Origin of the sequence: Bifidobacterium sp. AGR2158 (assembly GCF_000424225.1) — a bacterium.
GTDB classification, from domain to species: domain Bacteria; phylum Actinomycetota; class Actinomycetes; order Actinomycetales; family Bifidobacteriaceae; genus Bifidobacterium; species Bifidobacterium anseris.
On the sequence record NZ_AUJM01000017.1, the window covers coordinates 1 to 57,671 of the forward strand.

Genomic DNA, 57,671 nt, shown 5'->3' on the forward strand with positions numbered 1-57,671 from the left:
GGAGTCACACGATACAAGCATCAACACGAAACCGCAACGAACACCCGTTCCTTCCATACGAACACCTGCGCCCGCGTCCACCATCCGGTCCCCGAACCACCCACCAACCCCCACCCGGGGGTCGACCATGAATAACACAATACAGTCTTGCGGCGGTCACAGCCCAGGGGAGACGCCCGGTCCCATTCCGAACCCGGAAGCTAAGACCTGGCACGGCGATGGTACTGCACCCGACAGGGTGTGGGAGAGTAGCACGCCGCCGCACCCACACTTCACACGAAAGCCCACCACACGGTGGGCTTTCCCATATCCGGCGACTTCCACAGCCCACCCACACGGCGGGCCTCGTCATATGCAGCACCATGGCAGGACCGTACGATCAACGCTGCAGACGCCGTCGTCATCGACACCACCACCGTCATCGACACCATCACGATGATCACGATCGTCGAAACAAGCAACGCTCTACAATGGAAGTCATCAAACGATGGCCATTGCATTCGAATCGGGGAAACACACATGAGCAGGCGCGTGACGCTTAAGGAAGTCGCAAAGGAGGCGCAGGTGTCTCCGGCAACGGTGTCGCTCGTGCTCAACAACAAGCCGTCGCGTATCGCGAAGGAGACGCAGCAGCGCATCCGCGACGTCGCCGCACGCCTCCACTACGTCGTCAACGAGAACGCGCGCGGACTCGTCACGAACGAGACACGGCTGATCGCGCTCATCGTCCCGGACATCGAGAACATGTTCTTCGCATCCCTCGCGCGGCACCTCGAAGACGCCTGTCAGGAGGCCGGCTATGCGCTGTTCCTGTCGAACTCGGATGATCGGCGCGCGAATGAAAGCGCGCTGATGACGAATTACCTCGCGCGCGACATCGACGGCATGCTGCTGATTCCGTCGCTCGAATCGTATCGGCAGCCGCGGCAACTGCAACGGCAGATCGCGGCTGCGCACTGTCCGGTCACGCTCATCGACCGTCTCGTCACCGCGCGCATCTGCGACGGCGTCGGCTTCGACAACGTTCAGGGCGGCAGGCTCGCGGCGAGACGACTGCTCGAAGCGAGGCACCGCCGTTTCGCGTGCATCAGCGGGCAGACGGACGATATCAACGCGAGTAATCGTATGCAGGGATTCGTTGACGTACTGCGCAGTCATCACATCGACGCCGATGACATCCTGCTGCTCAACGGCAACTATCGTTTCACTGGCGGTTACGAACTCGCCGACTGTGTGCTCGACTTCGGTGCGACCGGCCTGTTCTGCTGCAACGATCTGATGGCAATGGGCGCCATGCAGCGCCTCGCCGAACATGACCTGCATGTGCCGCAGGCGTTGTCGATCGTCGGGTATGACAACATCATGCGACGCTTCGGCATGACGTCGCAGCTGACGACGGTCGAACAGGACGTCCATGAGCTCGCCGTGCGCAGCTGGGAGTGCCTGTACCGCCACATCCGGCTGCACGATACCGGCCGCGACTGCGCGACCGCGACGTCGGTGACGCTGCTCGAGCCGCGCATCGTCGAGGGGGCGACGGTCGCCGATGCGCCGGCGAAGGTTTTCGCCTGACGCGTACACCTTCACGTCCTTCTTGATGCCGACTGCCGCCCAACAGGCGGCGTTTTCGTGCGACACGCCGGCCCTTCGTCGTTTTGGCGAATCCTGATTCATCGGATATGATGAACGTAGTTCTTTGATAAAACGTTTTATCAAAGGGTTGACAAGGAAAGGTGAAGGAACGTCCGTCGACGATGACGGACGTCTTCAATGAGGAAGGACACAGCAATGAAGAAGCTCATCCTGGATCTGGACACCGGCGTCGACGATGCGTTGGCGATCTCCTACGCGCTCGGCAGCCCCGAAATCGAACTCATCGGCATCACCGGCACCTACGGCAACGTTCTGATGGAGCAGGGCGTGCGCAACGCGCTGGCGATCACCGACCTGCTCGGGCATCCGGAAGTGCCCGTGTACAAGGGCCTGCCGCACGCGAGCACGAAGGACTCCTTCGAAGTGCTGCCGATCTCCGCGTTCATCCACGGCGACAACGGCATCGGCGACGCCGTCATCCCGGATTCGACGCGCGAAGCGGAAAGCGAACCGGCCGTCGACTTCATCATCGACGCCGTGAAGACTTACGGCGACGATCTCGTCTACGTGCCGACCGGACCGCAGACGAACCTCGCAGCCGCGTTCAAGAAGGCGCCGGAAATCGCCGACGAACTCGGCAGCGTCGTCCTCATGGGTGGTGCGCTGACGGTCCCCGGCAACGTCAACGCGTGGACCGAAGCGAACATCTCGCAGGATCCGGACGCCGCGAACTACGTGTTCCGCCACACGAAGAACGCGACGATGGTCGGCCTCGACGTGACGCTGCAGACGCTGCTCACCTACAAGGAGACGCAGACCTGGCGTGATCTGCACACCGCCGCCGGCACCTTCCTCGCTGACATGACCGACTTCTACATCAAGGCCTACGAAACCACCGCGCCGCATCTGGGCGGCTGCGGCCTGCACGATCCGCTCGCCGTCGGCGTCGCCGTCGACCCGACGCTCGTCGACATCCATCCGATCAACATGAAGGTCGACATCGAAGGCCCGACGCGCGGCCGCACAATCGGCGACGAGGAACGCCTCAACGACCCGCACAAGACGATGGGAGCCGCGCTCGGCGTCGACGTGCCGCGCTTCCTCGACGAATTCATGACCCGCATCACCAACGTCGCCCGGCAGGCGGCTTGACCCGAATCCAATTCACAGGTGTGCTGAACGCGTGCAACGTGCTCGGCGCACATCGCCGGCAATGACGCCGACAGCAACTGAAAGGAAACATCATGAGTGACACCACCGCTGTGGCGACGCATGAGGTCACGCCTGAGCAGAACAGGATGGCAGTGCATGCCCTGATTTTGCTGCTCATCACATTTATCCTAGGCACGCTGTGCCTCCAAGGCTTCAATCTGGTCTTCACCGACATCGGCGCCGAGGTCGGCGCGCCCGATCAAGCCGCATTGATCACGAGCCTGCCATCCATTGTGCTTGGTATCGTCTGCTTCATCTACGGCTCGCTCGGCGATTTCGTCTCGTTGAAGAAGCTCATCGTATTCGGCTTGGTGACGTTATTCGTGGGCTGCATGTATGGCTTCTTCATCAACATGTTCATGGCGCCGAACCTGTGGAACGTCATCATCGCACGTATTCTGCAGACTGCAGGCGAGCAGGTGGCCGGCTCCGTGTATTTGGTCATTGCCACCAAGTACCTGCGCAATAATCTGAAGGTCATTTTCTTCGGCCTGTTCACCGCAGGGTATCAGGTTTCCGCGGCCATTGGCGTCTTCGCCGCCGGCCTGCTGAGTTCCATTGCATGGCAGTACCTGTTCCTCATTCCGTCGGTGACAATCATCTTCCTGCCGTTCCTGCTCCGTCTGCTGCCGAACCGCGGCGGCGACGCTAAGCACGTCGACTGGATCGGCTTCATCATCTTCGGTCTGGCCTCCGCGTTCCTGTCTCTGTTCTTCTCGTATAACGCATGGTGGATGCTCATCGTCTGCGTCGCGCTGTTCGCGATCTTCGCCGTGTACATCAACCGCGCGGCCGATCCGTTCATTACGCCGGGCTTCTTCAAGAACACCCGCTGGCTCGCCGCGATCATGCTCATCGTGCTGTTCTACTTCACGAACTACTGCATGTCGCCGATTTTCAACGCGCTCGGTGGCTCGCTGTACGATATGGATTCCAGCAAGGTTTCGCAGTACATTGTGTGGGCCTTCCTGGTGGCCGCGCTGTTCGGTACGACTTCGGGCTGGATCGTTGGCAAGATCGGCCGTACTTCGGCCATTGTGTGCGCCTCCGTGTTTATGATGATCGGATTTGTAGGCTCCGCGTTCTGCATCAACACGAACTTCGGCGTGCTCACCGCGTTCGCCTGCGTGTTCTATGCAGGCTGCGGCCTAATGTACTCGCCGGTCGTCTCCACGGTGCTTGACACGCTGTCTGTTGACGAATCCGGGCGTGGCGTGGGCATGAACGATCTGGTGATGAACGTCACCGCCTCAATCGGCATCGCCATCTTCGGTGCCCAGCTCGGCGGCAATGCGCTCAGCCATGGCAGCCTGATCGGTGCCACCGGTCCGGCGGCTGTGTACTCCAACCTCCTGTTTATCGCCGCCTGCGTCGTGCTTGCCGGCCTGATTTGGTTCCTGTGCTTCCGTCGTCACATCTATGGCAAGTCGTCGCATGATGGCATTGCCAAGAAGGACGAAGAAGAGATCGTAGCCACCGAGGCCTGATACCCAATGCAGTCCAATGACGATTCTGTGAAAGGATTGATATGACTCGTGAGGAAACGCTTGCTCTGCTGAACAACATCCATGGCTCGGTCTCCGTGGTCGGCTCGATGAACGCGGACTATACGGTGACCACGGAACGTCTTCCCGGACCGGGTGAGACCGTCGCCGGCGGTCCGCTGCAGGTGCTCCCGGGAGGAAAGTCCGGTAATCAGGCCGCAGCCGCTGCCAAACTCGGCGCCAATGTACGCATGTTCGGTGCTTTGGGCTCAGATGCGAACGCCGACTTCCTGCTCGGCCAACTCGTCGACGCCGGTGTGGACACCTCGGGCATACGCACGGTGCTCGGACCAAGCGGCACCACGGTAATCACCGTGGATGCGAATGGCGAAAACACCATCGTCTACTCTCCGGGCTCGAATGCCAGTGTGAGCGTGGAATACGTGCATGCGCAGAAAGATCTGCTCACGTCGTCCCAAGTGCTTGGTCTGTGCTTGGAGTCGCCGCTGGAAACGGTGACCGCCGCCGCAAAGATGTGCCACGAAGCTGGGCTCCGTGTGCTGCTCAACGATTCGCCGTTCATGGCCGAACTGCCTGCGCAGCTCGTCGAGAACGCCGATATCCTGTTGGTGAACGAGCACGAGCTTGTGCAATTGCTGCGCATCGACGAACCCGAAAACGACGACTGGGATTTGTTCGATTGGCAGGACGCCCAGAAGCGCCTGCGTGACTTCGGCTTCAGTCAGGCCATCGTCACGCTCGGCGGCGACGGCTCCGTGGTGCTCGACGCCACTGTTGACCCGTCGATCATTCGCATCGCGCCGGTTCATGTGGACGCTGTCGACACCACCGGCTGCGGCGACTCGTTTATGGGTACCGTGCTCGCGGCGCTCGCCTCGGGCCTGTCGCTTGAAGCCGCCGCGCAGCTTGCCTCCTACGTTTCCGCATACGCGGCGACCAGCTACGGCGCTCAGGCATCGTATGGCACCGCCGTGCAGATCCGTGAGAAGTTCAAGTAATCAAGTTAATACTGCATGAATAATGCATGAATAAAGGGGCGCCCCGGTACGAATGTACTCGGGGCGCCCCTTGTGAGGTAGAACATGGGTCTGGTTATCTGATCTTCGATAACCCGCTCACGCGTAGATGTTGCGCGTGCGCATGTCCTCGGGCAGCCCGTTGAGCAGATTCGAGACGGAACGCGACTCGAAGACCGAGCGGATGCCGGCGGCGAGCAGCGGCGCCGTCGACAGCACCGTCATGTTCGGCAGACGCTTCTCCTCGGGGATCGGCACCGTGTCCATCAGCACGATCTCCTTCGCGCCGCTTTCGCGCAGACGGTCGACGGCCGGACCGGAGAGCAGGCCATGCGTTGCGACGAGCGTGACCGACTTCGCGCCGTGCTCATGCAGTGTGCGGACGGCTTCGCAGATCGTGCCGGCCGTGTCGATCATGTCGTCGACGACGACGCAGTCACGGCCCTTGACATCGCCGATGATGCCGTGGGCGACCGCATGGTTTGGCCGCGTCGTGTCGCGGGTCTTGTGGATGAAGGCGAGCGGCAGGCCGCCGAGCTTCGCCGCCCACTGTTCGGAGACCTTGATGCGGCCGGCGTCGGGGGAGACGATTGTCGTGTTGTCAAGCGGCAGCCGGTTGCGCATGTAGTCGAGCAGCACCGGCATCGCCGTCAGATGATCGACCGGGCCACTGAAGAAGCCCTGTTCCTGCGCGGCGTGCAGGTCGACGGTCATGACACGGTCGGCGCCGGCCGCCTGCAGCAGCGAGAACATCAGCTTCGCCGTGATCGGCTCGCGTCCCAGATGCTTCTTGTCCTGACGAGAATAGCCGAAGAACGGCGCGACGACGGTGATCGAACGCGCCGAAGCGCGTTTGGCGGCGTCGATCATGATGAGCTGTTCCATGATCCATTTGTTGATTGGTTGCGTATGCGCCTGCATGATGAACACGTCGGCGCCGCGGACGGGCTCGGTGAACCGCACGTACATCTCGCCGTTCGCGAAGTCGTAGGCCGTCGTTGGCAGGACCTCGGTGCCGAGATAATGTGCGGTTTCCTCAGCTTGTTCCGGATAGGCGCGTCCGGTGACGAGTGCGAGTCGTTTATCGGGTGTGCCTTCGAGAACTGCAGACATGGTTCGCCTTTCAAATGCGTGGGAGTACCCGTGGTTCAAGCAACACCAATATAACAATGCGGCTGTATGTGCGCTGGGTGTCGTTCAGCCTGCGGCGCGAAGCGAAGGGCGCAGCGCGAGGGGATGGGCGGCGAAACGCGCGGGGACGCCGTCGCGCCCGTCGCCCGCAGGTGTCCCGCGCCGCGGCTATGCTATGAAAGTTGCTCTGAATCGGGCATGCCTTCAGGCGCTTCCGATTCAGAAGCACAACGCATACACACTCCTGTCACGGAACGTCCGTGGCCGAAAGTCCGAAGGAGGTGGGTGATGTCTGCGCATAAGTACGAAATGATGTTCATTGCCGATCCTGAACTGGATGAGAACGGTCTGAAGAAGCTGACTGATCAGCACATGGAGATCGTCACCAAGGAAGGCGGTTCCGTCGAGAACATCGATATCTGGGGACGCCGCAAGCTCGCTTACGAGATCGATGGCAAGAACGAAGGCAACTACGTCGTCGTGACGTACAGCTGCGAACCGCAGGTCAGCGACGAGCTCGACCGCGTCATGAATCTGAACGAAGCGATCGTTCGCACGAAGATCATCCGTAAGTAATTCCGCTGTAGGGTTTTTGCACAAGGATAGGCAGGCAAGACATGGCAGGTGAAACCATCATCACGATCACGGGCAATCTGACCCGCGATCCGGAACTGCGCACCGTCGGCAGTGGCTCGACGGTCGTCAACTTCACCATCGCTTCGTCGACGCGTACGTTCAACCGGAACACCAACCAGTGGGAGGACGGCGACACGCTGTTCATGAACTGCTCGGCTTGGGATTCGGCACGCACTTCGCTTGCGTCGAACATCGCGAACACACTGTCCAAGGGCATGTCCGTCATCGCTCAGGGTCGTCTGACGCAGCGTTCGTATCAGGCTCAGGACGGCTCGCAGCGCACCGTCGTCGAACTGCGCGTCGAGGACATCGGTCCTTCGCTGCGCCGCGCGACCGCGCAGGTCCAGCGCCAGTCCGCAAGCTCCGGCTTCGTCGGCAACCAGCAGGGCGGCTACAACAACGCCCCCGCCGGCAACGCAAACCGCGGAGGCTATCAGGGCGGCGCCGCCTACAATGGCGGCGCGAGCAGCTACGGCGCTCCGCAGCAGCAGGCTCCGGCTACCGACCCGTGGGGCGAGGCCTCGCAGTCGTCGGGCTCGAGCTTCGGCAGCTTCGGCACGAGCGAATTCGGCGGCAACGGCGACGAGGACGATTTCTAAAGCCTTCGGGATCGCACGCCGAACCCAACATCCGCAATACCACAGCATCACATCATTTCATTTGTAAGGAGACCATAGATGTCACGCAAGAGGCCGCAGCCGCCGGTGAAGCCGTTCAAGAAGAAGCCGAACCCGCTCAAGGCTGCCAAGGTTACCAAGATCGATTACAAGGACGTCGCGCTGCTGCGCAAGTTCATCTCCGATCGTGGCAAGATCCGTTCCCGTCGCATCACCGGCGTCACCGTGCAGGAGCAGCGCGAGATCTCGAAGGCGATCAAGAACGCCCGCGAGATGGCCCTGCTGCCGTACGCCACCAACGGCCGCTGATTCTAGGAGGAGTTGAAGATGGCAACCACCAAGGTTATTCTCAAGCAGTCCGTCAACAATCTGGGCCACGCCGGCGACATCGTCGAGGTCAAGCTCGGCTACGCCCGCAACTACCTGATCCCGCAGGGCTACGCCCTCGCCTGGTCGAAGGGTGCCGCCGCTCAGGCCGAAGCCATGAAGCGCGCCCGCCTCGCCAAGGCCGTCGCGACCCGTGAGGGTGCCGTCGAGGCCAAGGGTCTCATCGAGGGCATCGCCGTCGAGATCCCGGCGAAGGTTTCCGAGTCCGGCAAGCTCTTCGGCGGCATCTCGAACGAGCAGATCGCCAAGGCGCTCGCTGACAAGGTCGCGGTCGATCCGAAGGCGATCACCGTCGAGTCGATCAAGACGACCGGCGAATTCCCGGCCACCGTCGCCCTGCACCCGGAGATCACTGCGAACTTCTTCGTGAAGGTCGTCGCCGAGTGATCATGCCGGCCGCGCACACCGCGCGACCACCACAGACCCAAACCGTCTGAGCTTAAGCAATGGGGAAGGCCCCGCAGCCAACCAGCTGCGGGGCCTTCCTGTATCTTGTTGTCTCGATCAGCCGCGAACGATCAGTCGTCGCTGTCGCTGATCTCGATCGTGAGCTTGTCGCCGTCCACGCTGAAGGTGCCGGACATCGACGACATCGTCGTATCGCCATCCTCCGGCTCCCAGCCGTCCGAATCCTTGTGCTCGTAGGTGTACTTGACTTCGGTGCCGTAATCGGTCTGGAACGTGCCGTAGTCGGTGTCCACCTCCACTTCCGGATAGTCGCTGATCGACCATGTGAAGTTGCGCACGTTCTTCGTGTCGCCGTAGGTGTACACGCTGAACGGGCAGCCCTTCGGATCGAAATCGGTCGATTTCTCGCAGGCGTCGAGCTTCTCGTCCACCTTCTGTTGGATCGCGTCGCTCAGCGCGTCCGTCGCCTCCACCGAGATCGATGCGTACGAATTCGTCGATTCGTCGCCGCTCGCGATGATCTGCGCGGCCTTCGACGTCAGATACTTCGACTTGCCAGCCGACACGCTGTAGGTGCCCGGATACACGGTGAACGACCACGCGTTGTCGTCGGCGTCCTTCGCGTTCTTCTCGGTGACCTCGACGCCGTTGACGTCGAGCGCCGAAATCGCCTCCGGCTTCGTGACGTTGATCGTCGTCGTCATCGGCTCGGCGACGCCCCAGTCGGTGAAGAACACCGCCTTGCTGCCACGCTTGATCATCTTGAGGTCATGGGTGACCTCCTTGCCGTCGAGCGTGTACGAGACGGTAACGATCTTCGAATTGCCGTTCGCCTTCTCCTTGATGACCTGTGCGTTCGAGATGCGGCCGTCCTTCGGCGCGGCGTTGTTGGACAGCAGTTTCATCTGATCGTTCTTGACCTGCGGCTTGGCGATGCTGTTCGCACGGTTGAAGTCGCCCGATTCGATCGCCGCGATGTACTGCTTCGCTGTGGCCGATGCGCTGAAGGTCGACGAATTGAGCGCCGAGAAGACGATTGACAGCACGATGATGAGACTGACGACGACACCGCCGATGATGAGCCACATCTTCGTCTTCGGCGACATCGGCTTGCGCGTCGCCGCGGCGGCCGGTGCGCCTGGCACAGCGGGAGCGATGCCCGGGGTCGGCACCGCTGACGTCGGCATCATGCCAGGAGTCGGCACGGTGGGCGCAGGGACGGCGAAGGTCTCGGTCGCGCTTGCGACACCGGACGGCGTCGCCATCGTCATCGATTCGGTGACGACGACCTCGTTCGCGTCATGGCGCGTCGAACGCAGACCCAGACGCACGGTGCCGCCGACGAGAATCGGCCAGATGCCGGGCAGCGACTGGATGACGGTCGGTCCGAGCAGACGGGAGACGACCTCGATGATGAAGGACCACAGCGCCGCGATCAAGCAGAACCACAGCGCCGGCACGATCTGATACGACATGCCGGTCGCGGTGCCGACGCCGCTGGCACCGGTGAGCACACCCATGAACAGATACGGCGTGATGAGCCAGAAGGCCAGCCAGAATAACGGCGCCTGCCAGCAGAACCGCCAATCGGCGTAATACGGGTCATAGGCGTTGCGTGCGGCGGCGCGCAGCGCGACATAGAAGCCGCACAGCAGATAAAGGACGAACATCAACCACAGCGCCCACATGTAGTCGAATCCGGCCGTCATATCGGAGCTGAACAGCGAAATCGAAATCGTGTTGGTGCCGGTCGACGCGAATTCGATGGCGCCGAAGGAGCCGATGACGATGTTCCATGCGCTCAGCGCAGGCAGCACGACCGGAAGGAACGCCCACAGCGCGGACACGTTGCCGCCCTGCGAGCTCAGCTTCGTCGTCGTGACGATCATGATGATGAGCGCGACGACGGTCGACACGGCGACGTAGCAGGCCGCCGATTCGACGACGGTGCGGCGGAAGCCGCGGACGCGATGCGCCCACGTCCACGCGGCAGTGAAGACGTTCGACTCGTCGGCGGTCGTATCGGCGAGGAAATAGCCGATGAGCGCGCCGAGCGTCGCGAGGATGAACACAAGCGCGAAGGTGCGGAACGTCGCGCCGGACAGCGTGATGTAGTTCGAATCTTCGCTATAGGAGTAGCGCATGATCGCCGTGAGCAGCAGCATGACGAGGCCGGAGACGATGCCGACGGCGAAGGAGCTGAGGACACCGACCCAACGGAAGCGGATCGCCGCCTTGCGCGCCATCAGGAACGCGCCGAACGCGCAGCCGATGGCGAGCGCATAGCCGATCCACGACAACGGCGTCGTGATGGAGAAGGAACCCACCAGACCGCCGTCGGAACCGATGTTCGCCGTGATTGAACCGGAGTTGCCGAGCGCGAGATAGACGCCCAGACGGTGGAAGAAGTTGAGATTGGTCAGCGGCTCGTTCATGCCGGAGGAATCGATGACGTTCTGCAGCGAGCTCCACGAGATGAGCAAGCCGAACAACGCCATGACGATCGCGGCGCCGAGTCCGACGCCGGTGGAAGTGCCGAAGGTGGCGAGCTGCTGCGGCGTGACCTGCACCGGAGCCTTCGGCGTAGCCGGCTGCGGAGCTGCGGCCATTGGAACTCCTGGAACGGGCGGGACGGTCGGTGCGCCCGGTGGTGCTGGAGCGGACGGTGCTGCTGGCATTGCAGGTGCGGGTGCTGCCGAGGCCGGCTGCGGTGCCGGTACGGCGGCGTACGGTGGCAGCATCGTCGTCGGCTGATAGCCGGTCGGTGCGGCCGGGGCTGCAGGCTGCGGCGGAACGGCAGGCTGCGTCTGCTGATTCACCGGCGTTCCGCACGACGGGCAGAACTGTGAACCAGCCGGGACGGCTGTGCCACAATGCGGACAATACATCTGGAAGCTCCTTCTCTCCTCAGTTGGTGGGGCGATCCCCCTAGTGCCGATTGTATCCCAGAGGGCCGTGCCGCCGTCGGCGGTCGGACGCACGGCGTATAGCAAGGTGCATATATGCATATATATTGGGAGGATGGGGCCGGAGGCGGCCCTGCATGAGCGGATGCCATAAGAACGGGGCAACCGCTGATTGGATGCACAAATCGGCGACGAGGAAGGGAAGTGACCGACGATGCAATGTCCACAATGCCATGCACAGGTCGAAGAGGGGGAGGGCTTCTGCTGGAACTGCGGCACACGACTGCAGCAGACGGCGCCGATGCCCGATACGACACGCGTCGCCGGAGTCGCCGTGTCGCCACCGGCGCCGGCCGCGCCGTCCGCAGCGGCGGAAACGAGCGTCATACCGCCCGCGCCATCCTACGACGCATCGATGTACGAGGAAACGGTCCTCGGACCGACACCGACGGTTCCGGTCGCCCCTCCTGCGGCGTCGAGCGTGCCGCCGGCAGCTACTGTGCCTCCTGCGGCCGCCGTGCCACCGCCGATGACGCCGCCGACTCCGGGCGATAACGGTGGCAAAAAGCCGAAATCAAACCGCGGACTCATCATCACGCTCATCGTGCTCGTCGTCATCATGATTGCAGCAATCGGCTTCTGGATCTGGCAGTCGACCCGCACAAACGACGGCGCCTCCACACAGCCGACGACGCAACAGCAGACGACGGACGACGCTTCGTCAGGCGACGTCGACGGCAATGACAAAGACGACAAAGACGACAAAGACAAGAAGAAAGACGCAAAGTGCACGGCGACACCAGACGTCGACGTCGACGACCTCAGCGTCAACGGCAACTCACTCATCGCCACACTCGCACTCAGTGCCAAATCATGCGACAACGGCACCTACGCCGAACCCAACATCAAAATCACCGTCAAAAACGACGACGGCGACGTCATCGCCGTAGCCGTCTACGACTTCACCAAAAAACCCATCACCTTCCAAGACGGCGAAGCAACCACACAAATCGCCTTCAACTCACGGCAACACTGGCAGCCGGCCGACGAAATCACCTCACCGACGAACGCCAAAGTCATCTGGCAAACCGGACAAAAAGGCGAAGGCAATGCATCCGCAGACGTCGCCGACGCGCGCGGCGGCGCATCCATCGACACTGCCGATAACGAACGCTACGCACAACTCGCCCTCAAACGGCAACTCAACGACGACTCATCACTGACCTCGCCGTTCTACTCCGACTACACCACACAGCTGTCCAGCAAAAAATACAACATGAACATCGACGGCAAAGCGTGGAAGTACACCGACATCTACGAACAATTCCTCAAACTGCACTACAAACACCCCAATGCGATCCTCATCTGGGCCGCCGACTACTACAACTACACCAAACACGGCCACGCAGCCGACTACTACGTCATCCTCTCCGGCGAAACATTCTCACGGGCAGAGGATGCCACGGAGTGGTGTTCGGCAAACGGATATGCGGCTCAGGACTGCGTAGCGGTGGATCTGCAGTAGGGGTTTGTGACTGCGTGCTTGCTTGAGCATGCTTAAGCGGGCTTCTTGTGTGCTTTCTGTGTGCTTGAGTATTCTGCTGCGGCTGTGGCTGCGGCTGTGGCTGTGGCTGCGGTTAGGCGAAAGGCGGCGCGCAGACGACGAAGGGAAATGTTATTCGTCGTCTGCGCGCCGCCTTTCGCGGGTTTGCGATGACGTGCACGTTTTCTGATGACGTTTGCTGAGCGTTGTGGGGACGTGCGCGTTGTCTATTTGTTGATGACGGGGACTGCTGGGGGGCGACGCAGTGCTCGGGGTGGGGAGGGCAAGGTAAGAAGGGAGACAAATGTGAAGGAATTGTGAAGATGTGGATGGAGTGAGAGGATGAGGGGGTGTAAGAGGGGGTATGAGAGGGGTGGTGGAGGTGGTTTTGAGATTTTGGGAGAACGTTGGAAAATCAGGGTTTTTGAGGCGCGACACGCCGGGAGTTGCGGTGGGGGAGAATCCGAGTATATTTATCTCTCGGTTCACGAACCAACGCCCCTTTAGCTCAGTTGGTTAGAGCAGCTGACTCTTAATCAGCGTGTCCAGGGTTCGAATCCCTGAGGGGGCACAAACGAAGGCCTCGGTCGCACGGCGACCGAGGCCTTCTTCGTTTCGCGCCGGGGATGTGGGTGCGGCCGGCTGGTGTGAAGAGGCGGCGTTGGCAGGCGGTTGGGTGAGGCAGGAGGGGCGGACTGGGCGCATTGCTGTGAGCGAAGCTTGGTTGGGCGCGACGCATACGATGAAAGGGAACCACATCAATCACTGCGACGACGCACTGCCGAAGACTGGATCATGTCTCGAAGACTGGATCAGGCCGAAGGCAGACATGCTGAAGGCATGGTGGCGCAGCGGTACAGCAACGAAAGGAGGAAGTGTACGATGCAGCAGCATCAATGGGAATCGACCTTCGCGGCCCTCGACAGGCTCATGACGCAGGTTGATGACGAGTCGACGGTCGCCGTCATGGAACAGCAGTACGGCGAATGAGATGACAGGTCGATCGAAAACGACAGACAGCAGATAGCAACAGACAGACACAGATAGTATCTAGCCGATAACAGAAGGATGGTCGTATCGGCGGCCAGTATGAAGCTCGCGGGCATGCGACCCGGCGAGTTTTTTTATGGGCCGCGCACAACGACGTGCGCGGCAGGGACCGGGTACGGCAGAGACGTGCGCGTGTGTCTTGGATGGGAAATATGAGAGCGTCGAATGGTATGGCGGGGTGTGCGAACGATTGCGGGTGATGTGGTGCGCGGGAGACGATGTTGCAGGCAGAGGGTGCTAACGTTTGCGGCGGGAGAGGGTCTATCGGCGGCTCACGGTATGGACGGGCGGCGTTTGTCGGGGGACGCCTCGGCGTACGCTGAACTAGCTCGCTGCGTCCTCGGGAGGCCGCGAGATCGATCGAGAGTAGAGAAAACAGAAATAAGGAAATTCCTCGTGGAATACTCATTGTTCACCAAGTTGGCGGCCGAATTCGTCGGAACCGCCGTGCTCATGATCTTCGGCAACGGCGCTGTGGCCAACGTCGAGCTGAAGAACACGAAGGGACACAACGCGGGCTGGCTCAACATCGCGATGGGCTACGGTTTCGGCGTCATGTTCCCGGTGCTCATGTTCGGTGGCGTCTCCGGCGCGCACATCAACCCGGCGATGACGCTTGCGCAGGCCGTCAACGGCATGTTCCCGTGGAGCCAGGTCCTGCCGTACATCTGCGCGCAGATCCTCGGTGCCGCCGTCGGCCAGCTCATCGTCTACATCTGCTACTACCCGCACTACAAGGAGACCGAGAGCGCCGAAGCGATCCTCGGCACCTTCTGCACGACCGACGCCTACGCGACGCGTCGTAACTATTTCATCAACGAGTTCGTCGGCACGATGATCCTCGTTCTCGGCGCGCTGTGCTGCCTCGAGCTGCAGTGGGGCAAGACGAACTACGCGGCCGCTTCGATCGTCGTCGGCTTCATCGTCTGGGGCCTCGTCTGCTCGCTCGGCGGCCCGACCGGCCCTGGCCTCAACCCGGCCCGCGATCTGATGCCGCGTCTGCTCCACCAGATCCTGCCGATCCCGCACAAGGGTTCGTCGCGTTGGAACGAAGCGTGGATTCCGGTCGTCGCGCCGATCCTCGGCGGCATGCTCGGCTGCTGGCTGTTCAACGTGCTGTTCGCGATCTGATTCGCGTTCCGTCGATTCCGTCTTCCTCAAGCGGCCCGTGGGTTACCCGCGGGCCGCTTTTGTGAGTCTATCCGCCCTCTGCTTCGCCGTCATTGCTATAGTGGGGGCATCGATTTCGCGTCCGCGGGCGACGCGACGGCGGATACGACGACAGTGCAGAGCAGGCATTACAGTGCAGACAGTGCAGGCATACGGAACGGATGAGTCATGGGTAGTGCGAACATGAACAGGGCCTCTCGTCGGCGCCACCACAGGCGTCTGCACCAACGCTACATCGTGCGCCGCGTCGTTGCGGCGATCTCGCTCGTGCTGCTCGTTGTATCCGTTGTCGCGAGCGCCGGCGCATCGGTCGCGCAGGTCACGGCAGCACCCGAGGAAGGCGGCGCCGCGTCGGCGAACATCGATTTCACGAAGGCACTGCGCATGGCCTTCGCGAACGGGCAGATTGAGGAACCCGAGCCGCTGCACCCGAAAAGCGACGAGGATCGCCGCAAGGAGGCAGCGCAACGCGAAGTCGACGCACTCGCCGCGCCGATGTCCGCCGAGCAGCGCAAGGAAATCTACGACAAGGCGAAGCAGACGGCCGAGCAAAGCGGCGCGCAGGCTACGAAGATGACGTACTGCGTTGCGACGAACGGCGACGTCGGCGACAAGGCGGCCTTCGCGAACACCGTCGACCGCGTACTCAACGACTCCCGCGGATGGCCGCGCGCCGGCGTCGTCTTCCAGCAGGTCGACGATGGCTGCGACGTGACGGTGACGCTCGCCGCGCCGGAGAAGCTGCCGACCTATTCGACGTATTGCTCGAGCGAATACAGCTGCCGTGTCGGTGCCGACGTCATCATCAACAAGAAACGCTGGGACGGCGCCGTCGACCACTGGTTCCAGGAAGGCGGCACGCTCGCCAGCTACCGCACGATGGTCATCAACCACGAAGTCGGCCATGCGCTCGGACATCTCGACAACGAACAGCCGTGCGGCGGCGCGGGGCAGGCGGCGCCGCTGATGCAGGAACAGTCGATGTTCCTCAACGGCTGCACGATCAACCAATGGCCGCTCGACGGCGAACTGTGGTCGACTTTCGCCGGATCGCCGGCGTGACGGCGGCGGAAGATAACAGATGACAGCAGATGACAGTAACAGCGATCGAAAGGCGGCGCATCGATGAGCGGTAGGTTCGCGCCGACGCCGTCGGGACGCATGCATCTGGGCAACGCCTACGCGATGCTCGCGGCGTGGCTCTCCGCGCATGCGCGCGGCGAGGACGTGCGGCTGCGTATCGAGGACATCGACGTGCCGCGCATCATGCCGGGAGCCGACGAGTGGATTCGCGACGACCTCACATGGCTCGGGCTCGATTGGTCGGGCGACGTCGTGCGCCAGTCGCAGCGCACCGCGCTCTACGACGAGGTTTTCGCGACGCTGCACGACGCCGGACTGCTCTACCCATGCTTCTGCTCGCGCGCCGAAATTCGCGCCGCGTCCGCGCCGCAGGAGGGCGACCGTTTCATCGTCTATCCGGGCACGTGCCGACGGCTGCACGACGGACACCCCGACGAGGCCGCCGCGCGCGTGCGCGCCGGCGAACGCCACGCATGGCGGCTCGCCGTGCCGCCCGCCGGCGCGCAGGACGGTCGCATCCTCTTCGACGACCGCGTCTACGGGGCGCAGGACTACGATCTCGGCGCCGCGCTCGGCGACGTCGTGCTGCGTCGATCGGACGGCCTGTACGCCTATCAGTTCGTCGTCACGCTTGACGATCTGCTGATGGACATCGACGATATCGTGCGCGGCCGCGACCTGCTGCGTTCGACGGCGCTGCAGATCTGGCTGCGGCAGCGATTGATCGACTGCGGCGTCGGCGGCCGCGCATGGCAGCCGGCGCAGACGCCCGACTACGCGCATCTGCCGTTGCTCGACAACGCCGCCGGCGTGCGGCTCGCGAAACGCGTTCGCTCGCTCGACCTCGGCCATCTGCGCGCGCAGGGCGTGCGCCCGGAAGCTGTCGTTGGCTACTGCGCGTGGGCGCTCGGAATCATCGAACAACCCGAGGCGATCGACGCGCGCGAGGCGCTCGCGTGCTTCGACTGGCGTCATGTGCGCGCGGTGCGCGGCCGCGATTTCAAAGTGCCCGGCGACGTCGGCGCGCGGCTGCTGGGGATGTGAACGCCGTACGTCGTGAACATGACGTAGGAACATCGAGGGACGACTTGTGTGCATGATAACGAATTGCGGTAAGGTAAGGTCGTGCGGGACGGAGAGGAAAGCGTGCCGCACGACCCCGGAATATTAGTGATGGGAACGTCATGACGGCCTATATGGATTACAAGGACCTCGCGAACGAGTCGATCGACGATACGCGTGCCGGCGAGATCGCCGACGGCGTGCACCGCGTGCTCGACCGCGTCGCACGGGCGCAGATGGTCAGCGGACGCGAGGAGGGTTCAGTCACGCTGCTCGCGGCGACGAAGACGCGCGACGTCGGCGAGATCATGGCCGCGATCGATGCGGGCGTGCATATGATCGGCGAGAACAGGCCACAGGAGATCGCCGTCAAAATCGACGGACTGCGGTATCTGTGCGCGCAGCGCGGCATCGTGCTCGGCACGAGCGACGTCGAAACGGTCGGCAACCTCGAACTCACCGACGATCCGGAGGCGCTCGACCATCTGCCGCTGCATCTGATCGGACAACTGCAGAGCAACAAGATCAACAAGGTGCTGCCGGACGCCGACGTCATCGAATCGGTCGATTCCCTCGATCTGGCATGCAAGATCGGACGACGTGCCGCGTTGCGCGGCGCCGACGTCGGTGTGCTGCTCGAGGTCAACGAATCGGGCGAGCCGACGAAATCGGGATGCGACCCCGACGAAGCCTTCGAGCTGGCACTGCAGATCGCCGAGATCGACGGCATCGAGCTGCAAGGACTGATGACGGTCGGCGCGCATGTGGACGACGAGGCCGTCGTGCGTCGCGGCTTCGCGCATCTGCGCGACCTGCGCGACCGCGTGCGCGCATCGGGCGCCGAGGGCACCGCCGACTGCGTCGAGCTGTCGATGGGCATGAGCGGCGACATGGAGTACGCGATCGCCGAAGGCTCGACGATCGTGCGCGTCGGCACGGCGATCTTCGGCGAGCGCGCGTTCAAGTAGACGCCGCGCGCGCCGGACGAGGCCGTTGTGCAGCCGTTGTACACTGTGCCGTATGAGACTTGCACGTTTTTCCAACGATGACACGCCCCGGTACGCCTTCGTGCAGACCGACGAGGCGGAGGACAAGGACTATCTCGTCGTGCTCGAGGGCTACCCCTTCGGCGGTCAGGTGCGGCCGACCGGCGAACGCATTCCGCTCGATTCGGACGGCGTGCGGCTGCTCTCGCCGGTCATCCCGTCGAAGGTGTACGGGCTGGCGAAGAACTACGAGGCGCATGCGAACTACATGTTCGAGCAGGGCCAATCGACGGTGCGGCATGCGCCCGAGGAGATGGTCATCTTCATGAAGCCGTCGACCTCGGTCATCGGCCCGGACGATCCGATCGTGTTCCCGGCTTGCTCCGACGACATGAACTTCGAGCCCGAAGTGGCCGTCGTCATCGGTCGCATCACGAAGAACGTGTCCGTCGAGGAGGCGATGGACCACGTCCTCGGCTTCACCTGCGTCAACGACGTGACGCTGCGCGACCTGCAGGGCTCCGACCCGATGTGGACGCGCGCGAAGGGCTTCGACACGTCGTGCCCGCTCGGCCCGTGGATCGTGACGCGCGACGACTTCCATTGGCGCGACGCGGCAATCTCGTTCACGCTCAACGGCGAGGACGTGCCGAAGGCGAGTGGCACGACGGCCAATCTGATCCATTCGATCCCCGAGCAGATCGCGTTCATCTCGAGCTTTTCGACGCTGCTGCCGGGCGACGTCATCCTCACCGGCACGCCGGACGCATCCGGCAGTCTCAAGCCGGGCGACGAGGCGGTCGTGCACGTCGACGGCATCGGCGATCTGCGCAACGTCGTCGTGCGCGCATAGGAGGCGCGCGGTGCTCGCGATCGTCTAGTGCACGGCGCTGAAAGAAAGCTGAAAGGAACATGAAGAAGGCTGTCCGCTGAAAGCGGGCGGCCTTCTTCATGTTCTGCGTCAGAATTGCAGAGGATGGTCCGTCGAAGCGGTAGCCTTCATCAAATCTCAAAACTTGAGCGAGATTCGCTCAAGTTTCGGGAATAAGTGATCTGCGGCGTCGGTTGACAATATCAGACAAATGAAGCCGTGGGCGCGCGGGCCCCGTCGTGCGCGACGCACAGCCGGGAAGGCGCGCCCATGTGCAGCAATGGAGGATGATATGGAACAGAAGTTTACGACAATGGCACAGGAGGCGCTCGGCGACGCGATCCAGAGCGCTTCGGCGGCCGGAAACCCGCAGGTCGAGCCGCTGCACCTGCTCGACGCGCTGCTGCGTCAGGAGCACGGCGTCGTCCGTGGCCTGATCGAGGCCTGCGGAGGCAATGTGCAGACGATCGGCGCCGCCGTGCGCAACGCGCTCGTTGCGCTGCCGAGCGCGTCGGGATCGTCGACGACGCAGGCACAGGCGAGCCGCCAGCTGACGGCCGCGATCGCGAAGGCCGAGGCCGCGATGAAGGAGATGGGTGACGAATACGTCTCCACCGAGCATCTGCTGCTTGGCATCGCCGAGGCGACGCCGAACGACGCCGCGAAGATCCTCGACAGCAACGGCGTGACCGCCGCGAAGATCCGCGAGCAGATCCCGGGCATCCGCGGAGGCGCAAAGGTGACGAGCCCGGACGCCGAAGCCTCGTACAAGGCGCTCGAGAAGTACTCGACCGATCTGACGGCGCGCGCGAAGGAAGGCAAGCTTGATCCGGTCATCGGCCGCGATCAGGAGATTCGCCGCGTCATCCAGATCCTCAGCCGCCGCACGAAGAACAACCCGGTGCTCATCGGCGAGCCTGGCGTCGGCAAGACCGCTGTCGTCGAAGGCCTCGCGGAGCGCATCGTCGCCGGCGACGTGCCGAGCACGCTGCAGAACAAGCGCCTGATCAGCCTCGATCTGGGATCGATGGTCGCCGGTTCGAAGTACCGCGGCGAATTCGAGGAGCGCCTCAAGAGCGTGCTCGACGAGATCAAGCAGTCCGACGGGCAGATCATCACGTTCATCGACGAGATCCACACTGTCGTCGGCGCCGGTTCGGCCGAAGGCTCGATGGATGCCGGCAACATGCTCAAGCCGATGCTCGCGCGTGGCGAACTGCGTCTGATCGGCGCGACGACGCTTGACGAATACCGTGAGAACATCGAGAAGGATCCGGCGCTTGAACGCCGCTTCCAGCAGGTCTTCGTCGGCGAGCCGTCGGTCGAGGACACGATCGCGATCCTGCGAGGCCTCAAGCAGCGCTACGAAGCGCACCACAAGGTGACGATCGGCGACGACGCGCTCGTGGCTGCCGCGACGCTGTCGAACCGCTACATCACCGGCCGTCAGCTGCCGGACAAGGCAATCGATCTCGTCGATGAAGCCGCCGCGCATCTGCGCATGGAACTCGATTCGCAGCCGGAGGAGATCGACGAGCTGCAGCGCAAGGTCACGCGTCTCGAGATGGAGGAGATGCAGCTGAAGAAGGCCGAGGATCCGGCGTCGAAGGAACGGCTGATGAAGCTGCAGTCCGAACTCGCCGACAGCCGCGAGAAGCTGCATGGTCTCAAGGCCCGTTGGGACGCCGAAAAGGCGGACCGCAACAAGGTCGGCGACCTGCGCGCCAAGCTCGACGAGAAGCGCGTCGAGGCCGACAAGGCGACGCGCGCCGGCGACCTCGCGCAGGCGAGCCGCATCCTCTACGGCGAGATCCCGCAGATCCAGAAGGAGCTCGCCGCCGCGGAGACGGCCGACGAGCAGGCCTCCGAGTATGCGCACAAGGAAGAGCCGATGGTCCCCGACCATGTGGACGCCGACTCGATCGCCGGCATCATCTCGGAATGGACCGGCATCCCGGTCGGCCGTCTGATGCAGGGCGAGAACGAGAAGCTGCTGCATATGGAGGAGTACCTCAACGAACGCGTCATCGGACAGCCGGAAGCCGTCGAAGCGGTCTCTGACGCCGTGCGCCGCTCGCGCGCCGGCATCTCGGATCCGAACCGTCCGACCGGTTCGTTCCTGTTCATGGGACCGACCGGCGTCGGCAAGACCGAGCTCGCGAAGGCGCTCGCCGAATTCCTCTTCGACGACGAGAAGGCGATGGTCCGCATCGACATGAGCGAGTACATGGAGAAGTCCTCCGTGTCCCGCCTCATCGGCGCGGCCCCCGGCTACGTCGGCTACGAGGAGGGTGGCCAGCTCACCGAGGCCGTGCGTCGTCGTCCGTACTCGGTCGTGCTCTTCGATGAGGTCGAGAAAGCGAACCGTGAGGTCTTCGACATCCTGCTGCAGGTGCTCGACGACGGCCGTCTGACCGATGGCCAGGGTCGCACCGTCGACTTCAAGAACACGATCCTGATCATGACGTCCAACCTCGGCTCGCAGTTCCTCGTCAACCCGGACCTGAACGAGCAGGAGAAGCAGGACGCGGTGATGAACGCCGTGCACACGCAGTTCCGTCCGGAGTTCATCAACCGTCTCGACGACCTCGTGATCTTCCATCCGCTGACGCGTCAGGAGCTCGGCAAGATCGTCGACCTGCAGGTCAAGCAGGTCGCGTCGCGCCTGACCGACCGTCGCATCACGCTCGACGTGACCGAAGCGGCCCGCGAATGGCTCGCCGACACCGGCTACGACCCGGCCTACGGCGCCCGTCCGCTGCGTCGCCTCGTGCAGACCGAGGTCGGTGACCAGCTGGCGCGCATGCTGCTCGCCGGCAAGGTCCACGACGGCGAGACGGTGCTCGTCGACCACACCGGCGGCGACCATCTCGAACTGTCGGTGCATCAGCGCAACCCGATGGATGGCGACGACAACCCGCTCGACACCGAAGTGCACATCGGCGGCGACACGAAGTCGGACGATGCGAAGTCGGATGATTCGACGAAGTGACTTGGTCGCGATGACGAATGGTCATCGATAGGCGCGGATAGTCACCGATGAACGATGCCCCGGCGGGCGCTCTCTGCAGCGCCCGCCGGGGCATCGTCGTATATCGTCAATGTGCGCGGCAGCGTTCAGCGGTCGATGCGCGCGCGGCGCAGTCGCAGCGCGTTGAGGAGGACGGCGAGCGACGAGAGGAACATCGCGATGCCCGCGAGACTCGGGTCGAGCATCCAACCGGTGAAGGGGTAGAGGACGCCGGCGGCGATCGGAATGCCGATGAGGTTGAAGACGAAAGCCCAGATCAGGTTCTCCTGGATGTTGCGCACCATCGTCTTCGACAGGCGGATCAGCTGCGGGACGCATGCGCCGCCGGGCACGTCGGTGACGACGTCGGCGTGCGTGAAGTTCGCGTCGATGTCCTTCGTGACGACGACGGCGATGTCGGTGGCGTTGCGCACGGTGACGTCCTCGGAGCCGTCGCCGACGAACATCAGCGCGGCGTCGGCGCTCGCACGGCGTTCGTCGATGCGGTGCACGGCCTCGGCGGTGTAGGAGGCATCGACGACGTCGACGCTCAAGCCGCGGTCGAGCAATGCGTCGATTGTTTCACGTGAAGCTTCGGCAAGCGTGGACGAGAACACGACGGCGCGCACGTCCTTCGCCTGCTGGAGCGCGCCCGTCGTCAGCACACGCATGCCGGCGCGGCGCGCGCGGTCGGTCGCGAAGGTCGCGGCGAGCGGCGCCGCCCAGCCGAGCGAGACCGGGCATGCGATGATCAGAACGCCGATCGCCATCAGCAGCGCGGGCGCGAGGGCGGGCTGCCTGCCGAAGATCATCCAGACGACGAAGGTCCACACGGCGATCAGGAAGACGATCGGCACGAGGACGCGCGACAGACGGTCGACCTTCGTCTGCAGCGGGAAGGCGGCGCGTCGCGGCAGCCAACGGTCGCTCATCAGACGTGCGAGCAGCACGAGCGTGATGATGACGCCGGTCACCTGGAAATACACGTCGTGCATCGAATCGGGCAGCACATCCTCGGCGAAGCAGACGACCAAGCTGTAGACGTAGGCGGCGCCCGCGCCGACGGCGGCGAGCGAGTTCATATTCGGCACGCGCCGGCGGATCGCCGACCAGCCGTCGATGTGGATCGGGTAGCCGCTGTAGAACATGACCGGCGTGATGATGATCGCCTGCAGCCACGGCGCGATCAGCCACGGGGGGATCAGCGACGGGCGCATCATGTGCAGCAGATCGGGGATGACGACGAGCAGTGTGAGCACGACGGCGACGATCACCTGCGCCGTCAGCAGCCGCACGCTCGCAGCGTTGTCGGAACGGCGGGTGCGCAACGTGTCGCCGGCGTGCACCGGCTCCTGTTCCGGCTGGTCGCGGAAGGCGCCGGCCTCGGCGTCGGCGGCGCGCGCGGCGGCGCCGAAGAAGAACCGGATCGTCAGGAACGTGATCAGCAACGCCACGACGACGCACAGCACCGCGATGAACAGATTCAATCCCATAGACGCTCCCTGCGTTTGCGTGAGGCGGCCGTCACCGGCGACACCAACTCGTTTCGAGACACCACCACTGTACGCGATGGTATGTGCGGAAGGCATGTGTGATTTGGCTGTGTGATTTGGCTGTTCGATTTGACGGGGCGCACGGCTACGCTGGCGTACATGAGTGAAGAAGCTTCCACGTTCCGCAAGACCGCATCCGCTTCCCGACGCGACGAGGGTGCCGCGCCGACGACGGCCGACGAGGCCGCCTTTGCGCTGATGGAGCCGCGCGACCAGCTCAAGACGCTGCTGCGCGCCCATATGGCCGACCGTCCGTTCTCCGAACTGTCGCCGGTCACCTTCGACCACCGCGGCGCGTCGCTGATCGGCCACATCATGCTTGACACGCTCGAGGAGCAGGGCTATTCGATCGCCGACTTCGACGCCGTCGGCGCGCTGACGGCCGCCGCCGTGCCGATCGTCTGCTCGATGATGCACGCCGCGGCCTCGCGCGGCGAGGCGCTCGACGGCTTCGTCATGGACTTCGTCTATCCTGCCACGAAGGGTCCGTCGATTGAAGGCCGCCGTGTCGTCCTCGTCGATTCGTGGCTGTCCGAGAAATCGTATGTGCAGACGTCGTCGCTCGTCACACTGCGCAACGGCAACGAACTGAGCCTTGATTTCGGCATCGTCGACGCGGCCGGCGCCGAGGTCGTCGCGATCACGTCGCTCATCGGCGGCGTCGACATGGAGCAGCCGACGGTGCGCGTCATCGACCCGGTCAGCGGCGAGGCCACCGAAGTGCCGTTCGTCGAGACCTTCCACGAATCCGAGCTGCACTGAGCGGCTCCCGGCACGACGCGCAGACGGGAGGGACGTACGATGCACGAACCGAATCCGATCGATGTGGCGGCAAAGGCCTCGGGCGAGCCGTCGTTCCGCGAAGTGGGTGTGGGGCCTTGGGAGCAGGCGCATCCGGGCGAGCCGCGTCCTGCCGACGCGCGCTACGATACGGCGCTGCTCGACGAGGGCGACCGGCGCAACGTTCTCGACCGCTACCGCTATTGGAGTGTCGACGCGATCCGCGACGATCTCGACATGCGCGGGCGTCACTTGTTTGAAGTCGCGATTGAGAATTGGACGCACGATTTCAACATCGGGTCGATCGTGCGCACGGCGAACGCGTTCACGGCGAACCGCGTGCACATCGTCGGTCCGCATAAATGGAATCGCAAGGGCGCGTTGATGACCGAGCTGTATCAGCACGTCGTCAATCATCCGTCGATTCATGATTGCGTCGACGACTGGCGGCGCCGCATTGCGAACGAGCGCGACGAGGCGCATTCGCGCATCGCCGCGCTTGAACGCGCGCGCGACGCGGGTGTTTTGGACGCCGCCGACGCGGAGCGTGAACTGCTGTATGCATGCCGCGACTTGCGCACCGCCGAGGACGCGAAAGTCATCGCGATGGACATCATCGACGGCGCCGTGCCGATCGAGACCTACCGCTTCCCCGAACGCTGCCTGCTGCTGTTCGGCGCCGAAGGGCCGGGACTGTCCGAGAAGGCGCTCGAGCTCGCCGACGACGTCGTCTACATCAGTCAGTTCGGCTCCGTGCGTTCGATCAACGCCGGCGCCGCCGCCGCCGTGGCGATGCATGCATGGATCGCACAGCACGCGGCTGTGTAATCGATAAGCACAGGACACAGCACGCGGCTGTGTAATCGCCGGCCGTAATCTCATCTTGCCGCCGTATCGTGGTCGTGCGGCATCGCTTGCGGCGTGCGCTTGCTACGATGCGGCCTCATGATGGAACTCAACGGCGTCTGCAAATCATTCGGCGCCAAACCAATACTCGATCATGTCAGTTTCACGGCGCCCGACGGCGTCGTCACCGGCTTCGTCGGGCCCAACGGTGCCGGCAAATCGACGACGATGCGCATCCTGCTCGGCCTCATCGCGCCGAACGAGGGCACCGCGCTCGTCGACGGCGTCCCCTACACGCGCTGCGCGTCGCCGATGGCGTGCGTCGGCGCCGTGCTCGACGCACGCTGCGCGCCGAAGAATCGTTCGGCCTACGCGTATCTCAAATCGCTCGCCTACACGAACAACATTCCGAAGTCGCGCATCGACGAAGTGCTCGATCTGACGGGATTGGCGAGCGCGCGCATGACGAAGGCCGGCCGTTTCTCGCTCGGCATGGGACAGCGTCTCGCAATCGCCGCCGCGATGCTCGGCGATCCGAAGAACCTCGTGCTCGACGAGCCGGTCAACGGCCTCGACGCCGAAGGCGTCAAATGGGTGCGTGACCTGTGCCGCAACAGCGCGGCCGCCGGACGCGCCGTGCTGCTCAGCTCGCATCTGATGAGCGAGGTCGCGCTCACCGCGGACACGCTCGTCATCATTGGCCAGGGACGCATCCTCAAATGCACGACGGTCGCCGATTTCGTCTCCGAACATTCGCGGCCGCTGATCTCGGTCGTCACGCCGGACGTCGACAAGTTGCATGCGATGTTCGCGCATTCGCCGGGTGTGCGCATCACCGAGACGGCGCTCGCGGACGGCTATCCGCACGATGCGCGCGCGTTCAGCATCGAAGGCGCCGATCTGGAGACCGTCGCGCGCGGCTTCGTCGCCAATCAGATCGTCGCCTACCGTTTCGCGCGCGAACAGGTCTCGCTCGAGCAGGCGTATATGGAGCTCACGCATGCGCACGCGCAGTACGTCGCGGCGCCGATCGGCGCGATGCCGCCGCAGCAGGCGATGCGGCAGCCGCAGCCGGCGAATCCGACGATTCCGACGATGAACGGAGGTGCGCGATGAGCGCGATGACAACGACCGCGCGGCGTGCACCGCGACTGACCTTCGGCGGCGCGCTGCGCGCCGAATGGTGCAAGATCTGGAGTGCGACGTCGACCTATGTGCTCGGCGTCCTCACGATCGCGTTCCTGCTGATCAACAGCGCGATGATGGGATGGCTGCTGTCGCTGCTCGCCTCCGATATCACGCCGGTCGGCCATGAGGACATCTGGTCGACGGCGAGCGCCGGCGCCTCCAATGCGCTCGTCATCGTCGGCATCCTCGGCGTCATGGCGCTGACGGGCGAGTTCAGTTCATCGTCGATCGTCTCGTCGCTCACCGTGGATCCGCGGCGCGCGATGTTCATGCATGCGAAGGCCCTCGTCGTCGCCGCCGTCACGTTCCTCGCGTCCCTCGTCGGCGTGCTGCTCGCGTGGGGCGTCGCCGCGGCGATGGTTGGCCCACATCTGACGACCGGCACGAAATGGACGCCGGCTGCGATGCCGGTCGTCACATTGCTCGGCCTGCCGCTGATGATGGCCTTCGCGGCCGTGCTAGCGATGGGGCTCGGCGCGATCTGCCGTTCGACGGTGGGCGGAGTGTTGTGCGTCGTCGTGCTGTTCACGATTGTGCCGTCGGTGCTGCAGATGGCGCAGCTGCTCGGCCGCCGTTATCTGTGGATCACGTCGATCAACAACTGCCTGCCGGCGAACGCGTTGACGGCCTTCCTCAGCGCCGGCGCGAGCACCTTCGCGAACGACGCGGCGGCGGTCCTGGACATCGACGGCGCGCAGCCGTTCCAGCCTGCATGGGGCATGGCCGGCCTGATCTTCGTCGTCTGGAGCGTCGTGTTCTACGCCGTCGGTGTGCTGATGATGTGCCGCCGCGACGTGAAGTGACGATGTCCCGCCGCTGATATGGTGTTGCAGCGCGGCGATTGCCCGACGACGTCGGCAATCGCCGCGTTTCGCATCGTGCGCCGTTCGTGTCCGTCGACTCTCGCCTCGTGGTGGAGCCTCGTCACATTTGGTTCGTATAGTTGAAGGCATGCCTACATTCACACGTGAAGAAATCATGCATCTGGGCGATCTCGCCCGGATTGCGCTCACCGACGAGGAAATCACCCGCATGCAGAGCGAGCTCAACGTCATCGCCGATTCGATCAATTCGGTCCAGGAGGCTGTGACCGACGACGTGCAGCCGACCGCCAATCCGGTGCCGCTCGAGGCCTATCTGCGCCCGGACGTGCCGGCCAAGCCGCTCGACCGCTCCGAGGTGCTCGCCTCGGCGCCGGCGACCGAAGACGGCATGTTCGTCGCGCCGCAGATCCTGGGGGAGGAGTGAGATGACCGACCAGAACGAACTCGTCAAGCTGTCCGCATACGACATGGCGCGCAAGCTGCGCGCGAAGGAGGTGTCGAGCCGCGACCTCGTGGCCGCCGAACTCGATGTCATCGAAGCCGCCGAGCCGAGCATCAAGGCCTTCCTCAAGATCGCCGGCGAAGCCGCGCTCGAGCAGGCCGACGCCTTCGACAACCTGTCCGACGACGAGAAGGCCGAGCTGCCCGAGCTCGCCGGCGTCCCGATCGCGGTCAAGGACATGATCGTGACGAAGGGCATCGAGACAACGGCCGCCTCCCGCATCCTCGAAGGCTGGGTCCCGCCGTACGACGCGACCGTCATCGAGAAGCTCAAGGCCGCGCATATGCCGATCCTCGGCAAGACGAACCTCGACGAATTCGCACAGGGCTCATCGACCGAGCATTCGGCCTTCCAGCGCACGTCGAACCCGTGGGACGTCGACCGCGTGCCCGGCGGCTCCGGCGGCGGCTCCGCGGCGGCCGTCAGCGCCTTCGAGGCGCCGATCGCGCTCGGCACAGACACCGGCGGCTCGATCCGTCAGCCCGGCGCGCTCACCGGCACCGTCGGCGTCAAGCCGACCTACGGCGGCGTCTCCCGCTTCGGCGCGATCGCGATGGCCTCGTCGCTCGACCAGATCGGTCCGGTCTCGCGCACCGTCCTCGACTCGGCGCTGCTGCAGGAAATCATCGGCGGCCATGACCGCCGCGATTCGACGTCGATCCCCGAAGGCCCGCGCCCGATGGTCGCCGCCGCGCGCGACGGCCTGCTCAACCGCGATCTCAAGGGCATGAAGGTCGGCCTCGTCAAGGAACTCAACGGCGACGGCTTCCAGCCGGGCGTCGAGGCGCGCTTCAACGAAGCCGTCAAGAAGCTCGAGGCGATGGGCGCCGAAGTCGTCGAGGTCTCGTGCCCGCACTTCAAGTACGCGCTCGGCGCCTACTACATCATCATGCCGTCCGAAGTCAGCTCGAACCTCGCCCGCTACGACGGCATGCGCTACGGCCTGCGCGTCATGCCGCCCGAGGACGTCCCGCAGACGGCCGCGAACATGATGGCCTACACGCGTGAGGCAGGCTTCGGCGACGAAGTCAAGCGCCGCATCATCCTCGGCACCTACGCGCTGTCCGCCGGCTACTACGACGCGTGGTACGGCTCGGCGCAGAAGGTGCGCACGCTCATCATCGACGATTTCCGCAAGGCCTTCGAACAGGCCGACGTCCTCGTCTCCCCGACGAGCCCGTCAACGGCGTTCAAGTTCGGTGAGAAGATGGACGATCCGCTCGCGATGTACATGAACGACATCGCGACAATCCCGGCGAACCTCGCCGGCGTGCCGGCGATGAGCATCCCGGCCGGCCTGTCCGACGACGGCCTGCCGGTCGGCTTCCAGTTCATCGCGCCGCAGCAGCGCGACGAGGTCATGTACAAGCCGGCCGCCGCGCTCGAAGCCGCGCTCGAAGAGGACTGGAACGGACCAATCTGGCAGTCACTCAAGACGCCGTGGCTCGATGGACTCAACAAGTAAGGGTGACAGGAAGAGAATATTATGGCTGAAAAATTGATGAAGTATTCCGAAGCCGTCAAGAAGTTCGATCCGGTCATCGGTCTCGAGACGCACGTCGAGCTGTCGACGAACACGAAGCTGTTCTGCCCGGCGCCGATCTCCTTCGGCGCCGAGCCGAACACCGAGCTGACGCCGGTGAGCCTCGGCCTGCCGGGTTCGCTGCCGGTCGTCAACGCGGCCGCCGTCGACTACGCGATCAAGCTCGGCCTCGCGCTGCACTGCCAGATCAACGAGTGGAGCCAGTTCGCCCGCAAGAACTACTTCTATCCGGACATGCCGCGTGACTACCAGATCTCGCAGTACGACAAGCCGACGAACGGCGAAGGTTACCTCGACGTCGAACTCGAGGACGGCACCGTCTTCCGCGTACCGATCGAGCGCGCGCACATCGAGGACGATGCTGGCAAGAACACGCACGTCGGCGGTTCCGACGGCCGTATCGAAGGCGCCGACCATTCGCTCGTCGACTACAACCGCGCCGGCGTGCCGCTCATCGAGATCGTGACGAAGCCGATCGAGGGCGCGGGCGACCGCGCTCCGGAGATTGCCGGCGCCTACATGCGCGCGATCCGCGACATCGTGCGTGCGCTCAACATCTCGCACGCCCGTATGGAGCAGGGCAACATGCGCGCCGACGTCAACGTCTCGCTGCGCCGCGACCCGTCCGACCCCTTCGGCACGCGTTCCGAGACGAAGAACGTCAACTCGTTCCGCGGCATCGAACGCACGATCCAGTACGAGATCCGCCGTCAGGCCGCGATCCTCGAGGACGGCGGCGAGATCCTGCAGGAGACGCGTCACTGGGACGAGGCGACGCAGACGACGGCCGGCGGCCGCGTCAAGTCGGACGCCGACGACTACCGCTACTTCCCGGATCCCGATCTCGTCATGCTCCACATCACGCCGGAGCACGTCGAGCGCATCCGCGCGATCATGCCGGAAATGCCGCGCGAACGCCGCAACCGCCTCAAGGACGAATGGAAGTTCTCCGACACGGAGATGCGCGACGTCATCAACGCCGACGCGCTCGACCTCATCGAGGAGACCGTCAAGCTCGGCGCGACGCCGTCGGGCGCGAAGAAGTGGTGGCTCGGCGAGCTCTCGCGTGAGGCGAACGCCAAGGGCGTCAGCCTCGAAGAGCTGCCGATCGACGCGCAGGAGGTCGCCGACGTCGAGGCACTCATCGCCGACGGCAAGCTCAACGACAAGCTCGCCAAGCAGACGGTGAGCCTCGTGCTCGCCGGCGAAGGCACGCCTGCCGAGATCGTCGAGAAGCACGGCTTCAAGGTCGTCTCCGACGACGGTGCGCTGCAGGCAGCCGTCCAGGAGGCGCTTGACGCGAATCCGGACGTCGTCGAAAAGCTCAAGGGCGGCAACATGAAGCCGATGGGCGCAATCATCGGCGCCGTCATGCGCGCGACGAAGGGCCAGGCGGACGCGAAGGCCGTCACGAAGATCGTCCTCGAGAAGATCAAGGGCTGAGTACTTCGGCAATCGCCCACGCAGGCCGGGGCGGCGGACATCGATCGTGTCCGCCGCCCCGGCTCGCATTTGGACGCGCCGACGCCGAGGACATGGGCGTACACTACAATGGCAGGACTGGAGAGCATGGGAGAACGCTCCAGTCGCCAAACAAAAAAGGAACAACATGACGCACAGTGATGAACGTCGCGAGGAGGAACGGGAACGGTCGCGCGTGCTGCCCACGCGTATCACGATTCCCGACATTCTGGGGGAGATGGTGTATCTGCGGCCGGCCACATCGAAGGACCTGCCGCTCATGGACAAGCTTGACGCCTACGTGAACGCGTCAGGCATCACCGGCAAGGACCGCGTCGCCGAACGCGCGGCCGTGCACGCGTGGGTGAGCCGTTCCGAAGCATGGACGCAGGGCGCCGACGTCGGCGACGGCGTCGACGACCCCGAGCACCGCCGCACGATCGCGTGGGCGCTGATGACGACGCCCGACGACAACGACGAAACCGTCAACGCGCAGAACGCGACCGAATTCCTCGGCATGATCTTCCTGATCGACATCGACGGCTGGGCGCGTTCGGCGCGCATCCAAGTCGTGCTCGGCAAGGACTTCCGCGGACGTGGCTATTCGCGCGATGCGATGCCGCGCGTCATGACCTACGGCTTCGCCGACCAGCCGGAAGGACTCGGGTTGCACCGCATCTGGGTGGCCGTGCCCGAGAAGAACACGCGCACCTTCTCCGTCTACCAGTCGCTCGGCTTCGTGCCCTCGGGCACGTCGCGCGACGCGCTGTGGGACAACCGCCTCGGCAAATACCAGGACCTCAACGTGCTTGACACGCTCGTCGACGAATTCGACCCGGTGCGCGCGATGGACGCCTTCGGCATGCACGTCATTACGTCGAACCCCGGCATGGAGAAGGCGTTGTCGCTCCACCAGCATTCGATGGCGATCAAAAAGCAGGAGCTGCGCGAGGCCGGACTGTTGAAGGACCTCGACGACGAACGCCAACGCGTCGCCGACGCCGTGACGGCGCGCGACGACGTGCAGGCGCCGACGCTCGGCGAGACGCTGCACCGCGACGCCGAACGCATCGCCGGCGACGACGTCGATGCCGAGAACGCATGGCCGTACAACAACGCCGAACGCAACACGTCGAAGAAGGCGTGGTGGCGTACGCTGGGACGCGACCGCAACCGTCACGGCGCGGCCGCGCACGACGATCAGTGAACGGGCGGATGAAGGCAACAGACACGAAGGACACGAAAGACACGAAGGACAGGAGCATGAGCGAGTAACCATGAGCGCCGAAGACCTCGACAACTATGAGACCGACGCCGAACTGGCGTTGTACAAGGAATACCGTGACGTCATCAAGCTGTTCACCTACGTCGTCGAGACGGAACGGCGGTTCTATCTGGCGAACAAGGTGGATTTCAACGTCCGTTCGGCCGGGCAGGACGTCTACTTCGACGTGCAGCTCTCCGACGCATGGGTGTGGGACGTCTACCGGTCGAATCGCTTCGTCAAGAACGTGCGTATCGTGACCTTCAAGGACGTCAACGTCGAAGAGGTGCAGAAGAGCGACATCGACATCCCCGACGGCATCTGAGGAGTCCGAACAACGTGATGCAGTGCCCCCTATGGCCTTCCTATGGCCATAGGGGGCACTAGACTGCTGCGAAGCGCGATATTCCATGCGCACGACAATCCCAAGACTTGCGCGGTACCGGCGCGAGGATGCGCGATGCGAAGTTTTCAGCAGCGATCGATCGGCAGAACCAATGTTGAAGGAGAACGTGAACGTGTCTGACAAGCAAACCGTAGTGATCATCGGCGGTGGCCCCGCCGGTCTCACGGCCGCCTGGGAGCTCGTCAAGGACGGCGGCGCCGACAAGTACGACGTCACGGTCCTCGAGGAATCGCAGGAATTCGGCGGCATCGCGCGCACCGTCAAGCACGACGGCAACCGCATGGACATCGGCGGCCATCGTTTCTTCTCGAAGGACGATCGCATCATGCGCTGGTGGGCGGATACGCTGCCGCTGCAGGGCGCCCCGTCCTACGACGACAAGAAGCTTGGCCGCGTGCATGAGCTCGAGCCGGGCGGACCCGATCCGGAGACGACCGACAAGGTCATGCTCAAGCGCCACCGCGTCTCGCGCATCTTCTGGAACAAGCATTTCTTCGACTACCCGATTTCGCTGTCGATGAACACGTTGAAGGCGATGGGCCCGAAGCTCACTGTCGTGGCCGGCTGCTCGTACCTCAAGTCGGTGTTCCACAAGCTGCCCGAGGACAATCTCGAGAACTTCTACATCAACCGTTTCGGCCGCAAGCTGTATTCGATGTTCTTCGAGGGCTACACCGAGAAGCTCTGGGGACGCCATCCGTCGGTCATCTCGGCCGACTGGGGTTCGCAGCGCGTCAAGGGCCTGAGCATCATGGGCGTGCTCAAGAACGCGTTCCGCAAGCTGCTGCCGAAGAAGCGTGACGCCGAAGAGGTCGAGACCTCGCTCATCGAGGAGTTCTGGTACCCCAAGCTCGGTCCGGGACAGCTGTGGGAGACGGTCGCGAAGAACGCCGAGGACGCCGGCGTCACGATCATCAAGGGCGCGAAGGTCGTCGAACTCGATCAGCAGGACGGACACATCGCCTCGCTCGTCTATGAGGATGAGCACGGCGTGCGCACGACGCTCGAAGCCGACGAATTCATCTCGTCGATGCCGATCAAGGATCTCGTCGAGGCGATCGACGACGGCACCGAGCATGCGCCGAAGGACATCGTGCGCATCGCCGATGGCCTGCCGTACCGCGACTTCGTCACCGTCGGCCTGCTTGTCAAGCACCTGAAGCTCAAGAACACGACCGACATCCCGACGCTCGGCAACCCGCCGATCGTGCCGGACTGCTGGATCTACGTGCAGGATCCGGGCTACAAGGTCGGCCGTCTGCAGATCTTCAACAACTGGAGCCCGTACCTTGTCAAGGACGTCGACGATACCGTCTGGATCGGCCTCGAATACTTCTGCGAGGAAGGCGACGATTTCTGGAACATGAGCGACGACGAGGCGACGCGCTTCGCGATCAGCGAGCTGACGCGCATGGGTGTCATCAACGGCTCGCACGAAGTACTCGATGCGCATCGCGAACGCGTCAAGAAGGCGTATCCGGCGTACTTTGACACCTACGACGAGATGCCGGAAGTCGTCGACTATCTCGACTCCTTCGGCAACCTGTACTGCGTCGGCCGCAACGGCCAGCACCGCTACAACAACATGGACCATTCGATGGCGACGGCGATCGAGGCCGTCTGCAACATCAAGTCCGGCAAGCCGACGAAGGAGAACATCTGGTCGGTCAACACCGACAAGTCCTATCACGAATCCAAGTGATTCCACGATCCCGGGCGGCCCGCGCGCAGACGACGTGCGGGCCGCCCGGAATCGTCTTCCGGCTCGTCACAGCCGGTTTCGTCGCGCGCTCCGGCTAAGGTGTGTCCTGTCCGGCATGAATGCGGACATTCCCTTTCGCGAACATATGACGCATGACATATGTACGTATGTGCTTTCCGTATATGTTCATATATTCGCAAACCCTGTGTGAAGCCATCGCGCCGTCTCTGGGCGCATGGTCGAAGAAAGGCACAACCAAGTGGTTACAACCTCGAAACTAGAAGACATGAAGCTTCCTGAGCTCAAGGAACTCGCCAAGCAGATGGGTCTGCGTGGCGTTTCGACGATGCGCAAGGGCGCATTGCTTGCAACGTTGCAGGCCGCGCGCAATGGTGAGGCCGCGCCGGCGGGGGTCACCGTGCGCGCGCCGAAGCAGACCAAGGATTGGCAGCCGGTCGTGACGGAGCCGTCGGCGGCCGCGCGCGCCGCACAGGCCGCAGCGGCACAGTCCGCGTCGACACAGTCCACGTCGAAGCAGCCGGAATCGAAGGAATCCGCATCGTCGACGAAGGTCGTCATCGACGAGCCGAAACCGGAAAGCAATATGGAGATGCACGTCACTGCCCGTCGTGTGCGCAAGCGCCACGACGAGGCCGCCGCGCAGTCCGAACAGCGTCAGCCGCAGCAGCAGAACTCTTTCGATATCGACGACCAGCCGAAGCGCCGCGCGCGCCGCGGACACGAGGAACAGCGCGCCGTCCGTCGCCGTCTGCCGGCGCCACCCGCCGGCGAGAACGTCAATCTTGACGAGATCCTCGACGCGCTACCGGGCGTGCCGTCGCACAGCCATGACGAGCAGCGCGAGAATCGTCGCGGACGCAACGATCGCAATGATCGCAACAACAATCGCAATGACCGCAACGATCGCAATAACAACCGCCGCGGACGCGGCCGCGACAACGAGAACCGCCGCGACGACGCGAGCGCGCAGCGCGACGACCTCGTGCCGGTCGCCGGCATCGTCGATGTGCTCGACTCCTACGCGTTCATCCGCACTTCCGGCTATCTGCCCGGCCCGAACGACGTGTATGTGAGCATGGGTCAGGTCAAGAAGTACGGCCTGCGCAAAGGCGACGCCGTCAAGGGCTCGATCCGCACGCCGCACGAGGGCGACCGCCGCAATCAGCGTCAGAAGTTCGTGCCGCTGCAGTCGATCGATTCAATCAACGGCATGAGCGTCGAAGAGGCCGCGCGACGCCCGCAGTTCAGCAAGCTCACGCCGCTCTACCCGAACGAGCGACTCAAGATGGAGACGACGGCGAACCGCCTGACCGGACGTCTCATCGATATCGTCTCGCCGATTGGCAAAGGCCAGCGCGGCCTGATCGTCTCGCCGCCGAAGGCCGGCAAGACGATCACGCTGCAGAACATCGCAAACGCGATCGCGACGAACAACCCTGAGGTCTATCTGATGGTCGTCCTCGTCGACGAACGACCCGAAGAGGTCACCGACATGGAGCGCACCGTGCAGGGCGAGGTCATCTCGTCGACCTTCGATCGCCCCGCCTCCGACCACACGACGGTCGCCGAACTCGCGATCGAACGCGCGAAGCGTCTTGTCGAACTCGGCCAGGACGTCGTCGTGCTGCTCGATTCGATGACGCGACTCGCGCGCGCCTACAACATCGCCGCGCCGGCTTCGGGACGCATCCTGTCCGGCGGCGTCGACGCGCAGGCGCTCTATCCGCCGAAGAAGTTCTTCGGCGCGGCGCGCAACATCGAAAACGGCGGCTCGCTGACGATCATCTCGTCGGCGCTCGTCGAAACCGGCTCGAAGATGGACGAGGTCATCTTCGAGGAGTTCAAGGGCACCGGCAACATGGAGCTGCGCCTGAGCCGCGAACTCGCCGACAAGCGCATGTTCCCGGCCGTCGACATCAACGCGTCCGGCACGCGCCGCGAGGAGCTCATCACCGATCCGCAAACGCTGCCAATCATCTACCGTCTGCGCCGTCTGCTCGGCGGTCTCGAACCCGAGCAGGCCTACCAGACGCTCGTGCCGCGCCTGAAGAAGACGATGACGAACCGTGATTTCTTCGCCGCGCTCGTCCAACAGGGCGGCGGCTCGCTCAACAGCAACTGATCTTTTCGGTCAGTTGATCATCCGATTGCTGACGGGGGACGGCACTGCCGCCCCCGTTTCGCATATCCGCGCCGCGTCGCGCTAACCACACCGCGCGCTAAGGTGGAACGCATGACTACCACGGAGGATGGCTGGCGCGCCGACGCGCGCGAGGAGGCGACCGACATCGACGCCTTCGCACAATCGGATGACCCGCAGATGCAGCACATTGTAGAACGCATCGACACATTGCGCGCATCGATCGACAACATCGACATGGCAATCGTCGCACTGCTCGCCGAACGATTCAAGGCGACCGCGCAGGTAGGTGCGCTCAAGGCACGCGCCGGTTTCGCCGCCGCCGACTATGCGCGCGAGGAGCAGCAGATGGAACGGCTGCGTCTCATCGCGCAGGCCGCCGGCCTCGACGTCGAAATCGCCGAACAGTACCGTGAATTCGTCGTAACCGAGACGAAGCGGCGACATCGTCGCATCGCCGAGCAGGGAGGCGACGCCGGCGTCCTCGACATCTTCGCGTGATCTGCGCTTCGCCGACGGAGGAGGCGGCCTCAGCGGCTGCGACTAGGGTGGAGGAGACGTGGGCGGCGGCGCGCAAAGCCGTCCGCACAACGACTCATGAATGACCCATGAACGATTCATGAATGACTCACGGCGAACGGGACGGCGGAGGGAGCACGGGATGCGACGAGCGTGGATACGGGTGTGCGCGGCGGCGACGGTGGCGGTATGCGCCGCCGTGCCGTGCGCAGTCGCAATCGCCGATGCCACAGCGCGCGCTGCGGCATCCGTCGTCTCCGCCGATGCCGCCGCCGAGCGTTTCGCCCAACATGACGTGTTCACGATGGCGACGACGAGCGGCGGCGCGCACCGCTACTATCTGGCTGCTGTTTCCCAATCTGCGTCTGCCAACAGCGACGTGACGTCGATGACGGCAGACGGACGGCTGCCGTGGACGATTGACGTCGATTACGCGCTCAACGGACCGAACGTCGACGCTTCCGCGCTCACGAACGCCAAAGGCACCGTGCAGATCCATGTGCGCGTCGCGCCGGACATGCGCGTCGACGAGGCCGCGCGCCGCTATGCGCGGCGGCTGCGGCCATTCGTGACCTTCACGTTGCCGGCGCAAGGCGTCAAGGACGTGAGCGCCGACGAAGGCGTCGCGATCAGTCGGCACGGCGACGCGATCGTCGTCTCGGCGACGGCCGCGCCCGGCACAACGCTCGATACGCGAGTCTTCGTTGAGGCGACGAAATTCTCGATGGGCGACATCGCCGTCGCCGCATTGTCCGCTGATTCGACGGCCGCCTACGGCGACGGCCTGCGCGCGCTCGGTGCACAGTCGGCGACGCTCACCGCGGCAATCAACAATGATGACGACCGCGACGACGACAATGCGAACGCTGCGTTCCTCGCGACGCTGACGCAGCTGCGCGATCAGGAACGCACGCTCGCCAAGCAGCAGATCGCCAAACTCAAGAAGGCACATCAACAGGCCTTCCACGACTACATGGCCGCCTACGTCGGCTCGTACACGAATCATCTATCCGGATCGATCGGCACGAAGACGCAGATGACGGCGCTGATGGGCACGGCCGGCGAACTCAAAGGGGACACGCCGCTCGCGCACGCTGTCACCGGGCTGGCGGCGGCCGTCAACAACGTCTCCGACGCCTATCAGCACATCGGTGCCGCCGACGAAGTCGACAGGATCATCACGCGCATCCGGCAGCAGGGCACCGGCGGATTGGTCGACGAACTCAAGCGGACGGCCGGCGAACAGGCGCGCATCGGCGCGCAGATGTACGCGGACGGCCAAGGGCAGCTGTCGCGCGCGATGATTCCGTATTCGATGGCGTACACCGATGTCTATACCTCCGAACTCAACGACCTGACCGGCGGCGACCTCGCGCGCGCAGGCACGGCGTCCGCCGAGGCGATCGCGGCGACGAACGCGCGCAACGGCTCCGGCACGCTCGGCGACGACATGGCCGGCGTCGACGCGGCGATGGCGACGCTCGCCTCGGCGCGCGAACACACCGGCGCGGCGAACGCGGCCGAGCAGATACTGCAGCGGTTCCCCGACGAACTCGCCGACGGCGGCAGCTCCGGCGGCGTCGCGGACGTGCGCATGCAGCTGCAGCCGGTTTTGCGCGATTCACCGCTGATGCAGGCGGCTTATGAACAGTGGCTGCGCAATCCACTCGGCGGTCAGGCGCGTGCGCGGCGCGCGGCGCGCATCGCCGACGCCGAAAAACGGCAGCAGGCGGCACACGGCGCGAAGGACATGTCGACGCTTGTGACGCCGTCGGCCAACGATGCGTCGGCAGAGATCTCGAAATACGCCGGATCGGTGACCTCGTCGCTTGGCGGTGACGGCGGCGGCGATAAATTCGCTGGCGGCGACGGCGACGCATCGCACAAGCAGGCGGCGTCGAAGGCGATCTCCGCGGACGGGTGGATGGCGCTCGTCGACGCGAATCCGTGGGAGCGCGAGTTCCTCGCCGCCGACACGCAGCCGGTCATCGACGAGACGGTGCGCATCGCGTCGGTCAGGTCGGCGCTCGACGCAACGGCCGACGACCTCGCGAAGGGCGGCGCGCTCGCCGGCGAAGTCACGGGAACGCCCGATGCGCTCGGCACGCGCTTCCTGATCGTGCACGCGGCGAGCTGATGGCGAACGTCCCCGCTGCGGTTGGTGACTGAGCGCACAGGCGGACCGCATCAGCGGCACAACAACGGGAAAGCCCCGGACCTGTTGGGTCCGGGGCTTTCTGCATGCGGCTGATCGGAATCGTCACTGCTTCGGCTTCTTGGCCGGCGGTTCGCCGAGCTCGCTGTCGGCGACGACGATCGTCTCCTCCTCGGTCGTTGCGGCCGGGGCGTCGGCGTTCTCAGCGGGCTGCTTCGGGCGTGCGTACTTTTCCATCAGGTCGCCCGCCTTGCGCAGCGTGATCCGTCCGGTCACGCGCGCCGCTTCAGCAATGTCGCCGAGCGCCGGCGTGAGCGCGTCGCGCATCTCGTCGCTGACATTGAGCATGACGGACAGGATCGGCGTCTTCATCGAGACCTTCGCCTTCGACTTGATGCCGCGCAGCGCCGTGAGCGCATGGCCCGCCTGCGCGAGCAGATCCGGCGATGCCTTGAACGCGGCGGCCGCATAGGGCAGCGGCTTCGGCCACGGCGCGCGGTGCACCGAACCTTCGCCGGCATGCATCCAGCTCCACACTTCTTCGGTCGTGTACGGCAGGAACGGCGCCAGCAGACGCGTGAAGGCGTCCAGACCGAGGCCGAGCGTCGTACGCGCCGACTTGACGGCCTGTGGGCTCGGCGTGTTGCCGGTCGATTCGGCGGTGCCGTAGGCGCGGTTCTTGACGAGTTCGATGTAGTCGTCGCAGAACTGCCAGAAGAAGTCCTCGATCGTTTCGAGCGCTTTCGAATGCTCGTAGTTCTCGAGCGATTCGGTCGCGTCCAGCACGACCTTCGCCATCTTCGCCATTGCGGCGCGATCGAGCGGTTCGGTGACGTCCTGCGGATTCCACGTGGCCGTCGCCGCCTCGCCGACATGATGCTGCTCGTCCTCGCGACCGATCGCGAGCGCGAACTTCGTTGCGTTGAGCAGCTTGATCGCGAGCCTGCGGCCGATTTTCATCTGGCCTTCGTCGTAGGTCGCGTCGAGGCCGAGGCGTGCCGAGGCCGCCCAGTAGCGCACGGCGTCGGCGCCGAACTTCTTGATCGGTTCGTTCGGGACGACGACGTTGCCCTTCGACTTCGACATCTTCTTGTGGTCGGGGTCGAGGATCCATCCGGAGAGCGTCGCGTTCGCCCACGGCAGGCAATGGTTTTCAAGGTCGGCGCGGTCGATTGTGCTGAACAGCCACGTGCGGATGATGTCCTGTCCCTGCGGGCGCAGATCCATCGGGAACGTCGACTTGAAGAACGATTCATTCTCTTCGCCCGGTTCCGCCCACTTCGTGACGATCTGCGGCGTCAGCGACGAGGTCGCCCACGTGTCCATGATGTCCGGCTCGGCCATGAAGCCGTTCGGCTGGTTGCGCTGTTCCTCGCTGTAGCCTTCCGGCACGTCGATCGACGGGTCGATCGGCAGACGGTCCTCGCTCGGTGTCAGCGGGTTCGCATAGTCGGGCTCGCCGTTCTCGTCGAGCGCGTACCACAGCGGGAACGGGACGCCGAAGAAGCGCTGACGCGAGATCAGCCAGTCGCCGTTGAGGCCGTGCACCCAGTTCTCGTAGCGCACGCGCATGAAGTCGGGGTAGAAGTTGAGTTCCTTGCCGCGTTCGATGAGTTCGGCGTTGAGACGCTTGTTCGTGCCGCCGTTCTCGAGGTACCACTGGCGCGAGGTGACGATTTCGAGCGGCTTGTCGCCCTTCTCGTAGAAGTTCGTCATACGCATCGTCGGCTTCGGCTCGCCGTCCATGTCGCCGGCGGCCTGCAGCTGTTCGACGACCTCCTTGCGCGCCGAGAACGTCGTCTTGCCTTCGATCGCCTCGAAGTAGGCGCGGCCCTGCTCGTCGCGGATCCAGTCCGGCGTGTCCATGATGATGCGGCCGTTGCGCTGGATGATCGAACGGGTCGGCAGATGCAGGTCACGCCACCATTCGACGTCGGTCATGTCGCCGAAGGTGCAGCACATCGCGATGCCGGCGCCCTTGTCCATTTCGGCGGCCGGGTGCGCGAGGATCGGCACTTCGACGTGGTAGAGCGGCGACGTCACCATCTTGCCGAAGTACGGCTTGTAGCGTTCGTCGTCCGGGTGCGCGATGAGCGCGACGCATGCGGAGAGCAGTTCGGGGCGCGTCGTCTCGATGTAGATCGGCGTGCCGTCCTCGAAGCGGAACGCGATGCGGTGGTAGAAGCCCGGGTATTCGCGCGATTCGAGCTCGGCCTGTGCGACGGCCGTCTGGAACGTGACGTCCCACAGGCCCGGCGCGTCCTTCTGATAGGCTTCGCCGCGCGCGAGGTTGCGCAGGAACGCTTTCTGCGCAACACGGCGCGGATGCTCGCCGATCGTGTGGTAGGTCTGCGACCAGTCGATTGACAGGCCGAGGCTGCGCCACAGGTCCTCGAAGAGCTTTTCGTCCTGCGCGGTGAGCTTCTCGCACAGTTCGATGAAGTTGCGCCGCGAGCACGGCACCTGATCCTTCGCCTGCAGCTTCTTGCCTTCGGTGCCTTCGAACGGCGGCTTGAAATCGGGGTCGTAGGGCAGCGATGTGTCGACGCGCACGCCGTAGTAGTTCTGCACGCGGCGTTCGGTCGGCAGGCCGTTGTCGTCCCAACCCATCGGGTAGAGGACTTCGAAGCCGTTCATGCGCTTGTAGCGTGCGATGATGTCGGTGTGCGTGTACGAGAACACGTGGCCGACGTGCAGATGGCCGGAGACGGTGGGCGGCGGCGTGTCGATCGAATAGACGGCGCTGCGCTCGCCGGGATTGTGGAAGGTGTAGGTGCCGTCTTCGTCCCAGACGGCGCGCCACTTGTCCTCAAGACCGTCCACGCCTACGCGGTCGGGGAGGGGGGTGAGATTGGCGCTGATGGAGATGTCTTCGCTATCAGTCATAACCGTCAGTGTAAAAAGCGTCTATGACATCATCGCCGCCGCGCATACGGCTCGCCGCTTGCGTTTCGCGGTGTGCTGAACCGTGCGGCGAGACGTGTGATTTCGTCGATGTTTCCGGCTGTGCCGGCGGCTGTCTCGTCAGCCGCGCGACGCCAGCCCGGCGAGCGGCAGCCGCCACGACGAATTCTGCGCCGCGACGCCGCTGACCGCGCGTTTCGCGACGACGAAATCCTTGTTCTCGTACAGCCATGCGCTCGCCGCGTCCTGGCTGACGACGCGGTCGAAGTCGCGCATGCGCTCGCGGTACTCGTTGTAGTCGGTCTTGGCGAGCGCATCCTCGTAGATGCGCTGCGCCTCGCCGTTCTGATAATGGAACATCGGCGATCCGTCGACGAAGTTGCGGTAGTCGTCGATTCCCTCAAGCGTGACGAGCGCGCAGTCGTAGTCGCCGCCGGCGACGCGTTTCGTCAGCTCGTCCGTATCGACGACCTCAAGCGTCGCCGGCATCGACAGCACATCGTTGAAGGTCGCCGTGATCTGTTCGCCGACCGCGCGATGCGTCTCATCGGTGAGCACGGTGAACTCATGGAAATACGCGTAGGGGAAGTAGGCGCGCATCGACGCTGCCTTCGCCTCGTCGTAGGGGAACAGGTCGTTCAGATCGACGTAACCCGGCTGCAGCTGCCCGATTGGCCCCGACAGCTGCGCCGCAGACTCCGGCTGCGTTTTCGCGATGCCGGCCGCGTCGATCGCGTAGCGCGTGAGCTGCCGCACCTGCACATCAGAGAACGGGCTCTCCTGCGCGCTGTTGAGCGCGAGCAGCGTCTGGCGCATCCCCAACCCGTCGTCGACGCGCAGCCCGTCGTGCTTCGCGAGCCGCCGCGCCGTCGCCGCCTCACGCGGCAGCGCGACGTCGAGATTGCCCGCCTCAGCCGCGTCGGCGAGCGCCGCCTCGTCCTTGTAATACGCGAGGCGGATGCGCGCCGCCGCCGCCTTGCGCCCCCAGTAGTGGTCGTTACGCGTCAGCGTAATCGACGATCCGTCGCTGGCCGCGACGTCGAAGGGGCCCGAACCGTAGGCGTGGCGCGCGTAGTCGTCGCCGGCGCGCTGCGCCGCGCGCACGTTGTAGACGATGCCGGCGCGTCCGGTGAGCGCCCACAGCAGCCGCGGATTCGGCTTGTGCAGATCGATTGTGAACTGCGAGTCGCTCGTGTTGCGCACGGTGGCGACGTCGCCGAGTTCCTCGTAGCCGACATGCTGATCGGTGATCGTGCGCTGCAGCGACGCGACGACGGCGCTCGCGTCGAGCGCGCTGCCGTCGGCGAAGGTCAGTCCGTCGCGCAGGATGAATGAATAATGCAGCCCGTCGGTCGACGGCACCCAGCGCGCGACGAGGTTCGAGGCGATGGAGACGTCGTCGCCTGTCGTCAGCAGTGTCTCGTAGACGTTGCCGACGAGCGCCTGCTCGACGCCGCGCTCGTCGTTCGTGCGGATGTCGAGCGATGTCGGCTGGTCGGTCAGGCCGACCGTGTATTCGCGTGAGCGGCCGCTCCATGGCGTCGCGCCGCCGTCGCGTCCTCGCATGAAGAAGAACGCTGCGACGATGGCTGCGACGGCGATGATCGCGGCGAACACGATCCATGGCGCGACGCGCGCGCCGCGGGATTCCCGGGTATGCATGAGTGTGCAGTATATCGGTAGACGACTACTGTGGTATGGGTTTGTCCGTGGCGGCTTTGCGTGTGGCGGTCGACGACGTTCGTTTCGTCGATGACGATGATTTGCGTGTCGTCGATTTCGTCGTGCGCTTCGTCGATTTCGCCGATGTCGTCGTGCGCTTCGCCGGCCGCCGTGTGCCGGTGCGCGCCGCGGGCATATCGAGGAAGTCTGTGGCACTCGGGCACGAGCCGTTGAGCGGGCACCATGCGCATTGCGGCGCGCGCGCCGTGCACAATGTGCGCCCGAAGATGATGAGGCGGTGCGACAGATCGGTCCACTCTTCGGGCGGGAATGCGGCCGTCACATCATGTTCGATGTCCTCGGGGGCGATTTCGTCGCTGTCACGCCAGCCGAGCCGTCCGGTGACGCGAATGACATGCGTGTCCACCGGGAATCCCGGAATGTGGAACGCGTTGCCGAGCACGACGTTCGCGGTCTTGCGGCCAACGCCGGGCAGCGACGTCAGCTCCTCCATCGTATGCGGCACGCCGCCGCCGAAGCGCGTCACAAGCACCTGCGCAAGCTCGATGATGTGTTTGCTTTTCATTCGGTAGAAGCCCAGCGTGCGGATGATCGATTCTACATCGGCGATGTTCGCCTGCGCGAGTGCATCCGCGTTTGGATACTGCGCGAACAGTGCCGGCGTGACGCTGTTGACGCGCCGGTCGGTCGTCTGTGCGCTGAGCACCGTCGCGACGATCAGTTCGAAGGGCGTCGTGTAGTCGAGCTGGCATTTCGTGACCGGAATGAATTCGCACAGCTGATCGTATTCGCGGTGCATGCGCGTGACGCGTGCACGTTTCGATTCCCGTTTCACGGCCATCGCCGCACCTCCCGTCCAACGCGTCGCCGGCGGCGGCGCCGATAGTCCCGAGCCTACACTGGCTGTGGACGCGGAGCGAAGAAATCAAAAAAATAAAATGTGGCGGGGGAGCGCTGCTCGGCGTTGCTGCGGCGCTCAGTGTCGCCTCGACGAGCCGTGGCCGGCGGCTTCCTGCGCCTGCTCGCGTTCCTCGTCCTCCTCGGGCGGGTCGAAGCGGTAGCCGACGTTGCGCACGGTGCCGATGACGTGCTCGTATTCGCCGCCGAGCTTGGCGCGCAGGCGACGGATGTGCACGTCGACGGTGCGCGTGCCGCCGTAATAGTCGTAGCCCCACACCTCCTGCAGCAACTGCGCGCGTGTGAATACGCGCCCCGGGTGCTGCACGAGATACTTGAGCAGCTCGAACTCCTTGTAGGCGAGATCAATCGGGATACCGCGCAGGTTCGCCGTGTAGCCGTTCGTATCGACGACGAGGTCGCCGGAACGGATCAGGCCGTCCTCCTGCTCATCGGAGGCCTGCGCGGCGCCGATGGCGGTGACGACGGTCGCGGCGCCGCGTTCGGCGACGAGCCGCAGTCGTCCTTCGACCTCGGCGGGCGAGGCGGTGGAGACGACGACGTCGGTGACGCCCCATTCAGCCGTGACGACGGTGAAGCCGCCTTCGGTGAGAATCAGGACGATCGGCGTCGACAGTCCGGAAGCGTGAATGAGACGGCACAGCGTCTTCGCGGTGGCGAGGTCGTCGCGGCCGTCGAGGAACAGAATCGTGTTCTCCGGCATCTTGACGAGGCTCGCGGCGTCCATCGGCAGCACGCGCACACGGTGGGAGAGCAACGCAAGCGAGGGCAGCACGGAAGCCGGATCGTGCGAGAAGGTCATCAGTGTCAGATCCGTCACAATGTGCCCCTTATTTCGGATGGTCTCATGTGGTCGTGCGCCTTCGGCGCGCTGCCTCATATTGTAACGACAGGCACCGTACCAACGGGTGAAGCGTTCCAGCATGAGAGCGGCGCGCGGCCATAAGCGCGTGTGCGAGGCGAACGCGGGGCGAATGTGCGCGGCGGCGACTAGATTGGTCATCGATTGACGACAGCTGTGCGTCCGTCGCGCCGAAGCGACCGCGGCGCGCGCACAAGACGACTCGAGGTGAGAAGCCATGACCGATCTGAACAACGTCGACGTCCCACAGGGCGGCGCGCCGCTGACGCGGCCCGTCGTCCGGCCGCTGCTGGTGCAGGTGGCCGCGTACATCGTCCTCGTGGCCGTCTCCTGCCTGCCCGGCAGCGAGAATGTCGGCTCCGTCGCCTATTCGCTGCTGCTGTTCGTCGTCGGCGTCCTCATCATGCTGTCGGCGTTCTTCACGCCGCTGCGCGACGGCTTGCCCGGCCGCATCACGGCGTGCGCGCTTGGCTGTTGTTCGATGATCTGCGCGGCGACGCCGTTCCTCGGCGAACTCGTCTTCGGCGTGCACCCCGACGTCATCGAAGGATCGATCTATCTGTCCGCCTCCGCATGGCTCGCCGGCTGCGCGACGCTGCTCGTCGTACTGCTCGTCGTCTCCTTCGCCCGTCAGATGGCGCGCAATCCGCGCACGAACATGATCGTGCAGATGTCGCATATGGTCATGGACGGCGTGTGCTGCATCGCCGCTGCTGGCTGGTGCTTCCTGCCGATGCTGATGCACGCCGGCGACGTGCGGCTGCTCGCGCGCGCCCTGGCGCTCGCCGCTGTGGCCGTCGTCGCCATCGCGCTCGGCGCCGTGTCGTGCCTGTGGTCGCGCGATGTGCGCCCGTTCGACGACGCGCGTTCGCCGTGGATCGGCATGGGCATGATGCCGGTGATGCTCACCGGAGCCGCCGTTGGTATCGCGGTCTTGGTACTGTTGCTCGTGTGATGGCGGCACAGGGCGTCGTCGCTCTCTCTAGAATAAGAACGATGAACCCCCGCCGTGGATGGCGGGGGTTCACCTTTTACTGATCATTGACGCGGTTGCGGTGCCGTCATGTGCCGCTCAGGGCGGCACGCGGACGGCGGAAAATCAGCGAATCAGGAAATCAGTTGTTGAGATCGGCGTCGTGCTTGGCCTTCTCCTTGGCGGCGAGGCGTTCGCGCGCAGCCTTGATTTCCTTGTCCGCGGTCGCAGCGTCCGCCCAGTAGTCGCCCGGCATGACTTCCTTGCCCGGCTCGAGCGCCTTGTACTGCTCGAAGAAATGCTTGATCTCGGCCTTGTGGAACTCGGAGACGTCGGAGATGTCCTTGATGCTGTCGTAGCGCACGTCGTTCGGCACGCACAGCACCTTGTCGTCGCCGCCTTCTTCGTCCACCATGTGGTACAGGCCGACGGCGCGGCACTCGATGACGCAGCCCGGGAACACCGAATCCGGGATCATGACGAGCGCGTCGAGCGGATCGCCGTCCTCGCCGAGCGTGCCGTCGATGTAGCCGTAGTCATCCGGATAGCCCATCGCCGTGAACAGCGTGCGGTCGAGGAAGACGCGGCCCGAGGCCTGGTCGACTTCGTACTTGTTCTTCGAGCCGCGCGGGATCTCCACAACGACGTTGAAAGTTTCTGCCATGGTAGTTCTCCTTGGTTGATGAGTGTTGAAACCCGCTACCACCATACACCGCGCGCGTCCGAGCGGCGCATGTGCACGCCGTGCACGAACAGCGGCGACGACGTTGCGCCGATGTCCCGCGGCGGCGGCGAAAACGACGATGAGAGACCGCTGCGGCGATCTCCCATCAGTATTGATATTGATTGTCGACTCAATCATCCGTTATCGGTATCGCATCCGCCGGCGTGCATGTGACGCCGGCGGCGACGCTCAGTATTCGACGCTGAGGATGTGCGCGACGTCCGCCCACGGCGCGAGCGCGACGAAGTTGTCCCAGCTCCAGTCGAATTCGCGGCCAGTCAGCTGGTCCTTGACGCGGTACGTGCCGTCGGTCGGCAGGCCGAGTGCCGTGAGATCGACGTGCACGCTCGACTGCTGCTCGTGGTAGCCGTCGAGGTTGACGACGACGATGAGCGTGTCCGGCTTGCCGGTGCCGGTGTATTCGGCCGGCGTCTGGCGTGCGAAGGCGAGGATGCTCGGGTTCGCGCTCGGCAGTACCGTGAGGTTGTGGTAGCTGCGCGTCGCTGGATGCGTGCGGCGGATCGCGTTGAGCGATGTGACGAGTTCGGCGATGCCGTAGTCGTCGCTCTTGTCCCAGTCGCGCACGCGGATCGCGTCGAATTCGCTGACGGCCGGCTGTTCGGCGCCGTCGCGCTGCGTGTTCTCGACGAGTTCGTAGCCGTTGTACACGCCCCACGTCGGCGAGCCCATCGCGGCGAGCACGGCGCGCACCGCGTAGCCGGCGATGCCGTTGTCGCGCAAATAGTTGCTCAGCGAATCCGGCGTCGTCGGCCAGAACGCGTTGTGCTGCCAGAACGCGTCGTCCGAGTTCGTGGCCGTCAGGAAGGCGTCCACTTCCTCCTTCGTGTTGCGCCACGCGAAGGTGCCGTAGGACTGCGTGAAACCGGCGCAGGCGAGCGCGCGCGTCATCGACGGGCGGTCGCCATCCTCGGCGAGGAACAGCACCTGCGGATGCGCCTTGACGACATCGGCGATGACGTCCTGCCAGAAGCGTGTCGGCGTCGCTTCGGGCGCGCCGACGCGGAAGGCGGTGACGCCGAGGGTGATCCAGAAGTCGAGCACTTCGGCGGCCGCCTTCTCGATGCCGGTGAAGTCGTTGTCGTAGTCGATCGTGCCGTCGGCGCGGAACCACTGCGGATGCTCGGCCTTCCACGCATGGTCGGCGGCGAAGGCGAGCGTGAAGTCGAGCGCGACCTCGAGGCCGAGCTCATGGGCGCGGTTGATGAAGGCGCGCAGGTCGTCGACGGTGCCGAGGGCCGGGTCGACGGCCGCGTGGTCGGTGACGACGCCGGCGGCGTCGGTCGGCAGGATCTGCGGCAGATAGACGATGCCGAAGCCTTCCGCCTTCGCGCGTTCGAGACCATGCGCCGCCGTATGCAGATCGCCCGGCGTGACGGTGCCGTCCTCATGCTTGACGGCGCCTTCGGAACGCGGGAAGAACTGGTACCACGAGCTGAAGCTCGACTTCGGGCGTTCGACGCGCAGCGGACGGTCGGCGCTCGCCGTCAGGCCGTCGCGCAGCGGATTCGTGCGGTGCAGCGTGAGGATCTCGTCGGCGTGTGCGATCGCGATGCGGTCGGCGGCGTCGACGGTCGTGTCGAGCATCTCCTTGGCGGTGTCGCGCAGCATCTTGCGCTGCTGCGCGTCGAGCGCGGCGTCGCGTGTGCCGGCCCAACGGTTCAGGATCTCGGCACCGTCCTGCGCGAGGGCGTTCGAAGCCGGCTCCTCGTCGGCGCGCTCGAGCCAGTCGGCGAAGGTGTCGGCCCACCCTTCGACGGCGAACTTCCAGTTACCGAGCTGCTTGGTCATCTCGGCGAAGCTCTCGTCCCACGGTGCGATGTCGGTGTGCTCACCGGCCTGCAGCGTGACGGCATACGATTCGAGGTTGGCGTTCGCGAGCGCCATCGGCTTGCGCGCCATGATGCGGCCGCGCTGGCTCTTGAGGACGCCGGTGGCGCCGACATGGCCGGTGCCTTCCATGAAAACGCGGGCCGTCACCGTGAACGGCTCGCCGAGTTCGACGCGTGGCGCGAAGGCGCCGTCGGCGCTCGCGGGGGTGACGTTCGTGATCGCGATGCGGCCGAACTGGCCGGGTTCCTTGGTCGCGATCGGAAGTGCAGGCGCATCCCCCGTGAACTGCGGCTGCTTCTTCGTCGCGCGCGGCTTGCGCGTGCGGGAGGTCGTGCTGGTCGTTGTTTCCTGAGTGTGTTGTGCTTCTCTCATGCCCCTCATTGTATTGACATGCTGTGAACAGGGGGCGGATTTGGTCACATCGGTGAAACATCCTGTATCACGGGGCGTCCAAAGCACAATCACGGCGCATTGTCATATCGGGCGTGATCCGATGTGGGAATGTGGATGGATTCGCGCGCGTATGCACCGATGTGGATGGCATGTGGATAAAGCACAGTGTGGATAACAGTCCGTGTCGTCCCCAAATGGCCGCCGAGCCTGCCTTCCGGTCACAACGCCCGGTTGTGCTTGCGCCTCCGAAGCGGCCGGTGCCAAGCTCGAGCCAGCCGTCGCAACGGCGGCGATCAGCATGCACCAACGGAAGGAACTGCAATGACGCGATTCACATCGATCCTGCATCGCGCGGCCGCCACCGTGGCGGCCTGCGCGGCGGTCCTCGCGCCGGTCGCGGTCGCTGACGCGGCCGAAGGCGAGAAGCTCACCGAGGCGAGCCCCTACAACTTCACGTATTTCAACGGAGGCGTCCTGTACGAGATCGGCCCCGTGGGCCATGACGGCGCGGGACTCGACTACTACTGCATCCAGCAGGACAAGAACACGAACTACACGGTCGGCGCGGCGACGACGATGCAGGATTCGCTCAACGCGCGCAAGGCGGCCGTGCTCATCAGCCGCTACCCGCACACCGAGGTCAAGCAGGACGTCACGCACGCGGCGATCGCCGTCATCCTGCATGATTTCTTCGACACGAGCACCGGACCGCAGGGGTGGCCGTCGTCGCGCGCGAGCCTCAAAAAGCGCTATCCGCAGATCTTCACGCGCGTCGACGAACTGCTTGCTGAAGCCGACGCGCTGACGCCGGCGAAGCTCAACACGAAGCTGTCCTATGACGAAGGACGGCGCAACGGCGACGTGACCGTCTCAATCGACAACGCGCGCGGCGCGCCGGTGTCCGGCATCGGCTACACGCTGACGCTCGACGGGCCGGCCGTGTTCGCCGACGGCTCGCGCACCTGGCGTGGCGTCTCCAGCGACAAGGCCGCCGTCATCCGATGGGTGTCGACCGGCGACGGCGACGTGCGCGTCTCCGGATCGGCGAAGGCGCCGTCGGTCGATGTCATCACGTCGTCGCAGCGACTCGTCCGCGTCGGCGAAGGACAGGCGAAGGCCTTCGACGGAATCCGATTCCCGGCGAAGAAGACCTTCACGCCGACGATCCGCACCGTGACGACGCCGACGCTCATCGAAGCGGGCGTTCGCGTCACCGACGCCGTCGCCGTCGGCATGGCCGGCCCCGACGACGTCTGGCCGCGCGGCGAGACGCTCACCGTCGACGGCTGGTACTTCGACGGCCTGAACGCCGACGCCGTCACGCGGCGCATCGAACGGCACGACGGCGAGCGCGCCGACGACTTCGTCAAGCGCGTCGCGACGACGCTCGGCCATCAACCCGTCGCGACCGCGCGGCTGAGCTTCGACGCCCCCGGCGAACAGACGGCCGTCGCGCGCGACGCCGACGGCGACTACCATGCGACGGCCACGAGCGGCTTCGGCACATGGCTGTGGGCGGCGCGCCGCGACAAGCAGCACGGCTCGATGGGCGAATACCTCGCGCAGGACATCGTCACCGCGATCGTCGACGGCACCGAAACGAACGTCACGCGCCGCGACACCGTCGAAGTGCGCTCCGAAGCACATGAACACACGGCGCACATCGGCTCGCAGCTCATGGACACGATCTGGGTCAGTGGATTCCCCGACGACCACGGCAGCTGGAAGGGCGACGAGACGATCGGCGTCGGTGCCGACGAGGAACACGCGCAGGTGAGCGTCTGGTGGGCCGGCGACGGCGATGGTGGCGACGACGAGCAGTGGCGTCCGGCAGGGGACAAGCAGCCGCAGCCCGACGAGCACCACCGCCTCATCGGCGTCTGGGACTACGCGGCCGTCAACGGCGAACTGCGCGTCGGCGGGGGTGCGCCCGACGCGCACGGCGAGCCGGTCGACATCGTCGCCGAAGAGCCGGGCTGGTACGTCTTCGTCTGGAACTTCGCCGGCGACGATCGCGTCGCGCCCGCGGCGAGCTCGTACGCGGACAGCTGGGAACGCGTGCGCGTGCACGCGGAACCGGAGCCGACGCTGACGCTGACGACGCAGGTCGACCATGCGAAGGTCAAGGTCGGCGAGCCGTTCCACGACGTCGCGACCGTACACGGCAACGTGCCCGAAGGCGCCGTCGTCGTCTTCGAGGCCTACGAGGCCGTCGACGAGGATGCGCAGCCCGGCAGGAACCGGCTGCTGCTCTCCGGTGCGCGGCAGCCGCTCGACCCGACGCTCGAGACGCAGCAGGCGACGAGCGAGGAGGCGCGTTCGCCGACGGCCGGCCTCGTGTACTGGAAGGCGACGTTGCTCAGCCGCGACGGCGACATCCTCGCGACGCACGAGATCGGCGCGCCCGGAGAGGTCGTCGAGGTCGTCGAAGAGCCGCCGGCGTCCAGCCGCGCGCAGCCGAAGGAGCAGCATACGCGCAATCCGAGGCCGGCGCTCGCGGCGACCGGCGCGTCCGCGGCGGCGCCGTTGACGGTGACATGCATCCTGTGCGCGGCCGCGGGCGTCGCCGCGATTAGGATGCGCCATGATGCGAAGTGGCCGCCGCGCAAGCATTGAGCACAAGCGCCGAGCGCGCAGCCCGATGGCGGTTGCGGCTTCATACCGCGGCCGTCACGGCGCCTGCACGCTGTCGGATGGAATCGCCACCGGCACTCGCCGCAGGCTGTACGATACCGATGTACAACGGCGGCCGCACCGGACGCGGCCAACGGCGTGGAGGAGATCAGGCAGTGAGCACAGGGCATCCGCAGCGCAAGACGGACAGCGACGCGCAGCTGGCGCCCACGTCGAAGTGGGTCCTGCGGTTCAACGTCGGGCAGGCGGCCCGACATCTGCTCTATGCGCTCGTGTGCGGCATACTGTGCGGATTCGGATCGATCACGCTGTGCATCGTCGTCGACGGCGCGCGGCATGTCTTCGAACGCCTGCCGTGGCTCATCTGGCTGCTGCCGGTCATCGGCATCGCGCAGCTGCTGCTGTACCGCTGGTGGAAGCTGCCGCTCGATCTGACGACGGACGCCGTCATCGAACGGATGCGCGGCGGCCACGAGATCAGCGGACTGCTCGCGCCGGGCATCCTCATCGCGAACGCGATGACAATCCTCGCCGGCGGCACCGTCGGCAAGGAGGCCGGCGCGATGCAGATGGGCGCGAGCCTCGGCACAACGATCGCGCGGCCCTTCAGGCTGCACAACGTCGTGCGTCGACCCAACCACGACGATACGCAGGACATGCACCTGTACGTCGCGGCGACCGGCATGGCCGCGACCTTCTCCGCGCTGTTCTTCGCGCCGCTCGGCTCGTGCATGCTCGTCCTCGAGCTCATGCGCTTCGCCGGGCTGCGCTACGTGTGCTCGATGCTCGTCGCATGCTTCGCCGGATTCGTCGTCGCGCGCCACTTCGGCATCGGCGACGTCATCACGAAGGTCGGCGTGCCACAACTGAACTGGCACGGCGTCGGCATGTGCGTCGTCATCGGCGTGGCGGCGGCGCTGTTCGGCAGTCTGTTCGCGATCGCAATCCGCCTCGTGCAGGGCGTCACGAAGCGGATCCGGCGCAACTGCTATCTGTGGGTAGTCGTCGGAGGCTTGCTCGTCGCCGTGCTCGTGACGGCGTGCGGATGGACGCGCTTCACCGGTTCGGGAGGCACGCTGCTCAACGACGTGCTCCGGAGCCCGAACGTCTCCTTCGACTTCCTCATCAAGATGCTGCTGACGATCTTGTGCCTCGGATTCTGGTTCAAGGGCGGCGAGATCATGCCGTCGCTGTGCATCGGCGGCATGATCGGCTCGGCGTCGTTCGCGATGACCGGCGGCGACGCGCTGTTCGGCGCGGCGGTCGGCTCGATCTGCTTCCTCGCCGCATTCAACCGCTGCCCGCTCTCCGCGTTCCTGCTCGGCTGCGAGATCTTCGGATGGGCGGCGGCGCCGTTCCTCGCGATCGGTGTGTGCGTCGCATTCATGTTCGGCTATCCGGTCGGCATCTACGGTTCGGGCATCGACCTGCTCGCCCGCTCCGGCTGGAAGCAGTTCTTCCACGGCATGCGCCAAAGCGCATTGCGCAATGAGCATGAGAAGGACGCCGGATTCATCGACTTCGCGGTCGCGGCGGGATCGCAGATCCAACAGGTCGCGTCGACGGCGCAGCAGGCGGCGCGCAGGGAGGGCGAACAGTGGCGCCATGAGGTCAGCACGTGGCGCGGCAAAGGCCGCGCGGGCCGCCGACGGCGGGGATCGGACGGTACGGCAAGCGGCCGGGGAGGGACGCACAAATAGCGATGAGCGAATAAATACGCTGAGCGCAAGCCTTCTCAGTATATGAGATATGCGACCTTAGAATCGGTGGTAATCATATCGCGATAACCATATCCCGATTGGAGGAAGACATGACAGATTCCACAGCTCAGGCCGCGGTCGCGCCAACGCAGAACCTGACGGATTCGCCTCACTACCTTGCTGAGGCGCTTATAAAGAACGGCATCAAGAATATGTACGGCGTCGTCGGCATCCCGGTCACCGATTTCGCACGTATCGCCCAGGGCATGGGCATTCGTTTCATCGGTATGCGCCATGAGGAGGACGCGGTCAACGCCGCCGCCGCCGAAGGATTTCTGACGGGACGCCCGGCCGTCGCACTGACCGTCTCGGCGCCTGGTTTCCTCAACGGCCTCGCTGCGCTGCTCGAAGCCACCGAGAACGGCTACCCGGTCATCATGATCGGCGGCTCCTCGACACGTCACGTCGTGGACATGCGCGAAGGTGAATATGAAGGCCTCGACCAGATGAACTACGCGAAGGCGTTCTGCAAGGAATCGTTCCGCATCGACAAGATCGAGGACATCCCGCTCGCCGTCGCACGCGCGATGCACATCGCATGCTCGGGCCGCCCGGGCGCCGTCTACATCGATTTCCCGGACGACGCGGTCGCTCAGACGATGGACAAGGACGAGGCCGCGGCCAAGCTGTGGGTTGCGAACAACCCGGCCCCGGCGATGCCGCCGGCGCAGTCGTCGATCGACGATGCGCTCAAGCTGCTGAGCGAGGCGAAGAACCCGCTGATGATCGTCGGCAAGGGCGCGGCGCTCGCGCAGGCCGAGGACGAGATTCGCGCGTTCGTCGACAAGACCGACATCCCGTTCCAGCCGATGTCAATGGCCAAGGGCCTCATCCCGGACGACGATCCGCACTGCACGGCGAGCTGCCGCGGACTCGCGCTGCGCACGGCCGACGTCGTGCTCGTCGTCGGCGCGCGTCTCAACTGGATGCTCAACTTCGGCGAAGGCAAGGAATGGAACCCGGACGTCAAGTTCATCCAGATCGACATCGATCCGGCCGAGATGGAGAACTCGCGCTCGATCGCATGCCCGGTCGTCGGTGATATCAAGTCCGCGATGACGATGCTCAACGCCGGCCTTGAGAAGACGCCGTTCAAGGCCACCTCCGCATGGCTCGGCATGCTGCAGGCCGACGCGCAGAAGAACGACGAGAAGTTCGCCGCGCGCGTCAACTCCGGCAAGGTGCCGATGGGGCACTACGACGCGCTCGGCGCGATCAAGAAGGTCTACGACAAGAACAGGGACCTCATCCTGACGAACGAGGGCGCGAACACGCTCGACGATTGCCGCAACATCATCGACATCTACGAGCCGCGCCACCGTCTCGATTGCGGCACGTGGGGCGTCATGGGCTGCGCGGTCGGCTATTCGATCGGCGCCGCCGTCGCCACCGGCAAGCAGGTCCTGTACATTGGCGGCGACTCCGGATTCGGCTTCGACGGTATGGAGGTCGAGGTCGCCTGCCGTTACCACCTGCCGATCACCTTCGTCGTGCTCAACAACGGCGGCATCTACCGCGGCGACTTCGAGAACCTCGGCGCCGACGGCGATCCGTCGCCGCTGACGCTCACCTACGACGCGCACTACGAGAAGATGATCGAGGCCTTCGGCGGCACCGGCTACTACGCCACGACGCCGGACGAGGTCGAGCAGATGGTCGGCGAGGCCGTCGCCTCCGGCAAGCCGAGTTTCGTCCATGTGCAACTCGCTGACTACGCGGGCAAGGAATCGGGCCACATCGGCAACCTGAATCCGAAGCCGGTCGTCGGACCGCTCGCGACCTCCGAAGTGACGGCGAACCCGTACATCGAAGGTGCCCGTATGTGACGATGACGTCACCGCCGGCCAGGGCCGCCGGCCGCCGACCCCATGAGGGAGGACGGCGGCCCGCCGACCTGGCCGGCACCCGTCGTCCCCACCAGTCATGGCCGGTGCACGCCGCGCGACGCATCGGCATACCAAGAGAAGAAAGCATCCATCATGGGAAAAATACTCATCGATGACATCGTCCCGATCATCGTCATCATGGCGTTGGGCTATGTCTGCGGCAAATTCAGCTACTTCGACGATGATCAGCGTCAGGGCCTCAACAAGCTCGTGCTGAACATCGCGCTGCCGGCCGCGTTGTTCATCTCGATCGTCAAGGCAACGCGCGAAATGCTCGCGCAGGACGTCGTCCTGACCGTGCTCGGCTTCGTGGGCATCATCGTGATGTTCATGCTCAGCTACTATCTGTGCCGCCTGATGTTCCACCGCAGCATCCAGGAGGCGGCGGTGTGCGCGTTGATCGCCGGCTCGCCGACGATCGGCTTCCTCGGATTCGCCGTGCTCGACCCAATCTACGGCGACACCGTCTCGACGAACCTCGTCATCGCGATCATCTCGATTGTCGTCAATGCCGTCACGATCCCGATCGGCATGTATCTGATCAACGTCGGTCAGGCGAAGGATCGCGCACGCCTGTCCGCGGCGACCGTCGCCAATTCGAAGGGCGACGTCAAGGTCGCCTCCGCGTCCGCGAAGACGCCGGCCATCGTCGCCACGAAGGACGACGAGGCCGTCGATCCGAAGAAGGACGCGACGAAGGACCGTAACGCCGAGGTCATGGTCTCGAAGTCCTCGAACAAGGGCAAGAAGAAGAACCAGAACCTCGAAGCGCTCATCAACGCGCTCAAGCAGCCGGTCTGCTGGGCCCCGCTGCTCGCCATCGTCATCGTGCTCGTCGGCATCCGCATCCCGGATGCGGCCGCGCCGACCTTCGACCTCATCGCGAAGGCCAACTCCGGCGTCGCGGTGCTCGCCGCCGGCCTCGCGCTGTCCACCGTGAAGTTCTCGCTCGGCTGGGAGACGATCTGGAACACGTTCTACCGCCTCATCCTGACACCTGCCGCGTTCCTCGGCGTGGGCCTGCTGTGCGGCATGGGCTCCAATGTGAACAAGCTCTCGATGCTCGTGCTCGCCGTCGCGCTGCCGCCGGCGTTCTCCGGCATCATCATCTCGAGCCGCTACAACATCTACGTCAAGGAAGGTGCCTCGACGACCGCGGTCTCTACCGTCGTCTTCGCCGTCACCTGCCTGCTGTGGATCTGGCTCGTGCCGCTGTGCTGCCACTGATGCGTTGCCGTTTCTGACGGCTTCGCGCACGTGCACTGCAAGGGAATCCGCTTCGGCGGGTTCCCTCTTTTTATGTATGTATTCTATTCTTCGTCGACCGCCATGTATGTTCGCCGTTGATTGACGACAGCTGATTGGTACGCAGTTGACGCAAACAGAAGGAGCCCCGGAAGCGTTCGCTTCCGGGGCTCCTTCCAGGACCGGGCGTTCTGCCCGGCGTGGGACTCAGGCCTGCGCCGGTGCGGCGGTCAGGTCGGCCTTGACGCCGTCGTTGGAGCCGATGACGCCCTTGGCGGCGAGGTCCTTGATCTGATCCTCGGTATAGCCGAGGGAGCCGAGGATCTCCTCGTTGTTCTCGCCGAGCTTCGGCGCGCGCTGGTAGTCAGGCGCGTAGTTGCTCATCGTGAACGGCAGGCCGATCGTCTTGAACTTGCCGCGGGCATCGCCCTGATCGATCGTGATCAGCGTGCCGTCCTCGTTGAGATCCGGATCGTTCTCGAGCTCGTTCCAGTCGAGCACCGGGCCGACCGGGACGCCCTTGGCGCCGAGTTCCTTGGTGAGCGTGTACTTGTCGTACTGCATCGTGTACTCTTCGACGCGCTTGTACACCTCCTGCTTATGCTCGTCGCGCGCGTTCGGCGTGCTGAACTTCGGATCGGTGAGCCAATCCTGGAAGCCCAGCGCGTTGCAGAAGTTCTCGAAGCCCTTCTGCGACTGCTGGATGACGATGTAGACGTAGGCGTTCGGGTCGGTCTCCCAGCCCTTC

At 64.5% G+C, this 57,671-nt stretch carries 42 protein-coding genes, 1 tRNA gene, 1 rRNA gene and 2 pseudogenes (1 of these 46 running past the window's edge); 35 read left to right on the top strand and 11 right to left on the bottom strand.

What is annotated here, in order from left to right; translation table 11 throughout:
- Positions 1-148 precede the first annotated feature (148 nt).
- The 5 genes from rrf to G606_RS0107280 all read left to right on the top strand — a co-directional run bounded on the left by rrf (position 149) and on the right by G606_RS0107280 (position 5,308).
- Positions 149-265 (top strand): 5S ribosomal RNA (gene rrf, locus G606_RS0107255).
- A 254-nt stretch (positions 266-519) separates the two neighbouring features.
- Complete coding sequence (locus tag G606_RS0107265; RefSeq protein WP_026645407.1) at positions 520-1,572, top strand: LacI family DNA-binding transcriptional regulator; 1,053 nt, start codon at positions 520-522, stop codon at positions 1,570-1,572.
- A 216-nt stretch (positions 1,573-1,788) separates the two neighbouring features.
- A complete protein-coding gene (locus G606_RS0107270) occupies positions 1,789-2,745 on the top strand; it encodes a nucleoside hydrolase (RefSeq protein WP_026645408.1) in 957 nt (318 codons plus the stop codon).
- Positions 2,746-2,837: 92 nt separating this feature from the next.
- Positions 2,838-4,292 carry an MFS transporter gene (locus tag G606_RS0107275; RefSeq protein ID WP_051198677.1) on the top strand — a complete coding sequence of 485 codons (1,455 nt, stop codon included), beginning with the start codon at positions 2,838-2,840 and terminating at the stop codon, positions 4,290-4,292.
- 41 nt (positions 4,293-4,333) lie between these two features.
- Complete coding sequence (locus tag G606_RS0107280) at positions 4,334-5,308, top strand: ribokinase (protein ID WP_026645410.1); 975 nt, start codon at positions 4,334-4,336, stop codon at positions 5,306-5,308.
- A gap of 117 nt (positions 5,309-5,425) precedes the next feature.
- Here G606_RS0107280 and G606_RS0107285 read toward each other — a convergent pair whose 3' ends face one another.
- Positions 5,426-6,439: a ribose-phosphate diphosphokinase gene (locus tag G606_RS0107285; RefSeq protein WP_026645411.1), complete on the bottom strand. Its 1,014-nt coding sequence runs from the start codon at positions 6,437-6,439 to the stop codon at positions 5,426-5,428.
- A 306-nt stretch (positions 6,440-6,745) separates the two neighbouring features.
- Here G606_RS0107285 and rpsF point away from each other — a divergent pair, with 306 nt between their 5' ends.
- The 4 genes from rpsF (at position 6,746) to rplI (ending at position 8,484) form a co-directional block, all read left to right on the top strand.
- Positions 6,746-7,033 (top strand): 30S ribosomal protein S6, encoded by a 288-nt coding sequence (rpsF, locus tag G606_RS0107290; protein WP_026645412.1) that lies wholly within the window; start codon positions 6,746-6,748, stop codon positions 7,031-7,033.
- 41 nt (positions 7,034-7,074) lie between these two features.
- Positions 7,075-7,692 (top strand): single-stranded DNA-binding protein, encoded by a 618-nt coding sequence (locus tag G606_RS0107295; protein WP_026645413.1) that lies wholly within the window; start codon positions 7,075-7,077, stop codon positions 7,690-7,692.
- Positions 7,693-7,770: 78 nt separating this feature from the next.
- Complete coding sequence (gene rpsR, locus G606_RS0107300; protein ID WP_026645414.1) at positions 7,771-8,019, top strand: 30S ribosomal protein S18; 249 nt, start codon at positions 7,771-7,773, stop codon at positions 8,017-8,019.
- 18 nt (positions 8,020-8,037) lie between these two features.
- On the top strand, positions 8,038-8,484 hold the full coding sequence (rplI, locus tag G606_RS0107305; RefSeq protein ID WP_026645415.1) for a 50S ribosomal protein L9: 447 nt from the start codon (positions 8,038-8,040) through the stop codon (positions 8,482-8,484).
- A gap of 131 nt (positions 8,485-8,615) precedes the next feature.
- Here rplI and G606_RS0107310 read toward each other — a convergent pair whose 3' ends face one another.
- A complete protein-coding gene (locus tag G606_RS0107310; protein WP_026645416.1) occupies positions 8,616-11,114 on the bottom strand; it encodes a DUF4878 domain-containing protein in 2,499 nt (832 codons plus the stop codon).
- Positions 11,115-11,327: 213 nt separating this feature from the next.
- Positions 11,328-11,798: pseudogene (locus G606_RS11545) on the bottom strand (zinc-ribbon domain-containing protein); the annotation flags it as partial.
- Between the two features lie 217 nt (positions 11,799-12,015).
- Between G606_RS11545 and G606_RS11210 the strand changes: the two are divergent.
- The 8 genes from G606_RS11210 (at position 12,016) to clpB (ending at position 22,168) form a co-directional block, all read left to right on the top strand.
- Positions 12,016-12,936 (top strand): hypothetical protein, encoded by a 921-nt coding sequence (locus G606_RS11210; RefSeq protein ID WP_155802831.1) that lies wholly within the window; start codon positions 12,016-12,018, stop codon positions 12,934-12,936.
- A gap of 515 nt (positions 12,937-13,451) precedes the next feature.
- Positions 13,452-13,525 (top strand) — tRNA-Lys (locus G606_RS0107320).
- 875 nt (positions 13,526-14,400) lie between these two features.
- Positions 14,401-15,135: an MIP/aquaporin family protein gene (locus G606_RS0107330; RefSeq protein WP_026645418.1), complete on the top strand. Its 735-nt coding sequence runs from the start codon at positions 14,401-14,403 to the stop codon at positions 15,133-15,135.
- Positions 15,136-15,342: 207 nt separating this feature from the next.
- Positions 15,343-16,236 (top strand): DUF3152 domain-containing protein, encoded by an 894-nt coding sequence (locus G606_RS0107335; protein WP_026645419.1) that lies wholly within the window; start codon positions 15,343-15,345, stop codon positions 16,234-16,236.
- A gap of 63 nt (positions 16,237-16,299) precedes the next feature.
- Positions 16,300-17,301: a tRNA glutamyl-Q(34) synthetase GluQRS gene (gluQRS, locus tag G606_RS0107340; RefSeq protein WP_026645420.1), complete on the top strand. Its 1,002-nt coding sequence runs from the start codon at positions 16,300-16,302 to the stop codon at positions 17,299-17,301.
- A gap of 140 nt (positions 17,302-17,441) precedes the next feature.
- Positions 17,442-18,287, top strand: a complete 846-nt coding sequence (locus tag G606_RS0107345) for a YggS family pyridoxal phosphate-dependent enzyme (protein ID WP_026645421.1) — start codon at positions 17,442-17,444, stop codon at positions 18,285-18,287.
- A gap of 52 nt (positions 18,288-18,339) precedes the next feature.
- Entirely contained in the window at positions 18,340-19,158 is an 819-nt protein-coding gene (locus G606_RS0107350; protein WP_026645422.1) for a fumarylacetoacetate hydrolase family protein, read from the top strand.
- Positions 19,159-19,468: 310 nt separating this feature from the next.
- Positions 19,469-22,168: an ATP-dependent chaperone ClpB gene (clpB, locus tag G606_RS0107355; protein WP_026645423.1), complete on the top strand. Its 2,700-nt coding sequence runs from the start codon at positions 19,469-19,471 to the stop codon at positions 22,166-22,168.
- Positions 22,169-22,293: 125 nt separating this feature from the next.
- Here the strand turns inward: clpB and G606_RS0107360 are convergent, their stop codons facing one another.
- On the bottom strand, positions 22,294-23,679 hold the full coding sequence (locus G606_RS0107360; protein WP_026645424.1) for a P-type ATPase: 1,386 nt from the start codon (positions 23,677-23,679) through the stop codon (positions 22,294-22,296).
- A 159-nt stretch (positions 23,680-23,838) separates the two neighbouring features.
- Between G606_RS0107360 and G606_RS0107365 the strand changes: the two genes are divergently transcribed.
- From G606_RS0107365 to G606_RS10230, 13 genes are all read left to right on the top strand, one after another.
- On the top strand, positions 23,839-24,501 hold the full coding sequence (locus tag G606_RS0107365; protein ID WP_026645425.1) for an orotate phosphoribosyltransferase: 663 nt from the start codon (positions 23,839-23,841) through the stop codon (positions 24,499-24,501).
- 39 nt (positions 24,502-24,540) lie between these two features.
- Entirely contained in the window at positions 24,541-25,347 is an 807-nt protein-coding gene (locus G606_RS0107370) for a TrmH family RNA methyltransferase (RefSeq protein WP_026645426.1), read from the top strand.
- 117 nt (positions 25,348-25,464) lie between these two features.
- The gene (locus tag G606_RS10225; protein WP_051198679.1) at positions 25,465-26,481 is read left to right on the top strand and encodes an ATP-binding cassette domain-containing protein; all 1,017 of its coding nucleotides are present in this window, start codon (positions 25,465-25,467) and stop codon (positions 26,479-26,481) included.
- Positions 26,478-27,356: an ABC transporter permease gene (locus G606_RS0107380; protein ID WP_231371454.1), complete on the top strand. Its 879-nt coding sequence runs from the start codon at positions 26,478-26,480 to the stop codon at positions 27,354-27,356. Before G606_RS10225 ends, G606_RS0107380 begins: the two co-directional genes overlap by 4 nt.
- Positions 27,357-27,504: 148 nt before the next feature.
- On the top strand, positions 27,505-27,801 hold the full coding sequence (gene gatC / locus G606_RS0107385; protein ID WP_026645428.1) for an Asp-tRNA(Asn)/Glu-tRNA(Gln) amidotransferase subunit GatC: 297 nt from the start codon (positions 27,505-27,507) through the stop codon (positions 27,799-27,801).
- Between the two features lies 1 nt (position 27,802).
- Positions 27,803-29,344, top strand: coding sequence for an Asp-tRNA(Asn)/Glu-tRNA(Gln) amidotransferase subunit GatA (gene gatA / locus G606_RS0107390; protein WP_026645429.1), 1,542 nt, complete (start codon positions 27,803-27,805; stop codon positions 29,342-29,344).
- 21 nt (positions 29,345-29,365) lie between these two features.
- A complete protein-coding gene (gatB, locus tag G606_RS0107395) occupies positions 29,366-30,865 on the top strand; it encodes an Asp-tRNA(Asn)/Glu-tRNA(Gln) amidotransferase subunit GatB (protein ID WP_026645430.1) in 1,500 nt (499 codons plus the stop codon).
- 166 nt (positions 30,866-31,031) lie between these two features.
- Positions 31,032-32,090, top strand: coding sequence for a GNAT family N-acetyltransferase (locus G606_RS0107400; protein ID WP_026645431.1), 1,059 nt, complete (start codon positions 31,032-31,034; stop codon positions 32,088-32,090).
- 70 nt (positions 32,091-32,160) lie between these two features.
- On the top strand, positions 32,161-32,472 hold the full coding sequence (locus G606_RS0107405) for a DUF2469 domain-containing protein (RefSeq protein WP_026645432.1): 312 nt from the start codon (positions 32,161-32,163) through the stop codon (positions 32,470-32,472).
- Positions 32,473-32,665: 193 nt separating this feature from the next.
- A complete protein-coding gene (locus tag G606_RS0107410) occupies positions 32,666-34,255 on the top strand; it encodes an NAD(P)/FAD-dependent oxidoreductase (protein WP_026645433.1) in 1,590 nt (529 codons plus the stop codon).
- Positions 34,256-34,541: 286 nt separating this feature from the next.
- Positions 34,542-36,398: a transcription termination factor Rho gene (rho, locus tag G606_RS0107415; RefSeq protein WP_231371455.1), complete on the top strand. Its 1,857-nt coding sequence runs from the start codon at positions 34,542-34,544 to the stop codon at positions 36,396-36,398.
- Positions 36,399-36,509: 111 nt separating this feature from the next.
- Complete coding sequence (locus G606_RS0107420) at positions 36,510-36,917, top strand: chorismate mutase (RefSeq protein WP_026645435.1); 408 nt, start codon at positions 36,510-36,512, stop codon at positions 36,915-36,917.
- Between the two features lie 160 nt (positions 36,918-37,077).
- Positions 37,078-39,072 carry a tubuliform spidroin gene (locus G606_RS10230; RefSeq protein WP_133120926.1) on the top strand — a complete coding sequence of 665 codons (1,995 nt, stop codon included), beginning with the start codon at positions 37,078-37,080 and terminating at the stop codon, positions 39,070-39,072.
- A gap of 123 nt (positions 39,073-39,195) precedes the next feature.
- Here G606_RS10230 and valS read toward each other — a convergent pair whose 3' ends face one another.
- From valS to G606_RS0107445, 4 genes and pseudogenes are all read right to left on the bottom strand, one after another.
- Positions 39,196-41,976, bottom strand: a complete 2,781-nt coding sequence (gene valS, locus G606_RS0107430) for a valine--tRNA ligase (protein ID WP_026645436.1) — start codon at positions 41,974-41,976, stop codon at positions 39,196-39,198.
- A 138-nt stretch (positions 41,977-42,114) separates the two neighbouring features.
- Positions 42,115-43,656: an ABC transporter substrate-binding protein gene (locus tag G606_RS0107435; protein WP_026645437.1), complete on the bottom strand. Its 1,542-nt coding sequence runs from the start codon at positions 43,654-43,656 to the stop codon at positions 42,115-42,117.
- Positions 43,657-43,822: 166 nt separating this feature from the next.
- Positions 43,823-44,518 (bottom strand): annotated as a pseudogene (gene nth / locus G606_RS10235) (endonuclease III); the annotation flags it as partial.
- A gap of 135 nt (positions 44,519-44,653) precedes the next feature.
- Positions 44,654-45,415, bottom strand: coding sequence for a winged helix-turn-helix transcriptional regulator (locus G606_RS0107445; RefSeq protein ID WP_026645438.1), 762 nt, complete (start codon positions 45,413-45,415; stop codon positions 44,654-44,656).
- A gap of 259 nt (positions 45,416-45,674) precedes the next feature.
- Here G606_RS0107445 and G606_RS10240 point away from each other — a divergent pair, with 259 nt between their 5' ends.
- Positions 45,675-46,412, top strand: a complete 738-nt coding sequence (locus G606_RS10240) for a hypothetical protein (protein ID WP_051198683.1) — start codon at positions 45,675-45,677, stop codon at positions 46,410-46,412.
- Positions 46,413-46,572: 160 nt separating this feature from the next.
- Here the strand turns inward: G606_RS10240 and G606_RS0107455 are convergent, their stop codons facing one another.
- Together G606_RS0107455 and G606_RS0107465 are read right to left on the bottom strand one after the other, a co-directional pair.
- Entirely contained in the window at positions 46,573-47,094 is a 522-nt protein-coding gene (locus G606_RS0107455; RefSeq protein WP_026645439.1) for an inorganic diphosphatase, read from the bottom strand.
- 249 nt (positions 47,095-47,343) lie between these two features.
- Positions 47,344-49,377 (bottom strand): maltotransferase domain-containing protein, encoded by a 2,034-nt coding sequence (locus G606_RS0107465; RefSeq protein ID WP_231371456.1) that lies wholly within the window; start codon positions 49,375-49,377, stop codon positions 47,344-47,346.
- A gap of 342 nt (positions 49,378-49,719) precedes the next feature.
- Between G606_RS0107465 and G606_RS10245 the strand changes: the two genes are divergently transcribed.
- From G606_RS10245 to G606_RS0107485, 4 genes are all read left to right on the top strand, one after another.
- Positions 49,720-52,014, top strand: a complete 2,295-nt coding sequence (locus G606_RS10245; protein WP_051198685.1) for a hypothetical protein — start codon at positions 49,720-49,722, stop codon at positions 52,012-52,014.
- A gap of 173 nt (positions 52,015-52,187) precedes the next feature.
- Complete coding sequence (locus G606_RS10250) at positions 52,188-53,732, top strand: chloride channel protein (protein WP_051198687.1); 1,545 nt, start codon at positions 52,188-52,190, stop codon at positions 53,730-53,732.
- A 110-nt stretch (positions 53,733-53,842) separates the two neighbouring features.
- Entirely contained in the window at positions 53,843-55,618 is a 1,776-nt protein-coding gene (oxc, locus tag G606_RS0107480) for an oxalyl-CoA decarboxylase (RefSeq protein WP_026645441.1), read from the top strand.
- 153 nt (positions 55,619-55,771) lie between these two features.
- The gene (locus tag G606_RS0107485; protein WP_026645442.1) at positions 55,772-56,905 is read left to right on the top strand and encodes an AEC family transporter; all 1,134 of its coding nucleotides are present in this window, start codon (positions 55,772-55,774) and stop codon (positions 56,903-56,905) included.
- A 225-nt stretch (positions 56,906-57,130) separates the two neighbouring features.
- Here G606_RS0107485 and frc read toward each other — a convergent pair whose 3' ends face one another.
- Positions 57,131-57,671, bottom strand: partial view of a formyl-CoA transferase gene (gene frc / locus G606_RS0107490; protein WP_026645443.1) — the 3' portion only. The gene runs 794 nt beyond the window's last position; the window shows 541 of its 1,335 coding nt (coding positions 795-1,335); the start codon falls outside the window, past its right edge; its stop codon occupies positions 57,131-57,133.

Excerpts from the sequence above, each read along its gene's own strand:
- G606_RS0107455 (WP_026645439.1), bottom strand. The coding sequence starts at position 47,094 with ATGGCAGAAACTTTCAACGTCGTTGTGGAGATCCCGCGCGGCTCGAAG.
- G606_RS0107360 (WP_026645424.1), bottom strand. The coding sequence starts at position 23,679 with ATGGGATTGAATCTGTTCATCGCGGTGCTGTGCGTCGTCGTGGCGTTG.
- G606_RS0107280 (WP_026645410.1), top strand. The coding sequence starts at position 4,334 with ATGACTCGTGAGGAAACGCTTGCTCTGCTGAACAACATCCATGGCTCG.
- clpB (WP_026645423.1), top strand. The coding sequence starts at position 19,469 with ATGGAACAGAAGTTTACGACAATGGCACAGGAGGCGCTCGGCGACGCG.
- G606_RS0107370 (WP_026645426.1), top strand. The coding sequence starts at position 24,541 with ATGCACGAACCGAATCCGATCGATGTGGCGGCAAAGGCCTCGGGCGAG.
- G606_RS10225 (WP_051198679.1), top strand. The coding sequence starts at position 25,465 with ATGATGGAACTCAACGGCGTCTGCAAATCATTCGGCGCCAAACCAATA.
- gatB (WP_026645430.1), top strand. The coding sequence starts at position 29,366 with ATGGCTGAAAAATTGATGAAGTATTCCGAAGCCGTCAAGAAGTTCGAT.
- oxc (WP_026645441.1), top strand. The coding sequence starts at position 53,843 with ATGACAGATTCCACAGCTCAGGCCGCGGTCGCGCCAACGCAGAACCTG.
- rpsF (WP_026645412.1), top strand. The coding sequence starts at position 6,746 with ATGTCTGCGCATAAGTACGAAATGATGTTCATTGCCGATCCTGAACTG.
- gatC (WP_026645428.1), top strand. The coding sequence starts at position 27,505 with ATGCCTACATTCACACGTGAAGAAATCATGCATCTGGGCGATCTCGCC.
- gatA (WP_026645429.1), top strand. The coding sequence starts at position 27,803 with ATGACCGACCAGAACGAACTCGTCAAGCTGTCCGCATACGACATGGCG.
- rho (WP_231371455.1), top strand. The coding sequence starts at position 34,542 with ATGAAGCTTCCTGAGCTCAAGGAACTCGCCAAGCAGATGGGTCTGCGT.
- G606_RS0107285 (WP_026645411.1), bottom strand. The coding sequence starts at position 6,439 with ATGTCTGCAGTTCTCGAAGGCACACCCGATAAACGACTCGCACTCGTC.
- G606_RS0107485 (WP_026645442.1), top strand. The coding sequence starts at position 55,772 with ATGGGAAAAATACTCATCGATGACATCGTCCCGATCATCGTCATCATG.
- gluQRS (WP_026645420.1), top strand. The coding sequence starts at position 16,300 with ATGAGCGGTAGGTTCGCGCCGACGCCGTCGGGACGCATGCATCTGGGC.
- G606_RS0107380 (WP_231371454.1), top strand. The coding sequence starts at position 26,478 with ATGAGCGCGATGACAACGACCGCGCGGCGTGCACCGCGACTGACCTTC.
- G606_RS0107275 (WP_051198677.1), top strand. The coding sequence starts at position 2,838 with ATGAGTGACACCACCGCTGTGGCGACGCATGAGGTCACGCCTGAGCAG.
- G606_RS10245 (WP_051198685.1), top strand. The coding sequence starts at position 49,720 with ATGACGCGATTCACATCGATCCTGCATCGCGCGGCCGCCACCGTGGCG.
- G606_RS0107420 (WP_026645435.1), top strand. The coding sequence starts at position 36,510 with ATGACTACCACGGAGGATGGCTGGCGCGCCGACGCGCGCGAGGAGGCG.
- G606_RS0107350 (WP_026645422.1), top strand. The coding sequence starts at position 18,340 with ATGAGACTTGCACGTTTTTCCAACGATGACACGCCCCGGTACGCCTTC.
- rplI (WP_026645415.1), top strand. The coding sequence starts at position 8,038 with ATGGCAACCACCAAGGTTATTCTCAAGCAGTCCGTCAACAATCTGGGC.
- G606_RS0107365 (WP_026645425.1), top strand. The coding sequence starts at position 23,839 with ATGAGTGAAGAAGCTTCCACGTTCCGCAAGACCGCATCCGCTTCCCGA.
- G606_RS0107405 (WP_026645432.1), top strand. The coding sequence starts at position 32,161 with ATGAGCGCCGAAGACCTCGACAACTATGAGACCGACGCCGAACTGGCG.
- G606_RS0107465 (WP_231371456.1), bottom strand. The coding sequence starts at position 49,377 with ATGAGAGAAGCACAACACACTCAGGAAACAACGACCAGCACGACCTCC.
- G606_RS0107345 (WP_026645421.1), top strand. The coding sequence starts at position 17,442 with ATGACGGCCTATATGGATTACAAGGACCTCGCGAACGAGTCGATCGAC.
- valS (WP_026645436.1), bottom strand. The coding sequence starts at position 41,976 with ATGACTGATAGCGAAGACATCTCCATCAGCGCCAATCTCACCCCCCTC.
- rpsR (WP_026645414.1), top strand. The coding sequence starts at position 7,771 with ATGTCACGCAAGAGGCCGCAGCCGCCGGTGAAGCCGTTCAAGAAGAAG.
- G606_RS0107400 (WP_026645431.1), top strand. The coding sequence starts at position 31,032 with ATGACGCACAGTGATGAACGTCGCGAGGAGGAACGGGAACGGTCGCGC.
- G606_RS10240 (WP_051198683.1), top strand. The coding sequence starts at position 45,675 with ATGACCGATCTGAACAACGTCGACGTCCCACAGGGCGGCGCGCCGCTG.
- G606_RS10230 (WP_133120926.1), top strand. The coding sequence starts at position 37,078 with ATGCGACGAGCGTGGATACGGGTGTGCGCGGCGGCGACGGTGGCGGTA.
- G606_RS0107310 (WP_026645416.1), bottom strand. The coding sequence starts at position 11,114 with ATGGCCGCAGCTCCGCAGCCGGCTACGCCGAAGGCTCCGGTGCAGGTC.
- G606_RS0107270 (WP_026645408.1), top strand. The coding sequence starts at position 1,789 with ATGAAGAAGCTCATCCTGGATCTGGACACCGGCGTCGACGATGCGTTG.
- G606_RS0107435 (WP_026645437.1), bottom strand. The coding sequence starts at position 43,656 with ATGCATACCCGGGAATCCCGCGGCGCGCGCGTCGCGCCATGGATCGTG.
- G606_RS0107265 (WP_026645407.1), top strand. The coding sequence starts at position 520 with ATGAGCAGGCGCGTGACGCTTAAGGAAGTCGCAAAGGAGGCGCAGGTG.
- G606_RS0107295 (WP_026645413.1), top strand. The coding sequence starts at position 7,075 with ATGGCAGGTGAAACCATCATCACGATCACGGGCAATCTGACCCGCGAT.
- G606_RS0107335 (WP_026645419.1), top strand. The coding sequence starts at position 15,343 with ATGGGTAGTGCGAACATGAACAGGGCCTCTCGTCGGCGCCACCACAGG.